Annotated in this window: 43 protein-coding genes, 1 tRNA gene and 2 rRNA genes (1 of these 46 running past the window's edge); 29 read left to right on the top strand and 17 right to left on the bottom strand. The window is 53.2% G+C overall.

Annotation, left to right across the window (positions count from 1 at the left end; translation table 11 throughout):
* The 5 genes from ACIDEJ_RS05595 to corA form a co-directional block, all read left to right on the top strand.
* Positions 1 to 110 (top strand): 23S ribosomal RNA (locus ACIDEJ_RS05595); the annotation flags it as partial.
* Positions 111 to 245: 135 nt separating this feature from the next.
* A tRNA-Val gene (locus ACIDEJ_RS05590) sits at positions 246 to 321 on the top strand.
* 98 nt (positions 322 to 419) lie between these two features.
* Positions 420 to 535 (top strand): 5S ribosomal RNA (rrf, locus tag ACIDEJ_RS05585).
* Positions 536 to 707: 172 nt separating this feature from the next.
* Positions 708 to 1,067: a hypothetical protein gene (locus ACIDEJ_RS05580; protein WP_411987097.1), complete on the top strand. Its 360-nt coding sequence runs from the start codon at positions 708 to 710 to the stop codon at positions 1,065 to 1,067.
* Between the two features lie 105 nt (positions 1,068 to 1,172).
* A complete protein-coding gene (corA, locus tag ACIDEJ_RS05575) occupies positions 1,173 to 2,120 on the top strand; it encodes a magnesium/cobalt transporter CorA (RefSeq protein WP_411987096.1) in 948 nt (315 codons plus the stop codon).
* A gap of 141 nt (positions 2,121 to 2,261) precedes the next feature.
* Here the strand turns inward: corA and ACIDEJ_RS05570 are convergent, their stop codons facing one another.
* The 3 genes from ACIDEJ_RS05570 to ACIDEJ_RS05560 all read right to left on the bottom strand — a co-directional run bounded on the left by ACIDEJ_RS05570 (position 2,262) and on the right by ACIDEJ_RS05560 (position 5,852).
* A complete protein-coding gene (locus ACIDEJ_RS05570; protein WP_411987095.1) occupies positions 2,262 to 3,518 on the bottom strand; it encodes an HD-GYP domain-containing protein in 1,257 nt (418 codons plus the stop codon).
* Positions 3,519 to 3,837: 319 nt separating this feature from the next.
* A complete protein-coding gene (locus tag ACIDEJ_RS05565) occupies positions 3,838 to 5,187 on the bottom strand; it encodes an ATP-binding protein (RefSeq protein WP_411987094.1) in 1,350 nt (449 codons plus the stop codon).
* A complete protein-coding gene (locus ACIDEJ_RS05560) occupies positions 5,178 to 5,852 on the bottom strand; it encodes a response regulator (protein WP_411987093.1) in 675 nt (224 codons plus the stop codon). Before ACIDEJ_RS05560 ends, ACIDEJ_RS05565 begins: the two co-directional genes overlap by 10 nt.
* A 317-nt stretch (positions 5,853 to 6,169) precedes the next feature.
* On the opposite strand from ACIDEJ_RS05560, the gene nadE reads away from it, so the two are divergent.
* The gene (gene nadE / locus ACIDEJ_RS05555) at positions 6,170 to 7,000 is read left to right on the top strand and encodes an ammonia-dependent NAD(+) synthetase (protein WP_411987092.1); all 831 of its coding nucleotides are present in this window, start codon (positions 6,170 to 6,172) and stop codon (positions 6,998 to 7,000) included.
* Between the two features lie 37 nt (positions 7,001 to 7,037).
* On the opposite strand, the gene ACIDEJ_RS05550 is transcribed toward nadE, so the two are convergent.
* The gene (locus ACIDEJ_RS05550) at positions 7,038 to 7,484 is read right to left on the bottom strand and encodes a DUF6942 family protein (RefSeq protein ID WP_411987091.1); all 447 of its coding nucleotides are present in this window, start codon (positions 7,482 to 7,484) and stop codon (positions 7,038 to 7,040) included.
* A gap of 185 nt (positions 7,485 to 7,669) precedes the next feature.
* Here ACIDEJ_RS05550 and ACIDEJ_RS05545 point away from each other — a divergent pair, with 185 nt between their 5' ends.
* Complete coding sequence (locus ACIDEJ_RS05545) at positions 7,670 to 7,930, top strand: hypothetical protein (protein WP_411987090.1); 261 nt, start codon at positions 7,670 to 7,672, stop codon at positions 7,928 to 7,930.
* 145 nt (positions 7,931 to 8,075) lie between these two features.
* Here ACIDEJ_RS05545 and ACIDEJ_RS05540 read toward each other — a convergent pair whose 3' ends face one another.
* The 4 genes from ACIDEJ_RS05540 to pdsR form a co-directional block, all read right to left on the bottom strand.
* The gene (locus ACIDEJ_RS05540; RefSeq protein ID WP_411987089.1) at positions 8,076 to 8,345 is read right to left on the bottom strand and encodes a YihD family protein; all 270 of its coding nucleotides are present in this window, start codon (positions 8,343 to 8,345) and stop codon (positions 8,076 to 8,078) included.
* A gap of 169 nt (positions 8,346 to 8,514) precedes the next feature.
* Complete coding sequence (locus ACIDEJ_RS05535) at positions 8,515 to 9,693, bottom strand: cystathionine beta-lyase (RefSeq protein WP_411987088.1); 1,179 nt, start codon at positions 9,691 to 9,693, stop codon at positions 8,515 to 8,517.
* A 130-nt stretch (positions 9,694 to 9,823) separates the two neighbouring features.
* A complete protein-coding gene (gene pdsS, locus ACIDEJ_RS05530) occupies positions 9,824 to 11,989 on the bottom strand; it encodes a proteobacterial dedicated sortase system histidine kinase (RefSeq protein ID WP_411987087.1) in 2,166 nt (721 codons plus the stop codon).
* A complete protein-coding gene (pdsR, locus tag ACIDEJ_RS05525) occupies positions 11,986 to 12,678 on the bottom strand; it encodes a proteobacterial dedicated sortase system response regulator (RefSeq protein ID WP_411987086.1) in 693 nt (230 codons plus the stop codon). The genes pdsS and pdsR overlap by 4 nt, the downstream gene beginning before the upstream one ends.
* Positions 12,679 to 12,878: 200 nt before the next feature.
* Here pdsR and pdsO point away from each other — a divergent pair, with 200 nt between their 5' ends.
* The 4 genes from pdsO to ACIDEJ_RS05505 all read left to right on the top strand — a co-directional run bounded on the left by pdsO (position 12,879) and on the right by ACIDEJ_RS05505 (position 17,869).
* Entirely contained in the window at positions 12,879 to 13,625 is a 747-nt protein-coding gene (gene pdsO, locus ACIDEJ_RS05520) for a sortase-associated OmpA-like protein PdsO (RefSeq protein WP_411987085.1), read from the top strand.
* Positions 13,626 to 13,645: 20 nt separating this feature from the next.
* The gene (locus tag ACIDEJ_RS05515) at positions 13,646 to 15,838 is read left to right on the top strand and encodes a marine proteobacterial sortase target protein (protein ID WP_411987084.1); all 2,193 of its coding nucleotides are present in this window, start codon (positions 13,646 to 13,648) and stop codon (positions 15,836 to 15,838) included.
* The gene (locus tag ACIDEJ_RS05510; RefSeq protein ID WP_411987083.1) at positions 15,835 to 16,491 is read left to right on the top strand and encodes a class GN sortase; all 657 of its coding nucleotides are present in this window, start codon (positions 15,835 to 15,837) and stop codon (positions 16,489 to 16,491) included. Before ACIDEJ_RS05515 ends, ACIDEJ_RS05510 begins: the two co-directional genes overlap by 4 nt.
* 169 nt (positions 16,492 to 16,660) lie before the next feature.
* A complete protein-coding gene (locus tag ACIDEJ_RS05505; RefSeq protein WP_411987082.1) occupies positions 16,661 to 17,869 on the top strand; it encodes a 1-acyl-sn-glycerol-3-phosphate acyltransferase in 1,209 nt (402 codons plus the stop codon).
* A gap of 54 nt (positions 17,870 to 17,923) precedes the next feature.
* Here ACIDEJ_RS05505 and ACIDEJ_RS05500 read toward each other — a convergent pair whose 3' ends face one another.
* Complete coding sequence (locus tag ACIDEJ_RS05500) at positions 17,924 to 18,955, bottom strand: GGDEF domain-containing protein (RefSeq protein WP_411987081.1); 1,032 nt, start codon at positions 18,953 to 18,955, stop codon at positions 17,924 to 17,926.
* A gap of 165 nt (positions 18,956 to 19,120) precedes the next feature.
* Here ACIDEJ_RS05500 and ACIDEJ_RS05495 point away from each other — a divergent pair, with 165 nt between their 5' ends.
* Positions 19,121 to 20,707, top strand: coding sequence for a M28 family metallopeptidase (locus ACIDEJ_RS05495; RefSeq protein WP_411987080.1), 1,587 nt, complete (start codon positions 19,121 to 19,123; stop codon positions 20,705 to 20,707).
* 272 nt (positions 20,708 to 20,979) lie between these two features.
* Positions 20,980 to 21,828 (top strand): HTH-type transcriptional regulator HdfR, encoded by an 849-nt coding sequence (hdfR, locus tag ACIDEJ_RS05490; protein WP_411987079.1) that lies wholly within the window; start codon positions 20,980 to 20,982, stop codon positions 21,826 to 21,828.
* 12 nt (positions 21,829 to 21,840) lie between these two features.
* Here the strand turns inward: hdfR and ACIDEJ_RS05485 are convergent, their stop codons facing one another.
* The gene (locus tag ACIDEJ_RS05485) at positions 21,841 to 22,221 is read right to left on the bottom strand and encodes a diacylglycerol kinase (protein ID WP_411987078.1); all 381 of its coding nucleotides are present in this window, start codon (positions 22,219 to 22,221) and stop codon (positions 21,841 to 21,843) included.
* Positions 22,222 to 22,549: 328 nt separating this feature from the next.
* On the opposite strand from ACIDEJ_RS05485, the gene ACIDEJ_RS05480 reads away from it, so the two are divergent.
* On the top strand, positions 22,550 to 23,458 hold the full coding sequence (locus ACIDEJ_RS05480; protein WP_411987077.1) for a DNA ligase: 909 nt from the start codon (positions 22,550 to 22,552) through the stop codon (positions 23,456 to 23,458).
* A 21-nt stretch (positions 23,459 to 23,479) separates the two neighbouring features.
* Complete coding sequence (locus tag ACIDEJ_RS05475) at positions 23,480 to 23,965, top strand: low molecular weight protein-tyrosine-phosphatase (protein ID WP_411987076.1); 486 nt, start codon at positions 23,480 to 23,482, stop codon at positions 23,963 to 23,965.
* Between the two features lie 61 nt (positions 23,966 to 24,026).
* On the opposite strand, the gene ylqF is transcribed toward ACIDEJ_RS05475, so the two are convergent.
* Complete coding sequence (gene ylqF, locus ACIDEJ_RS05470; protein WP_411987075.1) at positions 24,027 to 24,965, bottom strand: ribosome biogenesis GTPase YlqF; 939 nt, start codon at positions 24,963 to 24,965, stop codon at positions 24,027 to 24,029.
* A gap of 84 nt (positions 24,966 to 25,049) precedes the next feature.
* Positions 25,050 to 25,889 carry an isopenicillin N synthase family dioxygenase gene (locus tag ACIDEJ_RS05465; protein ID WP_411987074.1) on the bottom strand — a complete coding sequence of 280 codons (840 nt, stop codon included), beginning with the start codon at positions 25,887 to 25,889 and terminating at the stop codon, positions 25,050 to 25,052.
* A 225-nt stretch (positions 25,890 to 26,114) separates the two neighbouring features.
* Here ACIDEJ_RS05465 and ACIDEJ_RS05460 point away from each other — a divergent pair, with 225 nt between their 5' ends.
* Entirely contained in the window at positions 26,115 to 27,020 is a 906-nt protein-coding gene (locus tag ACIDEJ_RS05460; RefSeq protein ID WP_411987108.1) for a bifunctional methionine sulfoxide reductase B/A protein, read from the top strand.
* A gap of 78 nt (positions 27,021 to 27,098) precedes the next feature.
* Here the strand turns inward: ACIDEJ_RS05460 and ACIDEJ_RS05455 are convergent, their stop codons facing one another.
* Together ACIDEJ_RS05455 and rne are read right to left on the bottom strand one after the other, a co-directional pair.
* Positions 27,099 to 28,655, bottom strand: a complete 1,557-nt coding sequence (locus ACIDEJ_RS05455; RefSeq protein ID WP_411987073.1) for a SulP family inorganic anion transporter — start codon at positions 28,653 to 28,655, stop codon at positions 27,099 to 27,101.
* Positions 28,656 to 28,798: 143 nt separating this feature from the next.
* On the bottom strand, positions 28,799 to 32,314 hold the full coding sequence (rne, locus tag ACIDEJ_RS05450; protein ID WP_411987072.1) for a ribonuclease E: 3,516 nt from the start codon (positions 32,312 to 32,314) through the stop codon (positions 28,799 to 28,801).
* Positions 32,315 to 32,901: 587 nt separating this feature from the next.
* On the opposite strand from rne, the gene rluC reads away from it, so the two are divergent.
* Both rluC and ACIDEJ_RS05440 read left to right on the top strand, forming a co-directional pair.
* The gene (gene rluC / locus ACIDEJ_RS05445) at positions 32,902 to 33,864 is read left to right on the top strand and encodes a 23S rRNA pseudouridine(955/2504/2580) synthase RluC (RefSeq protein WP_411987071.1); all 963 of its coding nucleotides are present in this window, start codon (positions 32,902 to 32,904) and stop codon (positions 33,862 to 33,864) included.
* 31 nt (positions 33,865 to 33,895) lie between these two features.
* Positions 33,896 to 34,549, top strand: coding sequence for an HAD-IA family hydrolase (locus ACIDEJ_RS05440; RefSeq protein WP_411987070.1), 654 nt, complete (start codon positions 33,896 to 33,898; stop codon positions 34,547 to 34,549).
* On the opposite strand, the gene ACIDEJ_RS05435 is transcribed toward ACIDEJ_RS05440, so the two are convergent.
* On the bottom strand, positions 34,546 to 35,160 hold the full coding sequence (locus tag ACIDEJ_RS05435) for a Maf family protein (protein ID WP_411987069.1): 615 nt from the start codon (positions 35,158 to 35,160) through the stop codon (positions 34,546 to 34,548). The two genes, ACIDEJ_RS05440 and ACIDEJ_RS05435, sit on opposite strands and share 4 nt — an antisense overlap.
* A gap of 396 nt (positions 35,161 to 35,556) precedes the next feature.
* Here ACIDEJ_RS05435 and yceD point away from each other — a divergent pair, with 396 nt between their 5' ends.
* The 10 genes from yceD to ACIDEJ_RS05385 all read left to right on the top strand — a co-directional run bounded on the left by yceD (position 35,557) and on the right by ACIDEJ_RS05385 (position 43,520).
* Entirely contained in the window at positions 35,557 to 36,081 is a 525-nt protein-coding gene (gene yceD, locus ACIDEJ_RS05430) for a 23S rRNA accumulation protein YceD (protein ID WP_411987068.1), read from the top strand.
* A gap of 16 nt (positions 36,082 to 36,097) precedes the next feature.
* Positions 36,098 to 36,268 carry a 50S ribosomal protein L32 gene (gene rpmF / locus ACIDEJ_RS05425; RefSeq protein WP_411987067.1) on the top strand — a complete coding sequence of 57 codons (171 nt, stop codon included), beginning with the start codon at positions 36,098 to 36,100 and terminating at the stop codon, positions 36,266 to 36,268.
* A gap of 15 nt (positions 36,269 to 36,283) precedes the next feature.
* Positions 36,284 to 37,312 (top strand): phosphate acyltransferase PlsX, encoded by a 1,029-nt coding sequence (plsX, locus tag ACIDEJ_RS05420; protein WP_411987066.1) that lies wholly within the window; start codon positions 36,284 to 36,286, stop codon positions 37,310 to 37,312.
* A gap of 8 nt (positions 37,313 to 37,320) precedes the next feature.
* Complete coding sequence (locus ACIDEJ_RS05415; RefSeq protein WP_411987065.1) at positions 37,321 to 38,280, top strand: beta-ketoacyl-ACP synthase III; 960 nt, start codon at positions 37,321 to 37,323, stop codon at positions 38,278 to 38,280.
* A gap of 97 nt (positions 38,281 to 38,377) precedes the next feature.
* A complete protein-coding gene (gene fabD, locus ACIDEJ_RS05410; RefSeq protein WP_411987064.1) occupies positions 38,378 to 39,304 on the top strand; it encodes an ACP S-malonyltransferase in 927 nt (308 codons plus the stop codon).
* 11 nt (positions 39,305 to 39,315) lie between these two features.
* Positions 39,316 to 40,062 carry a 3-oxoacyl-ACP reductase FabG gene (gene fabG / locus ACIDEJ_RS05405; protein ID WP_411987063.1) on the top strand — a complete coding sequence of 249 codons (747 nt, stop codon included), beginning with the start codon at positions 39,316 to 39,318 and terminating at the stop codon, positions 40,060 to 40,062.
* Positions 40,063 to 40,223: 161 nt separating this feature from the next.
* Positions 40,224 to 40,457 (top strand): acyl carrier protein, encoded by a 234-nt coding sequence (gene acpP, locus ACIDEJ_RS05400; protein ID WP_006081231.1) that lies wholly within the window; start codon positions 40,224 to 40,226, stop codon positions 40,455 to 40,457.
* 165 nt (positions 40,458 to 40,622) lie between these two features.
* Positions 40,623 to 41,861: a beta-ketoacyl-ACP synthase II gene (gene fabF / locus ACIDEJ_RS05395; protein ID WP_411987062.1), complete on the top strand. Its 1,239-nt coding sequence runs from the start codon at positions 40,623 to 40,625 to the stop codon at positions 41,859 to 41,861.
* Between the two features lie 183 nt (positions 41,862 to 42,044).
* On the top strand, positions 42,045 to 42,524 hold the full coding sequence (locus tag ACIDEJ_RS05390) for an acyl-CoA thioesterase (protein ID WP_411987061.1): 480 nt from the start codon (positions 42,045 to 42,047) through the stop codon (positions 42,522 to 42,524).
* A 117-nt stretch (positions 42,525 to 42,641) separates the two neighbouring features.
* Positions 42,642 to 43,520, top strand: a complete 879-nt coding sequence (locus ACIDEJ_RS05385; protein ID WP_411987060.1) for an NAD(P)-dependent oxidoreductase — start codon at positions 42,642 to 42,644, stop codon at positions 43,518 to 43,520.
* Between the two features lie 164 nt (positions 43,521 to 43,684).
* Here the strand turns inward: ACIDEJ_RS05385 and cdd are convergent, their stop codons facing one another.
* The gene (cdd, locus tag ACIDEJ_RS05380; protein WP_411987059.1) at positions 43,685 to 44,593 is read right to left on the bottom strand and encodes a cytidine deaminase; all 909 of its coding nucleotides are present in this window, start codon (positions 44,591 to 44,593) and stop codon (positions 43,685 to 43,687) included.
* A 38-nt stretch (positions 44,594 to 44,631) separates the two neighbouring features.
* Positions 44,632 to 46,044, bottom strand: a complete 1,413-nt coding sequence (gene sbcB, locus ACIDEJ_RS05375) for an exodeoxyribonuclease I (protein ID WP_411987058.1) — start codon at positions 46,042 to 46,044, stop codon at positions 44,632 to 44,634.
* A gap of 434 nt (positions 46,045 to 46,478) precedes the next feature.
* Between sbcB and rlmA the strand changes: the two genes are divergently transcribed.
* On the top strand, positions 46,479 to 47,216 hold the 5' portion of the coding sequence (gene rlmA, locus ACIDEJ_RS05370) for a 23S rRNA (guanine(745)-N(1))-methyltransferase (RefSeq protein ID WP_411987057.1). Its footprint extends 66 nt past the window's final position; 738 of the gene's 804 nt are visible here — the first part of the coding sequence; it begins with the start codon at positions 46,479 to 46,481; the stop codon falls past the right edge of the window.

The raw sequence follows: 47,216 nt of genomic DNA, 5'->3' as shown, positions 1-47,216 counted from the left end.
CCTAGAGTCCACAGAAGAGCCGTTCGAGACCAGGACGTAGATAGGCAGGGTGTGTAAGCGTTGTGAGGCGTTTAGCTAACCTGTACTAATGACTCGAGAGGCTTAACCATACAACCCAGATGGGTTTTACTGAAAACATTCCAGATGTTTTCTAGCACTTCCTCCCTCCTTGGAGGTCGCGCAAAGCCTTGAAAGAATAGCAAGACTTGATTGAAGTAGAGAACAGCTACTAGAGAAAGAGATAAGGTCGCTTAGCTCAGCTGGGAGAGCACCTGCCTTACAAGCAGGGGGTCACTGGTTCGAACCCAGTAGCGACCACCATTATCACAGCGAACAGCTTTCTGAATTGAAGAACAAAGGTTAATGACGCAGGGATTGCTAGACAATGCCGTCAGACGGACATAACCTGTAAAAATTTGTCTGGTGACAATAGCATTGTGGTCCCACCTGATCCCATCCCGAACTCAGAAGTGAAACACAATCGCGCCGATGGTAGTGTGGGGTCTCCCCATGTGAGAGTAGGTCATCGCCAGACGCCTATTAAAGTCAAAAAGGCCACCCAATGGGTGGCCTTTTTGCGTTATGTTACCATTGCTGCTTGGCTTTACAGTTGGCCCGTTATTTTTCTGTGTGATATCGCACTGTTATTGTTATTAATTTTGTACAATAGTCAGGATGATTAACAACAGGTTCCGCCGGAGTGTTTTATGCTGACCAAACTGCTGTTGACTGCGCTTGTGATGATTGTTGCTTGGCGGATGTTGGCAGCAAAACGCAACACTAATGTCAATTTTAAACAGTATAATGAACCATCGACGAATAAAGTCCGTAATTATTTGTTTTCTGTCATCATTGGCGTGTTGTTGTCGCTGGGCGCCGGGTTTATTGCGTGGCAATGGTTTGATGGCTATACCGTGGTGACGGTTACCCTGGTTTCGCCAACGGAAGCTCGCCGGGATGTGTATCAGGTGAGAAAAAAAGATATTACCGCCAATGAATTGGTCACCGTGGACGGAATTCGCATCCGTTTGTCACGTGATGAACGGTTAGTCATTGACGATAAGTAAAGCAGTCTGCGCTGATGATATTTTTCATCCGTCAGTTATCGGGTAAACTAGCTGCATTTTTTGCCGATGTGATTTTTCGGCCAGCAAGTTCTTCAGGAGGGGCACATGATTACCGCCTATATCTACCAGCATCAACAGCTTAAAATTGTAGAGCTTTCACCTGATGACAGTATTCCCGAAGATACGCTGTGGCTGGATTTATTCCGACCGGATGATAATGAAAGGGACTGGTTAGCACAGTTTTCTGTTGAAGAAGTGCCGGATGAAGAGGATATCAACGAGATTGAAGCTTCTGCGCGTTTCTATCAAAACAGTGACGGCTTGCATATCAACTCGCTGTTTCCTCAGCGGGTCGGGCAGGATGTGCGCGGCGTGAACGTGTCTTTTAACCTGCGCAGCAATTTCTTGCTGACCATTCGTGAAGAAGACGTGGGTTTGATTCGCTTGTTGCGTAACTATTTGCGCCTGGGGCGAATTAAGGTCTTTACGCCACAGAGTCTGTTTCTGGAGCTTTTCAATCTCAAGGTTGAGTATTTATCCGACCTTATTGAAGATGTTTATACCGTACTGGAAAACGTCAGCGGTCAGGTGTTTGAGAGCACCGAGCTGGATGATGTGTTCAAGATGATCACCTTGCAGGAAGACTCCAACGGGAAAATCCGCTTGAGTTTGCTTGATACCCAGCGCTCATTACGTTACATGCAGAAATATTATCGCCGTGAGCTCAGTGAAGATGAGCTTAAGGATATGCGTGAGATGTTGTCGGACATTGAATCACTGATGCCCCATAGCCAGTTTATCTTCGACAAGTTGAACTTCCTGCTGGATGCGGCCATGGGCTTTAGTGGCTTGCAACAGAACAAGATCATTAAAATCTTCTCGGTGGCCGCCGTGGTGTTCCTGCCGCCCACACTGATTGCCAGCAGTTACGGCATGAACTTTAAACACATGCCGGAGCTTGACTGGTCGGTGGGCTATCCCATTGCCATTATCCTGATGCTGGCCAGTGCCGTATCCACCTATCTGTTTTTCCGGCGCAAAGGCTGGCTCTGAATTTTGAGGCCATCAAGCTATGGCCTTGAGCAATACCGCTCATTTTGCCTTAAGCACGGCAATGCCAATTAAAGCCCCTTTTGCAGTATTGCTGCCAAAGGGGCTTTAATTTTAGTGAGCGTGATTTTTTGTCGTTCACCATCATTCCCGGTGGCCAAAATAGTAGCTTATCCGCTCACGGGGATTGAGGTATTTATAGATGTTGTCGGGCAAGGCCGCAGGGGTTACGCAGCGCTCGATACGCAGCTCTTCGCTTTCAAGCTCCACAATGGGAGCCTGCTCTTTGGGAACAAGCGGATCGTAGATCAGGATGCTGGGGAGCAGGATATTTTGCAGGTTAACCGACATCACCAAGCCAAATTGCCCGGATGACAACTCCACAATGGAGCCGGGCGGATAGATCCCAAGCATTTTAATCATCTTGGCCACGTAGCCTTGATTGAATTTTCCCTTGGAATGTTTGTAAAGGTAACTCAAGGCAGCATAAGGTGTTTTTGCCGGATATTGCCGGTTTGGATGGCACAGGGTGTCATAATAGTTAACCACCGCGACCAGTTGTGCGGCATCACTGAGCTGCTCGGCATTCAGGCCTCTTGGTGTGCCGCTGCCATCAAGGTGTTCATGGTGATTTATCACCACCTCTGCGGCGATAACGGGAAAGTCCGGCACCAGTTTCAAAAAGTTATGGCTCAGTATCGGATGGTGGTTATAAAGGTTCTGCTCCGGTTTAGTGAATGGGGTTTGTTTGCGCAGGATTTGGCTGGGCAATTTCAGTTTGCCGATATCATGCAACAAGGCGCCCAAGCCCACGGCCTGGATTTCAGAGTTGCCCCATTGCAGCTCCTTGGCCAGCAACATGGACAATACGGTAATGTTCAGTGAGTGAAAATAAAGATCATGACCTTTTTCCTGATCTGACATCAGGTGCAGTACCAGATTATCTGAGGCCAGTAACTCCTGGGTAATATCGGCAATCAGCTCTTTGGCTTCATCAATGGCATTCAACGGGCGCTTTTGCAGTTTTCCCACTAGGTTGCGCATGCGTGCCAACGACCGGGAAAAGTGGCTTTCGGTTTTTTGAAGCTCCCGGCGCATGCGTTGCTGTATTTCGATGCGCTCTTTTTTACACTGAGCCATATGGGCTTGCAGCTGTGTTAAATCTTGCTCTGTTTCAGCAACGGGTGGTGTTGTTGGCGCTTCCGTAAGGGGGGGCGTATCGCTGCGATCCAGATCCACATACAACTCATTGATCCCCAGTTTTTTAAGCATCTCTATCTGGGCGGCGGCTTTCAATTTAAAGCTGCTGAATAAAAAGGGGTGATCTTTCCACGAGAGGGGTAATCGCACGTAATTTCCTACCTGCAGCAGGTGGACCGGTACATAACGGCTTTTTTCCATATGACAACTACTTGTTTTATCTGTCTAATACCTGGTGCTGAATCTTGAGGATAATAATCGAAAAATGTGTATGCGGTGATGACAACATCTTGACCGCTGTGATGCAAAATGGCGAATGCTATTATCATGAAGCCATCACACATTGCGTTTCGAGAGCCTTATAAAAAATGCCACCAGGCGTTACGGCTTGGCGGCATTATGTCATGAGGCTCCTTCATGCTGCCGTGGCATTGATCAAGTATCAGCAATGCCGCTTTTGTCCGCTTAAGGCGACATCAAGCCACTTGCCCGCCAATTGATGCGAGTCGGTACGGCACGATTAATTGAGCGGGATCTGGATGCGGAATCTTGCGCCTTCCAGCGGTGAGTCCTCTATGCTCAGGGTGCCGCCATAACTGCTGACAATTTCACTGCACACGGCTAAGCCTATGCCTTGCCCCGGCGACTGGGTGTCGGCCCGTACGCCGCGCTCAATGATTTTCTGTTTCAGGCTGTCTTCAACACCGGGGCCGTCATCTTCAACGATTAATTCAAAGCCGTCTTTATCGAGTTTGGCGCTGATGCGCACTTGTGAAATGCACAAGCGAAAGGCGTTTTCCATCAGGTTGCCACACAGCTCCATCAAATCCCCCTCATCGCCGGGGAAGGTGAGATTGTCAGCCAGCATGGCCGTGAATTGCACCTGTTTATCCTGATAAACCTTGAACAGCATTTGGGACAACTGCTCCACAATGGGGTTGACCGGGGTCTTGATCTGTTTCAGCCCTTTGCGCCCCAGCATGGCCCGTTTGAGCTGATATTTGACCAGCAAGTCCATCTGGCTGACCTGATCCATGATTTTCTCGCAGATGGCTTGTCGCTCAAGGGTGGGATCATCGGTAATGGCATGCACTGCGGCCAGGCGGGTTTTCAGGCTGTGGGCCAAATCGTTCATGGCGTTTTGGTAGCGTTGCTGCTGGGCACTGGACTGCCTTAACAGTTGGTTGAGCGCTTGGGTCACGCCTTCAAGTTCTACCGGATATCCGCCTGACAAGGCTTTGTCTTTTCCCTTGATAATGGCCTGCAGTTCCGTGCGCATTCTGGCCAGGGGCTGCATGCCCCAATAGGCGGCACTGATAAGCAGTAGCAGCGCCAGCGTTAATACCAGCGCCAGCCGGATATAAGTGCGTTTGGCAAATTTGCTGGTTTCCCGTTCTATTTTTTCAGCGTCTTTAAGCACCAGCAGATTGTAATGGATGCTGGCAATGTCCACGGATAGCAAATAGGCAAAATAGCTGCGCTTATCTGCCGTGTTGAGATAGTAGGGGGGGACTCCACCGCGAATTTCATCGAAGCGTTCGCAGATGTCAAACAGGCCCCGGTCCACCGCCAGAGAGGATGTCCATACCTGTTTAAAGTTGGCATCGCACGATGCCATGACATAACGTTCCTGTTTATTGTTTTCTTCCAGCCAGGCACTGGTGTCGGGGATAAGATCATGCTCCCTGAGCTCTGCGGCCACTTGGGGAATTTCGGCAATTAGCTGGGCCGTTTCCTCGTTATAGCTGTTTTGCACATGCAGGGTGTTGACCATCCATGCCAGCCCGAACCCCACTAACGCAATAATCGAGAGTGAGGTTAAAAATATCCGGGTGAGCAGGCGTTTTTTCGGTTTGATTTTTAGTGGCATGGCAGATTGAACTTATAGCCCTGACCGCGAATGGTGATGATGGGATTTTCAATGCCGTCCCGGGTGAGTTTTTTGCGCAGGCGGCTGACCATTACCTCAATGGTATTGGGATCGCCTTCCTTATCGGCATAAATCACGTCCAGCAGCCGCTGTTTGGCAACCACCTCATGATTATGGCGCATCAGGTATTCCAGGATCTGGTACTCAAAGGCGGTAATATCCATCAGCTCTTCACCCATTCTCACCTGTTTTGCCGCCAAATCCAGCGACAGCTCACCGCTGTGGATCACCGGCTGTACAAAACCGGCGCTGCGGCGCACCAGTGCGTCCAGTCTGGCCACCAGCTCCTCTTTCTGAAAGGGTTTTACCAGGTAATCATCGGCGCCGGCATTTAGCCCTTGCACTTTGTCCTGCCAGTTTACCCGGGCGGTGAGGATTAAAATGGGCGCCTTCATGTCGGCATCCCGTAACTGCTTGATGAGTGAAATGCCATCTTGATCCGGCAACCCCAAATCGATGATGGCCACATCAATGGGATAATTGGTGGCCTGGTAGAACCCCTCTTTGGCGGTGCCGGCAACCTGCACCTGATTTCCCAGTTCGCTCAACTGCACTTTAAGGTGGTGAGACAGTAACGGATCATCCTCAACTACCAGTATTCTCATAAGATTCATTCCATTAACTACATCTGATGCCAGTGTATGCGTAACACTGGCGAATGCCAATGCCTGTCAGTGTAATGGGAAATTACTTAACACCGCCTGACGCAATAGTGAGCGCTGGCGGGACGTGCCACGAGCTTACGGGCAAGTGATGCGATAAATCCCCAGAGTGGCAGATTTTATGTGGCTGAATTTATGCTATCGTAATCCGCTGTAAGTGCATTCAGATAACTTGATACATTCATCCCGAAGCAGAAGCCCAAGCGTTGCCAGCGCCATCGCTTGTGTTTTTGCATGATAACGAAAAGACGGAGCACACCGTGAAAGGACAAATCATTCGAAGCGAGAAAGTACTGAAGGTCATCGAACCCGGGTTCGAAGTAGACCGTCGCGTAGCCTTTCTTAAAGCCAAACTCAAAGAAGCCAAATGCAAGGCATTGGTCCTGGGGATCAGTGGCGGCGTGGATTCATCTACCGCCGGACGTTTGTGCCAATTGGCAATTGAATCGCTTAATCAGGAAAGTCACAGCGATGAATACCGTTTTGTGGCCATGCGGTTGCCTTATCTGGAGCAGCGTGACGAAGATGAAGCCCAGATGGCGCTGTCTTTCATCAAACCTTCCTGTCAGGTAACCGTGAACATTCATGACGGTGTGGAAGGGGTGCATCATCAGGTGCTCTCGGGGCTGGAAAGTGCCGGTATCCTGGAGCCGAATGATGCCAAAGTGGATTTTGTCAAAGGCAACGTGAAAGCCAGAATGCGCATGATTGCCCAATATGAAGTGGCCGGTATTGTGGGCGGCTTGGTGGTCGGGACTGATCACAGTGCTGAAAATGTCACGGGTTTTTACACCAAATGGGGCGATGGCGCCTGCGATATTGCCCCGCTGTTTGGCCTTAACAAGCGCCAAGTGCGGCAATTGGCCTCATTCCTTGGCGCACCTGATGCGCTGGTGAATAAAACGCCCACTGCGGATCTGGAGTCCAATCGTCCCGGGTTGGAAGATGAAGTGGCACTGGGACTGACTTACGAACAGATTGACGATTTTCTCGAAGGGAAAGAAGTGGCGCCTGGGGTTGAAGAGCGGATCATCAATATTTACAAAGCAACCGAACATAAGCGCCAGCCCATTCCGACCATTTACGATTAAGCGTGACATGCCATCCTTCGGGATGGCATTTTTCACATCAGGCAATAACAAGCTGCTGGCGTAACAGGGCAATCATCCAATTGGGAAACTGCCGGTAATCCAGGTAGGGTACCAACCAGGCATTGGCGCTTAAGCGGCAAAGCTTGGGGCAGCTTGCCAGCGGCGTTGCACGGTGTTCCTCAAGTGCCAGCGCATGACAGACAGCTTGGCCGCTGAACAGCTGGATACCGGCAACAGGCCGTTGCGAGTGGGCTTCGGTATAAAGGCAAACTTCCCGAAGTAACCCGCCATGTAAAAATTGGCGCCAGTTGTCATCGGAGCTGAATATTTTGGCGGCAATGACCAGGATTTTACGCCAATGGTTAGAGTTGGCTTGCAGTATGGCCGCACAGGCATCTGCTTGTTGCCAGTGCCAATTTGGCGGTAATAGCGGAGAATGGGGCAGGTAAATAATGTGTGCGGCTTGGGGATTGCCGATGAACATGGCGACTCACCAATATGTTGTAATACGGTCACTTTTGATGGGGTGTTAGTGTACCGCAAGGGAGGTAACGGGTAAAAGGGCTAAAGGTTACCGATACACTTCACAAAACCGCAAAGTTTCTCGTGTACTCTGGCAATATCAGGCTAAGCTCCATTAGTGGAGTATAGTATTGAAAAGGAGTATTCGTGATGAAGCGCAACATCAAGTACGGGTTAATGGCAAAAGGCTGTAAAGTACCTTTGGGTTATTTCCTTAATGGCTTTTTTTATGATCGGGCATCCAATCATGGTAATGCTCAGGGCTTTGTCGATGAAAATGGCTTTTTCTATACTGCCAAAAACGGGCACCAAGGCAAAAACGGGCGCCCCACTGCCAAGATTGAAGGGTTGACCTATATCCGCCTTGCGGATGTGGCAGAGTTTGATCTGGTGATGTTTGACGCTTAAAAAGTCAGGCTTTGGCAGCATGCGGTTCATGCATCCTGCCAGCGTTTTGCATATGCCGGAAACGGGTTTGAAACCCGATAAAAAAATGTAAGCCGAGTGATGATTATCCCTCGGCTTTTTGGTGGAAAATTGTTGTGGATGTCATTTACTCATCAAGCATGCCCCGGGCACGCAAGAGTTCGGTCTTGAAGTCTTCGACATAATCTTTTTGCAAGCCCGGGATCGGCTGGGTTTTATCGGCTTCACGCATCTTCAGCTGATAGATCAGCACATCGTCCGGCAGGTGTTGCATTTCTTGTTGATACCCGGCCTCCTGCGCCAGTTGACCGAGCATTTCCATCAGGCTTAAATCCGGTGATTTTTGCCAGGCGGGGTTAAGTAACGCCAGTAGTTCATCAATGCGGTGGCAAGTCATAAGGGCTCCTTTTACACGTTATGCTAACCAACATAACAGCCAAGCCTGCATTCGCAAAGTGCGGTTTGCTATGCTCCCACCTACAAATTGCCCAATGATCTCATTACCGCTAACAAAAAGGGCGGCAATTGCGCCACCCGGTTATCGGCTTGCAAGTATTCCTGATGGCTCAGGCACCAAGTGCGGCATGATAACGCTGGAAGCTGGCGTCAAGATCGGCGATTAAATCTTCGGGATCTTCCAGCCCTATGTGCAAGCGGAACATGGGTTTGCTGCTGTCCCAACGGGTAGCGGTACGGATTTTGTCAATGCCGAACTCGGCCACAATCAGGCTTTCATAACCCCCCCAGGAAAATCCCATCTTGAAGTGTGCCATGCCTTCCACAAAAGCCTGTATTGCCTGACGATTACCGGTTTTAAGGACAAAGGAAAACAGCCCGTTGCTGCCAAGATAATCCCGTTTGAAAAATTCGTGGCCGGGACAGGTGCTGAAGGCCGGATGGCGAATGTGGTCCACTTCCGGGCGAGCGGCCAGCCAATGGGCAATGGTCAGGGCATTTTTGGCCTGCTGTGCCATGCGCACCTCCAGGGTTCGCAGGCCGCGTAATGCCAGATAGGCGTCATCCGCTGACACGCATTGACCGAGCAGATAACTGTTTTCCCGCAATTGCTCCCAGTATTGGGCATTGGCGGTGGCGGTACCCATCATCACATCGGAATGGCCCACAATGTATTTGGTGGCCGCCTGAATGGAGATGTCCACTCCCAGGGTAAAAGGGCGGCAGTTGATGGGGGACGACCAGGTGTTATCCAGCATCACAACAAGCCCGTGCCGGTGTGCCACCTGGCACAATGTCGGCACATCCTGCACTTCCATGGTGATGGAACCGGGGGATTCAAGAAACAGTACCTTGGTATTGGGACGGATGAGCGCGGCAATGCCGGCGCCTATCATGGGGTCATAGTAGGTGGTTTCAATGCCGTAACCTGCCAGCAGCTTGTCACACAGATCCCGGGTGGGTTCATACACACTGTCCACCATCAGCAGATGGTCGCCACTTTTCAAAAAGGATAACAGGGCTCCGCTGATGGCCGCTGCACCTGACGGGTACAGCGCGGTGCCGGCACCGCCTTCCAGTTCGGCAATGGCGGCTTGCAGGGCAAAATGGGTATCGGTACCGCGGCGGCCGTAAAACAGCTCGCCCTGGCCACGGCCAGCGGCGGCTTTTGCCATATGTGCCAGGCTGTCAAACACCACGGTAGAGGCGCGAACCACAGGGGGATTGATAACGCCTTTGGTCCATTTTTTATCCCGCCCCAGGGAGACGATTTTGGTGGCTCTTTTCATAACATGACTCACGGACTGTTGCTTGGGGGATGAGGCGCTGGTGTGGCCGCCATCATCCAGGCTAGACATAGGGGCATCTTAGCATTGAATTTGCGCTTAAAGGATGCCGACAGCTTGAGAGTTATTCAGGTTAGCCTGCCATGGGCAGGGTCAGGGTCAGCACCACGCCGCTGCCATTTTCCAGATTTTGCGCCTTGATATTGCCGCCGTGAAAGGTGGCAATCAGCCGGGCAATGTAGAGCCCCAGCCCCAGATGGGGTTTTTCCTGGGCTCCGGCGGGCCTTACCGACACCATGGATTCAAAGATTTGCTCATTCATGTTGCCGGGCAGCAGGGGCCCTTGGTTGGTGACGGTCAGCACTGCCTGTTTTCCAAGGCGTTGCAGCTCAACATGGATGGGCGTATCGGGAGTGTGAAATTCCAGGGCGTTGCTGATGAGTTTGTCCAGCAGCTGAGCAATGTATTCCGCAACCCCCAGCATCGGCAGCGGGGAGTCCGGTAGCTTGAGGGTAAAGCGTTGTTCAGGGTAGGTCATCTGGTAACCGGCCACACAGCCGCTGATCACCTTGGTTAACGGAAACTGATCCACATCGCTGCCGTTAAGGGATTCTTCCAGACGGGTGGCCTCACTCATATTGGCCAGGATCATCGACAGGCGGTTTACCCCCTCCTGGGCACGCTCCACATATTTCATTGCATCCCGGTCGATAGGTTGCAAACTGAGATGCTCCAGCGAGCTGCGAACCACGGCGACCGGCGTGCGCAGCTCGTGGGATAAGCGTGATGACATGTGTTCCAGATAGTGGGTGTATTGGCCGAGCCTGGCGACAATACTGGCAAAACTGCGGGACAGATCGCCAATTTCATCCCGTACCGCAGATGGGGGGATGGTATCCAGCACTCGCCCCTGACTGTCAATGGCCTTTTCCGCCTGATCCCTGAGGGTACGGATGCGGCTGGAGATGCTGGATGCAAAAAAGAACAGCGACAGGGTACCAATGCTCATGACTATCAGGATCACATTGAACAGTTTTTCCAGCGCGCGATTGCGCAGAGTGCGAATGCCGTGGGTGGTTTCTTCGGCCACCACCGCGCCCATCACTTTGTTGTCAATCCAGATGGGACTGGCGGCAGACAGCACCACGGCCTTGTTGTCCGGGGTCAAGCGCCAGGTTGAGGCCAGTTTCCCTGCCAACGCCTGCCTGATGTGGCTGCCTTGCAGCTCGGTAGAGTCCTGCAAGGCATCGGTGAAGTCGTGAGGCGGGCGCGTCAATATTTTATAATACAAAGGGTTGAGATAATCTTTTTGCAGTTGGCTCCAGAAAGTTGGCGGCTCGTCATCCACTTCGCCCCAGACGCCATTGCTGTTACGGATATCACCGGATTTGGCCAGTACCCGGCCATGGATGTCCACCACCCAGATGCGCGAGCTGTTATGGCTCATGCCCTTGATGATGTTTTCAATTTCCGGTGATGGCACCAACACTGTGCCCAGCCGGTCAATGCTGTCGGTGGCCGATGTGCCCACAATGGCTTCCAGCTGCCGGGTTTTACTGTCGTTGACATCATGGATGGCAAAGCCCAGTTTGCTGCCCACCATGTCCAGCGGCAGGCGCAGTTCGATATTGTAGCCTTGCCCGGTTTTACGCCATTGTCCCTGAATGCGGTTTTCCGGGGTTATTTTCGCCGTGGGTGTCGCCTCTGGTGGCAACTCGTAACTGCTGAGCCAACCATCTTTGGTATTGGCCACCACATAACGATGAAAGCTGCCATCGGGCGCTTGTGTGGCAATATCCAGATAATCGTTGCGATCCACCGCTAAGCTGTTACGGCCGCGATAAACCACCCATGGGTCTGTGACCTCAAAAAAGCCATAAAGATAGCCGCTGTATTTGCCTACCATATGGCGAAACGACAAGCGGGAGCGGCTGTCTTTTGCCAGGAATATGCGGGCATCATTGCCGTAATCCATGGCTTTGCCGCGATAGGCCGACCAGTCGTCCAGTTTGCCGTCCAACTGAATCGGCCCCCGTAACGGAAAGGCATAAAGATCGCGCCCCTTTTCCACCTGCTTGAGAAAACTTGCCTGGGAGTCAAACAGTTTCGGGCGTTCATGCAGGGCGGTGGCCAGTGCCTGGGTGGTGCCTTCCAGGGTTTTTTCCTGTCCGTGGCGCAGGTATTTTTCCATCTCCCACACATACTGGTAGCCGAGCCAGGGCAACCCCAGCAAAAACAGGGATAACACCAGTGTTTTGGTGCGAATGCCAACCGGGGGATGATAAACCGGCAATTTCACTCGTGACCATCCCAACGGTAGCCCATGCCATAAACGGTATCGATGCAGTCAAACTGCGGATCAACGGCCAGAAACTTTTTCCGGATGCGTTTCACATGAGAGGTAATGGTGCTGTCATCCACATAGATTTTGGCTTCCTGCATCAGGTCGCTGCGACTGCGCACATGACCCGGATGCTTGGCCAATGCATGCACCATCCAGAATTCGGTCACGGTCAGCTCAATGGGTACCTCCTGCCAGCAGATTTGAATGCGGCTGGCATCAATGGAAAGCGCGCCCCGGGTGATGAGCGAGGTGGCCAGCGTGTCATTGTCGGCCAGCTCACTGCGGCGAAACAGGGCGGCCAGCCGCGCCAGCAAATGAGGAAAACTCACATCCTTGCTGAGGTAATCATCGGCGCCAAGGCGCAGGCCACATACGGTGTCAAAGTCACTGTCCCGGGCGGTGAGGAAAATAATCGGCAAGGCACCGGACATGGCCCGCAGCGCCTGGCACAGGGTAAATCCGCCGTCTATTTCCTGCCCAAGACCAATATCAATAATGGCCAAATCCGGTAGGCGGGTCTGAAATGCCTGCATTGCCTCCAGGCGGGTAGCGTAACCTTGTACGCTATACCCCTGATTTTGTAATACGTCCTTATAATTTTCGCGGATGGCGGCTTCATCTTCCACGATGGCAATGCGTTTCATTGGATTTCCGGGTTATGAGTGATTAGCCGTGACTATACAACAAATTGCCTGATAAAAAAGCGCCCGCAGCCAAATGCCATTTTGTTGCCACAATTCATCGCCAACACGCCACTTTTGCTCCCCGCCCACGCCATTTCAGCAGCGTTTAATAGTGTCATCCAAACCACAACGGTTGATGGCATTCACAAGGAATACACCGCATGAAAAAATCACTTATCAGCACACTTTTACTGGTTTCATTGGTAGCTGCGCCGGGCATGGCACAAACCGTGTCCCAGCCCCAACCTGACAACCAAACGGAGGCGGCCATTGGCTTTGGCGGCGGCTTGCTGCTGGGGGCGGCAGTGGGCGGGCCGGTGGGCGCCATTGTGGGGGCGTTTAGCGGCGGTTTGGTAGGCAAAAGCGTGGGGGATGATCAGCATATCAAGGATCAGCAGCAACACCTGCAGCAACAGGCGCTGCAGATCACCGCCCTGACAGAGAAACAGCAATCCCTTGAACAGTTGCAAACCCAATATGTTGCAGCCAAGCGGCAACTTGAGCAGCTGCAAACCGCTCGTACCTCCAGGCTGGAGGAGCTTACCGTGGGGATGAATATCCAGTTCCGTACCGGTACGGCGGATATTGAGCCCCATTTTGCCAAACAGCTGGATGATATTGCCTATGCCATGACACTGGCACCGGATTTGACGCTGACACTGGCCGGTTATGCGGATCGCCGCGGTTCGGAGGCGTTTAACCAGCAATTGTCAGAGCAGCGGGTGCAGGCCGTGCAGCAGTATCTCATCAGCAAGGGGGTTAACCGCGAACGTCTTGATTGCCACGCCTATGGCGCGCAAGCCCCGCTGACAGCGCAAGAAAGCCATGAGAGCGACTTTTTTGACCGCCGGGTAACGTTACGCTTGCAAAACGGCAATACCGCCTTGGCCGCGCACCAACCACAGTAATCCAGGCAGAGGGCAGCGTGATGAAAAAGGGCGTTGTGACCACAAGGGCTGGCTTGCCATTAACAGTCGGCAGTGTCGCCAACCAGGGATTACCGGATTGGTGGTTTAACCTCATTTTGGCAAACGGCCTGCTGTTACTGGCACTGCTGCTGGTGAATTTACTGGCGTCAGTATCGGCACTGGCCTCGGTGCAGCGCCCTGCAGCCCTCGTGGAAAATCCACTTTGGCCGGGCAGTGGCACCCTGGAATGGCAGGGGATGGCGCCTGTTCAGGCGTTATCCATGGAAACCGATGTAAACATGCAGATAACCGGGCTGACAAACCGGGTCAGCGTGACGCAGCACTACCATAATAGCACCGGGCAGTGGCTCAATGGCCGCTATGTGTTCCCGTTGCCGGAAAACGCCGCGGTGGACAGTTTGCATCTGCAGATAGGCACCCGGCAGATTGTGGGGCAGATAAAAGCCAGGCAGCAAGCGCGGCAACTGTACCAACAAGCCAAGGCGGCGGGGAAAAGGGCCAGTTTATTGCAACAGCAACGGCCCAACCTGTTCAGTGCCGAGGTGGCAAATCTAGCGCCCGGGGAAACCCTTGAGGTGCGATTCAGTTACCAGCAGCCGTTGGATTACCGCGACGGCCATATCAGCGTGCGTTTTCCCATGACCTTTACTCCCCGCTACATTCCGGCCGGGATGGGCCAACGCTTGGCCGAGGCGATGTCAGGGGATGGCGCATTCTCCGGCGCGGATGCCGGGCAATTGGCCGCGTGGGCGGACTGGGCACCATCAGCCGCCCATCAGGCCAATCACACCAATATTGAGGTGAAGCTTAATGCGGGGGTGCCGCTGGCAAGCCTAAGCTCCCCGAGCCATGAGCTGCAATCCCCCCCATTAACCGCATCACGGTTGGCGTTTTCCCTAAAGGCATTGCCATCTTCGCGTGATTTTGTGCTGCAATGGCAGCCCATGGCGGGGCAACTGCCGCAAACGGCCTTATACCGCCAGCGGGGACAGACTCACAAGACGCACCTGCATCAGGCTGAGCAAGATAACAGTGATTACAGCCTGTTAATGCTGTTGCCACCGACGGTCAAGTCATCAAAGCCGCTTCCCCGTGAACTGGTGCTGGTGATTGACACCTCAGGCTCCATGAGCGGCGCCGCCATGACGCAGGCAAAAAGTGCGGTGCTGGATGCGTTGGCAAGCCTAGCACCACAAGACAGCTTCAACATTCTGGCCTTCAGCTCGGAGGTGTCATCGCTGGCGACCAGGGCCGTGGCCGCCAGCCCGGCGAATATGACCAGGGCCAGGCGCTTTGTATCGGGGCTTGAAGCCAACGGTGGCACGGAAATGGCTTTGGCACTGGAGCAGGCGTTACCTGCAGTGCACCATGATCAAGGGCATGAGCGGGCGCCCTACTTGCGGCAGGTGATTTTCATCACTGATGGCGCGGTAGCCAACGAAACATCACTGTTTCACATGATCAGTCAGCGCCTGGGCAACAGCCGCCTTTTCACCGTGGGGATTGGCAGTGCGCCCAATGGCTTTTTCATGCGCCGGGCAGCGGATGTTGGGCGGGGCACATTCACCTATATCGGCAACATGCAGGAGGTGAAAGCGAAGATAGGGGCATTACTGCACAAGATTGCCCAGCCCGTACTGACTAATGTGCAGCTACGTTACGGCGATGGCTCTGCACCGGATTACTGGCCAAGACAGATCCCCGACCTGTACCTGGGAGAACCGCTGCTGGTTAGCCTCCGTCAGCCCCATCACCGGCAACAAACGCTATTTGTCTCTGGGCTGCTCAATGGTCAGCATTGGCAACAGGCCCTGGCCGTGCAGGCAGAGCAAACATCGCAAGGGCTGGATTTGCTGTGGGCCAGGCAACAGATAGCCGCATTGGAGATGGCACGCGCAGTGGACAATGCAACAGACACCGAGCGGCAGGTAAGCGCTTTGGCGCTGAAATACCATTTGGTGAGCCGGTATACCAGCCTGGTGGCGGTGGATGTCACCCCGGTGAATAGTGCCCCCCGGCTTAACGCCACAGGTGAGGTGCTAAGACTGCTGCCGGCCGGATGGCAGCCGCCAGGGCGTATGCCGGCCACCGCCAGCAACAGCCGCCTGTGGCTGTTATTGGGCAGCTGCTGTTTGCTGGTGGCGCTGCTGCTGGGCTGTTATCGCCGGCCTCTCTTTTCGGGGCGCGAATGATGCCTCGTCTCCATCATGATCATCACCCTATTAATGTGTCTGCTGCGCCGCGCGTTGATGCCCATAGATGGCATCGGCGCCGCATCTGGCTTATCGCCCTGTTGGCGTTAACCGGTGCGGTGCTGCTGGCAAAAGGAGGATATATGCAGGCAAAAGCCCTGTTCGCCCAATATTTGATAGAAGATGCCTGGCACAAAAGCCTGCAGGACAGGCAGCCCCATAAACCCTGGTTTTGGGCAGACACCCATCCACTTGGCAAACTCTGGATAGGTAACAATCCGCCATTGTATGTGCTGGCAGGCGCCAGCGGCCGTAACCTGGCCTTTGGTCCGGCACAAATGCTGGGGGGCGCCAATCCTGGCGAGCGGGGCAATACGGTCATTGCCGGCCATCGCGACACCCATTTTTCGGTGCTGGCCTATGCCAAACGTGGCCAGATACTGCGTTTGCAGACGATGGATGGGCAGATGCACCTGTACCGCATTCGTGCCGCACGCATTGTGCACCAGTCGCAAACACAATGGTTGGCCAGCGGCGATGAATCGTTGCTGACGTTGGTCACCTGTTATCCGTTCAATGCCTTGGGGGGCGGCGCAGCGTTACGGTTTCTTGTGGAGGCAGAGGCGCTTGCCCCTTTGTCGCAGTCTGCTTGAGGTCATGGGCGCACTGGTACAAGGTGTTGGAAAACGTCGATAAAATAGCCGGATTGTGCTTTATGCGGTAGCTATCTGTTGGGCTTTCCGGTATTTTGCCGGGTTATTCCACACGCCCTCGCTTTCATTCGTTGGCGTTTCCATTTCAACAGCAGGCAAAAAACGGTTAATGACGGAAAACGGCATTTTTGAAGACATTCGTCCCTACCATGACGATGAAGTATCCACAGTGTTGGCGCGGGTCATGAAAAATCATGAATTGAGCCAAACATTGGCGCGTTGGCGTTTTCCGCGCCTGAGTCGCATGATGCCCAAAATGATGACCTGGTTGGTGAAGCGCCATTTACAACGCCAGCTCAGTACGCTCCATAGCGTGGATGACGTGCAGCAAGTGGTTGCCCAGTACATGCAGCAGATGATGGCGAGCACGGTTTCGGCGCTGAGCTTTTCCGGTATGGAAAAACTCCGTAAAGACCAACGCTACCTGTTCATCAGTAATCACCGGGATATTGCGCTGGACCCGGCCTTCATCAACATGGCGCTGTTTGAGTACGGTCACCCGACGGTTCGCATTGCCATTGGCGATAATCTGCTGACCAAAGATTACGTGTCGGATCTGATGCGTCTTAACAAAAGCTTCATCGTGAAGCGCTCTGCCAGCAGCCCCCGGGAAAAATTCAAAGCGTCCAAACAGTTATCGGCATTCATTTATCACTCGCTGCGTCAGGAACACAGTAATGTGTGGCTGGCGCAACGGGAAGGCCGCGCCAAAGACGGCAACGATTGCACCAATGCGGCCATTATCTCCATGCTGGCGCTTAATCGCCCCAAAACCCGGGAATTTGCCGATTATATCGGCGAGCTGAATATTGTGCCGGTGTCTATCTCTTACGAGTGGGACCCTTGCGATAAAGCGAAAACCCAGGAGCTGTTCAGTGTGCAGCAAACCGGCCAATACCATAAACAGACCCATGAGGATATTGCCAGTATCGCCGCCGGCATAGCAGGCTTCAAAGGGCATGTGCATGTGGCGTTTGGTGAGCCATTGTCTGGGGATTATGCCAATGCTGAAGCGGTGGCCGCCGCCATTGATCAGCAGATTTGGGATAACTACCGCTTGTATCCAAGCAACCTGCTGGCATACGGCCAGTATGAGGCCAGTGCCGGTCACCCGATTGACTCCGCAGAGTTTCCCAGTGTGGAAGATGCGGGGCAGCAGGCGCTTTTTGCGCGGCGATTGCAGGCAATTGAGCCATCACAGCAGCCGATTTTTCTGGCCATGTATGCCAATCCGGTGCTGAACAAACTGCGCCGGCCATCCGAGCCTTGCATCAATATGGACAGCGATGCGCCCACCTGGGCCAATGCGTCCCGCTAGTCAGCGTCTATCAGGGGGCAGGGGTTAAGGTGGCGTTGCGGTGTTTTGGGGGTGTTAACGGGCACCGTTAATGGGGATGACCCGGTTACGCCCAAGACGCTTGGCTTCATACAGGCGTTTATCCGTGCGTTCAATCAGGCTGGCCGGTGGCTCATGGGGGTGCCATTCACATACCCCGAAACTGGCACTGATATTGCCCACGTTCAGGTTTTGCTGGCGATCCCGCACGGATATCTTTTCCAGCGAGCGGCGCATGGCATCTGCCAGTTGCCGGGCAATGGGCTGTTGGCTGTCGGGCACCAGCACGGCAAATTCCTCACCGCCGAAGCGGTATAACTTGCTGCCATCGCGGCAATGTGCCTGCATTCTTTTGGCTACGGCCTTGAGCACCTGATCGCCCAGTACATGACCATAGGTATCATTGACGTCCTTGAAATGATCAATGTCCGCCAGAATCAAACAACACCCCGACGGAGCGCTTTGTAACAGGGCGGCAATATCCAGATTGAACGCCCGGCGATTAAGGCATCCGGTGAGTGCATCATACATGACGTCGCGCTCGGCGCTGGAAAGCCGTTGGCGCAAGCTTTCAATTTCCAGTTGGGCCTTGTTGAGCTGCTGACTGAAATACTGGGTGCTGTCGATGATCTCCTCAGAATTTTGTACCAGCATTTTCACCATCGCTAACATCTGCTCCAAACTGAGATTGGGTTGTTTCAGCAGGCTGAGATTGTTCAGGTGCCCCTCCAGTTTATGGCGAAATTCAGCGGCTCCCGTGCGGGTATCTTTCAACGAGAGGGATAACTCGTCTGCCATGGCTTCCATGTTCTGGCGCAGCTGCAGCACATCCAGTTGCCCCGGCTCTTGGATGTGCTGCTGGTACAGCAGGGCGGCAATGGACGGCGGGCAGGTATGATAGTGTGCCAGCGCCTCTTCAAGTTGGGCATTCAACTGTTCGTTTTGTTCGCTGACGTAGGTGTACCACAGCGCATAGTTGGTGGGCGTTGGCGGGATGCGATACTTGAACAGCAAAGGCAATGCCCGTTTAAGGTGAACCGTCGCTTGCTGCAGTAATGATGGCGTCATGCTTTGAACCACTGTTATTAATTTTGTTCGGGTCTGGCTTTAATATGCCGGGAGGATGGGGTGTCGGCAAGTTTCTGGCGGTTATTTTGTGAACGCGATTGTCGGCGGCATATTCGCTGTTACAATGAAAATCCAATAAAACTATAACGAAAGTAAGGACAAGCAGTGAAAACCTCCTATCTACTGGGCTTTCTGGGGGCATTGTTATGCGTCCAGGCAAGTGCCACCCCCTTTCATTTTGATGAAGCCAGCTACCGGGAACAGGTAAAAACATTGGCCAGCGATGCGTTTGAAGGTCGCGGGCCGTTGTCCCGTGGTGAACAGCTCACCATCGACTATCTGGAAAAAACCTATCGGGCGATGGGGTTGCAACCGGGATTCGGCGACAGCTATATCCAGGCCGTTCCCATGGCTAAAATTAGCGCCAATCAGCAGATGCAGTTGAAAATCGGCAATATGATGTTTGCCAACGGCCGGGATTTTACCGCCCGCACGGAGCAGGTTGTGCCCAAGGTCACCCTGGATGACAGTGAGCTGGTGTTTGCGGGATACGGCATCAACGCTCCGGAATACGGCTGGAACGACTATGAAGGCGTGGATGTTGCCGGTAAAACCGTGATTGTGCTGGTAAACGACCCCGGTTTTGCCACTCAGGAACCCGGCATATTCAAAGGTAATGCCATGACCTACTATGGCCGCTGGACCTACAAATATGAAGAAGCCGCCCGCCAAGGTGCCAAAGGGGTGTTTATCGTGCACGAAACCGCACCGGCCGCCTATGGCTGGAATGTGGTGCAAAGCAGTAACACCAACAGCAAATACACGCTGGTGGACGACAACCATAACCTGTCCCATGTGGGGGTGATGGGCTGGATGCAGCATGGTGTTGCCCAGCAGGTTTTCAAGGCGGCGGGGCTGGATTTTGAACAACTCAAACGCCAGGCACTGTTGCCGGGGTTCAAGGCGGTACCGTTACCCCTAAAAGCGTCATTAACGCTGGATAACACCATTGAATTGGCCACATCTCATAATGTGGCAGGGCTGTTACCCGGCACTGAACATCCCGATGAATGGTTGGTGATGCACGCCCACTGGGATCATCTGGGGAAAACCCTGGTTGACGGTAAAGAGGCCATTTATCACGGCGCGGTGGATAACGCCTCCGGTGTGGCCGGCGTATTGGCATTGGCGCAACATTTTAAAGGGCTAAAAGGGGCCGCCGCCCCCAAGCGCTCGATTTTATTTGCCAGTTTTACTGCGGAGGAAAACGGGTTGCTGGGGGCTCAGTTTTTTGCCGAGCATCCGCCGGTGCCAACCAAGCAGCTGGTGGCGCTGCTGAATATTGACGGCATGAATGTGGGCAAGGCCACATCCTATGTGTTGCGTTATGGCGATGGCGTTTCACAGCTGGAGCATTATCTGGCCGAGGCGGCCAAGGGGCAGGGGCGAAGCATCAAGCCGGATCCCCGCCCGCAAAATGGCCTGATGTTCCGCTCGGATCATTTCGCCCTGGCAAAAGAGGGCGTTCCGGGGTTGCTGTTTTTGAGCCTTGGGGATACCGACCCGGATTATATTGCCCACAAATATCATCAACCGGCTGACCGCTATGAAGCCAGCTGGGATCTTGGCGGAGTGGCCCAGGATTTGAGTTTGATGAGTGACATTCTCGATAAACTGGCCAACAACCGTGATTGGCCCAAGTGGCTGGAAGCGTCCGATTTTAAAAAGCGCCGTGCCCAAGACGGCCGTTAACATCGTTATCTATAAAAGAATGGGCATTATCCATACCGCAACAGTGTATGGATAAATGCCCCCTTGTTGCTTCATTACTTTTCGCTGCTATTCCATCGTTTATCAAGGTTTCTGCCATGACCTGATGTTACCTGCAGTTTTCCCGTCTTGAACATGCCATCCGCCGGTGGATGCCGGTAAAAATTACCCCGTGAATAGATGTTCAAGTTGCGCCTTGACTAGTATTATTGCTCGATGAATTAATAAATCTGTCTTGTTTAATAAAGAATTTTATGGATACCGATCTGCTCAAGACGTTCTTGGAAGTTTCCCATACCCGGCATTTTGGCAAGGCGGCGGAAAATCTCTACCTCACCCGCAGTGCCGTCTCTTTCCGGGTAAAGCAGTTAGAAAACATTCTGGGCGTTGAGCTGTTTGAACGCCAGCGCAATAACATCCAGCCGACCCCTGCCGGTGAACGCATGCTGGTACATGCTGAAGCCGTATTGCTGGCTTGGGAGCGGGCCAAACAGGATGTGTCGTTAAGTCAGGTGCAATCGGTGCAACTGGCCATCGGGGCGGCCCCCAACATCTGGGATGCCTACCTGCAGGATTATCTGCAAGGGCTTCATCGGGGACTGCCGGGCGTGGCGCTGCGTACAGAAGTGCAGCATCAAGCCGTGATGACCCGGCAACTCATGGAGCGGGCACTGGATTTGGCCATTTCCTTTGACCCGCCCAAGCTTGAGGAGTTTGAATTGCTGCAGGTGGGGGAAATCGTGCTGACCCTGGTCAGTACCAGCCCGCTTGAAACACTGGCAGACACCCGCCAGCAGCAATACATCAAGGTGGATTGGGGCACGGCTTTCAATATCCAGCATGCCCGCAATTTCAGCGAGTTGCCCCTGCCGGTATTGCATACCGGCTCAGCCAGAATCGCTTTGGATTTTTTGCTCAACAATGGTGGCTGTGCGTTTCTGCCGCAAAAAATGGTACAGCCTTATGTGGCACAGGGGCAGTTACACCGGGTGCCCGGTGCAGCCACGGTGAGCCGCAGTGTTTACGTGTCTTACCTCAGTGGTAACGAAAGACTGCCGCAGATCATTTTGGCGGTCAATTATCTCAAATCCCAAGCCGAGTGAACCGCCGCTGCATTACATGGAGGCTTTGAGCAAGGGCCAGAGGATCACCAGCCAGGTGATCCCGCATAAACACAGGCTTAAAAATACTGCGGCGGACGCAATATCCTTCGCCTGGCCGCTTAACGGGTGATACTCGTCTCCCACCCGATCCACCACGGCTTCCACGGCTGAATTGAGCAGCTCCACAATCAATACCAGGAATATGGTCAGGATCAGCCATAATTTTTCCACCGTAGGCACGTTGACCCACAAGGCAAATGGCAGCATCAACAATGCCAGAATGGACTCTTGACGAAAGGCGGCTTCGTGCACCCAGGCAGATTTCAATCCCTGCATGGAAAAGCCGGTAGCGCGGAAAATGCGTTTAATACCGTGGTTATTGGCTGGTTTCATAATTTAGAATGTGATCCGTATGGGAATAAAAAGCTACAGAAACACCGCAAACAGCTGTAATAATATGAATTGCGGTAAAAAACCGCGACAGTATACCACCTGATTTTTTAAGTAACAGCGCCATTGGAAGATTCCCCCATGACGGCAGCCGTCATAAGGGGGTCATATACAGCCACTATAAAAACAGAGGTGACTAATACACTACACTGTTACCAATCGCCGTCACGTTCGTTGGTCATTACCATAACTAAAACCAGCGATGTAAACCGCGGAGGAATCACCATCCTTGAGTCCCGTGGTCTTAATGCTTAAGGATAGGAGTGCTCCAATGCCACCAATACCATTCCGTGCCTTTCACGGCATCAAGTTTGTCCTGTTATGGCTCTGTTTTTGGGCCGCATCAGCCGTTAGCGCCACCATGCCTTCGCCAGAATTGGCCAAATCCTGGGCGGCCCAGGAAAATGTCCGCAGTTTTCTGGTGAGTGAAAAACTCGATGGGGTACGGGCCCGCTGGGATGGCAAGCAGCTGCTGAGTCGCTCAGGGTTGCGTATTGATGCGCCAGACTGGTTTGTTAAGGGGTTTCCAGCGCTACCGCTAGAGGGTGAACTGTGGGCGGGGTACGGCAGTTTTGATAAAGTGTCGGCCGTTGCCCGAAGCTCGGGCAATAATCCCTTATGGCGCGAAGTTAAGCTGTACCTGTTTGATGCACCTACCCTTAAGGGCGATTTTGCCAGTCGCTATCAGCAATTTGCCAGGTATGATGCCCTTACGCCTTACCTGCAGGTGATCCCCCAACGGGATGTGGCGGATAATGAGGCGCTGCAGACCTGGCTCAGTCAGATATTATCCCAGGGCGGCGAAGGGTTGATGTTGCATCGCCGTGATGCGCTTTACAGCAGTGGTCGCAGCAATAACCTTTTCAAACTCAAGGCGGTGGTGGATGATGATGCCCGGGTATTGGCCATTTTCCGAGGGAAGGGTAAGTATCAGGGGATGATGGGATCCCTGCTGGTGGAAAACACCGCCGGGGTACAGTTTCGTATCGGTACCGGTTTTAGCGATGCGCAGCGGGCAAACCCGCCCAAAGTGGGCAGCTGGATTACCTTTGCCTATTCCGGTTTAACCAGTAAAGGCAAACCCAGATTTGCCCGTTTCCTTCGGGTAAGAAGCGACTACCCATTAACCCATGGCGCACGACATCCGGCGATAATACCTGATACCTTGTCCAGACCCTAGCTTGAACATTGAGCGCGTTGTATGTCTGCATTGCCTGAGTTAACCCAAGTTCGCAGTGTATTGTTCATTTGCATGGGCAATATTTGCCGCTCCCCTTGTGCCGAGGCCATGGCGCGCCAAAAAGCGGCTGAATACGGGCTGGTGTTACAATTGGACTCTGCCGGCACTACCGGGTTTCATCAGGGCGAAGCGCCGGACAAGCGGGCCCGTCAGGCAGGAGAACGGCGTGGTCTGGATTTTTCCGGAATGAGCGCCCGGGAAGTGACTGAACAGGATTTTGCAGCGTTTGATCTTATCTTGGCGGCGGATCAGCAAAATCTTGGGGCGCTGCGCCAGCGCTGCCCGGCCAAATACCAGCACAAATTGGCGTTGGTGATGGGGTTTGCCAAGGTTGATTGTGCGGAGGTGCCAGATCCTTACTACGGTGGCGCCAAGGGATTTGAGCGGGTACTGGATTTATTGGCGCAAGCCATTGACGGCCTTTACGGGCAGATCCGCGCTGGCTGAAACGGCAGCATAGCTGCCGTTATGACACGATTGCCTCCCAGGCATGACGCGTTATGCAACCTCAGTGGCGCTTACCCGAATGCTTGCGTTTTTGCTCGGCGCGGCGGGCTTCTTTTTCGGCTTCCTTGATGGCCAGCATTTCGGCCACTTCCGCTTTCTCCTTTTCTGCCATGGCAGGGGTTTCCAGCGACAACAGGCCGATTTTGCCTGAGCGAAATTCGTGCAGCAATACTTCGGATGCCTTGTGCAAGTCCAGATAGCCCCCGGTGCGCAGGGCGCCGCGGCGCCGGCCGATTTCTTCCAGTAATTCAATGTCGGTTGCTGGTAGCTCGTCCAGCTTGTAGCGCGCTTTCATCTGCTCCGGGTAAGCCTCAAGAAAGTAACCGGCAGCAAACAGGGCCACATCGTCATATTCGATGGCGGTATCTTTAATGGCGCCGGTCACCGCCAGGCGGTAGCCGGAGGCTTCGTTGTCCACTTTGGGCCAGAGGATGCCGGGAGTGTCGGATAATACAATGCCGTTTTTCAAATTGATCCGCTGCTGGCCTTTGGTCACTGCCGGTTCATTACCGGTTTTTGCCACCACGCGTCCTGCCAGCGTGTTGATGATGGTGGATTTGCCCACATTGGGAATGCCCATGATCATGGTGCGGATGTCGCGGACGCTGGCGGATGTCTGGGGCACCAGTTTACGGCAAAGTTCCGGGAGTGCCTTGAGGGCGCCTGGCTGCAGCGTCGTGGAGATGGCCTGGGCTTTAACGCCTTGTTCTTGCTCCAGATAGTCAATCCATTGGGCGGTAATCTCAGGATCTGCCAAATCGGCCTTGTTCAGCAGCTTGATACAGGGTTTTTGCCCTCGCAAGGCCGCGACCATGGGGTTTTCACTGCTGTAAGGAATGCGGGCATCCAGCACTTCTATCACCAGATCAATCTGCGGCATTGCCTCTTCAATCTCTTTGCGGGCTTTGTGCATGTGCCCGGGATACCATTGAACCGCCATTGTTATTTCCTGCTGAATCTGAAAAGTCGCGTATTGTAGCATTGTGGATGGCAAAAAGCGCCCGCAGGCGCCGTGGAATGGGGACTAGATAACCCCGAGCTCCCGTAACCGCTCCGTGAGGTAACTGCCGGCACTATAGCGCGCCGAGAGCACCACTTCCGGCCGCGGGTGAAGAAACAGGGGCAGGGAGATGCGGGATTTTGCCATGTCCGCGCCCTGGGGATTAATCACCCTGTGGGTGGTGGAGGGGAAATAACCGCCGGAGGCTTCTTGCAACATGTCACCGGTATTGATGATGATATTGCCAAAATCACTGGGAACATCCAGCCAGCTGCCATCGCGGGATTGCACCTGCAGGCCGGGCTCATTGGCAGCAGGCAGCACGGTTAACAGATTGATGTCCTCATGGGCGGCTGCACGAATGGCACCAGGGGGTTCGTGACCGTCCATGGGCGGGTAGTGCAATATGCGCAGCAGGGTTTTATCACTGTCTTTAATCATCCGGGAGAGTGGCTCGTGGTAATGGCGGGCCACTTCTGCGGGTGAATGGCGCTCCACCCAATCCAGCAACTGGGCCGCAAAAGCGGTGGCCTGCTGATAGTATTCCAGAATGTCGCGGCGCAGGGCCGGCGGAATTTGCCCCCAGGGATACACATGGAAATATTCTTTTATGTCCTTGACGTTATTGCCCTTGGCGGTTTCAGAGACGCTGGACGGGAAAAAACCGTCTTGGGTGCCGGGGTTGAAAAGATAGTGCTCTTTGTCATCAGAGAGGAAAAAGTCCTGCCATGCCTGATAAATTTGTTGCACCAGTGGCTGGGCAATCGGATGGTTGCGCAATACCCCAAAACCGGTATGGCGCAGTGACTCAACAAAACGTTGCGGTGCATCAGGTGCGCGAAAATCAATGGTTTCTAGTTTCATGTTTACCCTGCAATTGTCAGATAAGCGTGAACGCCGGTGTTGTAGGGGCAAAGAGCGCAAGAGGCATTTTTCGTGGATGTTTTTATCCGGCGCCGGTTCGCGCACAAGTCTACCTTGATGTTGTCATGGCGGCAACGTAAAGTGATTTGTATCACATTATGGGCCAAAGCTTGTAGGGATTGCAGCGCCCATAGCCATCAACACCGGGAGTTACACATGAAAAGCCTGCCACCGCTAACTGATTTTGAGCGCTACGTGATTGATGAAAAGGGCACTGAGCCACCGTTTAGCGGTGAGTATTATCAGCACAGCGCTCCCGGGCGTTATCTGTGCCGCAAATGCGGTGCGCCGCTGTATATGGCCGCCCATAAATTTCAGGCCCATTGTGGCTGGCCGGCGTTTGATGACGAATTGCCTGGTGCCGTTGCCAGGCAAACGGACCGGGATGTCCAGCGCACCGAAATTTTATGTGCCCATTGCGGCGCCCATCTGGGCCATGTGTTTGCCGGAGAAAACCTCACCCCTAAAAATCTGCGCCATTGCGTGAATTCCACATCCTTGATGTTTGAAGCGGCAGATGAGGCCTTACCTGCTGCAGACAGCACATCGTTGGCTACGTTTGGCAGTGGCTGTTTTTGGTGCACAGAAGCGGTATTTTCATCCCTCAAGGGCGTGTTGCGGGTACTGCCCGGCTATGCAGGCGGCACGAGCGACACGGCCAGTTACCGTCAGGTATGTGAAGGCGACAGCGGCCATGCGGAAGTGGTGCAAATTCAGTATGATCCTGCCGTCATCAGTTATCAGCAGTTACTGGAAGTGTTTTTTGCCTCCCATGACCCGACAACCCTTAACCGGCAGGGGCATGATGTGGGCAGTCAGTACCGTTCGGTGATTTTTGCCCATGATGCCCAGCAACTGGCCCAAGCGGAGGCGTTCATCAAGCAGTTGGCGTTGCAAGGGGAGTATGGTGCGGGCATTGTGACGCAGCTGAGTGCCTATCAGGGATTTTATCCGGCAGAGGCGGAGCATCATGATTATTACGCCGGGCATCAACAGCAGCCCTATTGCGCATTGGTGATTGGCCCGAAGCTGGAGAAAATCCGCCATTATTTTCGTGATTGGCAAAAATGATGGCGCAATATGGGTGAGTGTGGTGCCGGGCTCGAGTGTTCTCACCGGGGCGTTGCCGCCCCGGAAGGATAAGCGTTATCAAGCCAGTTGATCATCCGCCACCCGGTAGTTCGGATCTGCCATCAAATCCACCTCCACCATGTTGCCGGCTTTATGCAGCAGCTTGCGGCAATCTTCCGACAAGTGTTGCAGATGCAGCTGCTTGCCCAACGCGAGATAGCGTTCTGCCAGGGTGTCGATGGCTTCCAGCGCCGAGTGATCGCACACCCGGGAATCACGAAAATCAATCACCACATCATGGGTATCCTCAGTGGCATCAAACAGCTCCAAAAATGAAGCCGCAGAGCTGAAAAACAGCGGTCCTCTAAGTTGATACAGGGTTTTGCCGTCATGGGTGATGGAGCGGCTTGCCTGAATATGCTTGGCATGATCCCAGGCAAACACCAGCGCTGATACGATAACCCCCACAAACACCGCAATGGCCAAATCGGTAAATACGGTCACCACTGTGACCAGTACAATCACAAAGGCATCGTGTTTTGGCACTTTGCGCATCATGTTAAAGCTGGCCCATTCAAAGGTGCCAAGTACCACCATGAACATCACGCCCACCAGTGCCGCCAGCGGGATCATCTCAATAAAGCCGGAGGCAAACAGGATGAAGCAGAGCAGGGCCACCGCTGCCGTAAAGCCGGAAAGGCGACCCCGTCCTCCCGAATTGATATTGATCATGGACTGGCCAATCATGGCACAGCCTCCCATGGCACCGAAAAAACCGCAAATGAGGTTGCCGGTACCCTGGCCCAGGCATTCCCGGTTGCCTTGGCCCCGGGTTTGGGTCATCTCATCGACTACCGTCAATGTCAGTAGTGATTCAATCAGCCCCACGGATCCCAGAATGAAGGCATAAGGCAGAATGATGTAAAGGGTCTCCCAGTTAAGGGGGACGGACGGAATGCTAAAAACGGGTAACGAACCGGCAATGGTGGCGGCATTGTCACCACTCATGTTGCGCAGGTAATCCACAACGGTATGGGTGTCCAGATCCAGTGTGGCAACCAGCAGGGTCACAACCAAAATGGCCACCAATGAGGAGGGAACGGCAGTAGTCAGCTTTGGCAGAAAATGGATTATCGCCATGGTGAGGGCGACCAGCAATAACATGGTGATTAATGCCGGTTGTGCCAGCCACTGCATGTTGCCAGCGGCATCCTTGCTTTGGAATTGCCCCAATTGGGCAAGAAAAATCACAATGGCCAGCCCGTTGACAAAACCTATCATTACCGGCTTGGGCACAATGCGGATGAATTTCCCCAATCGGCAGGCGCCGGCGGTTATCTGCAGAAGTCCTGCCAAAACCACGGCAGCAAACAGGTATTGCACGCCATGGCTGTCAACCAGGGCTGTCATCACCACCGCCATGGCACCGGTTGCGCCGGAAATCATGCCGGGGCGCCCCCCCAGAATGGCGGTTACCAGTCCCATGATGAAGGCGGCATACAACCCCACTAGCGGCGCCGTATGGGCAACAAAGGCAAAGGCAACGGCTTCCGGCACCAGTGCCAGCGAAACGGTTAACCCGGAAAGAATGTCAGCACGGTGGCTGCGATGGTGATGGCGGATAAGGTCAAACATTAAACGGGACTTCTCGTCACTAAAAAGAAAGCCGCGCATACTAACAGAGAATGGTGATGGGGAAAAGTGTGAGAAACTTCAAAAAGAAAGGCCACGTCCCGGGACGTGGCCTTTTAATTGAAAGCTCAGCTTAACAGTTCACTTTACTGAGGTTTTGCCATTGCGGACGAGGCGGAATTACCCTGGGCATGTTTCGGGGCAATGTCGGCCTCCTGATATTCATGACCATGGGGTACGTCAACCTTGTTGCGGGCCTCAACCTGCGGCTTGGACATGCTGGCACCCACCATGGTGCTGAAGCGGCTTACCGGTGCGCTGGCAGCGGGTTCTGCCTGCACGCTTTCATCAACACTTGCCTGAGGCTTGGCGGTTGCCACTTCTGATGCCGCAGCCTTCATCGCTTTCGGCGTAACCGCAGCGGGCTTGGACATTGGTGCTGATGCTGCACTGTTCACATGCACCACTGCTGCGGCTTCTGTGAGCTGAGCCACTTCGCTGTCAACCTCTGCCGTTGCGGTGACCTCCGTTACTGGCTGTTTAACCGCTTCAGGCTGTTTGGCAGCCGTTTTTGCCGGCGCTTTAGCCGCTACTTTGGTCTCAGGTGCTGCTTTGGCTGGCGCTTTGTCAGTTTCAGCGGGGGTTGGGGCTACAGCTTCTTTGGTAACAGCTTTCACCTCAACACTTGCCTGGCGGGTTGGCGCCGGGCTTTCGGTAGGCGCTGCCTCTGGTGCCGCTTCAGCCTTTGCCGGAGCTTGTGGCTGCTGGGCGTCAGTGTTGGCTGTAGCCTGGGGTTTTGCCTCGTGTTTGGCTTGGCTGTCAACTTCTGCTGCAGCATTGGCCATCGCTGGGGCAGTGACATCAGCCACGGCTTCAGTAGTGGCAGTTTCAGCCGCATCCGTTTCAGACTGCGGGGCCGCAGCGGCGCTATCAGTCTCCTGAGGCTTTTCGGCGTGTTCAACCTGAGGTTTTTCTGCAAAGCTCATCTGCTGCTGTACCGGTGCCTTTGCTTGGCTCTCGTCAGCGGCTTGGCGCTCGTCAGTGCTCACTTGTGCACTTGTTTCAGCACTTGCTTGCGGCACGGTTGCTGGCGCTAAGGCCTGAGCATTGTCTTCAGTGGCGATGGCGTCTTTATTGCTGTCATCACGGCGGCGACGTTGTCCTGCAGCACGCAGGTGCCGCGGACTGCGACGGCTACGGCGCTGACCGTCCCGTTTGTTGTTGCCATCATCTTCGGCATCCGCTTTGGCAGGTTCTGTGGGCTGCTCAGTGCCGGTTGCTTCAGGGGTGCTGGCTGGCTCAAGGTCGCTAGCCGGCGCGGTGCTGGCCGCTACTGGCGCTTTAGCCGGTTCGGCCGGGCGTTTGTCAGCGGCAGTCTCGTTGGCTGCGTTATCAGCGGTTGCTTCCGCGATGGTGGCAACGTTTTTGGCATCAGCCGCTGTGTCTGCAACCTCGGCTTTACGGTTACGGCGAGTCGCATTTTCCTGACGTGGGCTCACGGTCTTTTCCACGTTGGCGACAGCGGCGGTGTCATCAGCGGCAGTCTGCAATTCAAGCTCATCTGCAGGCTGCTTTTCAATGCGCACCTTGCGGCGCAGATCCCGGCGTTGACGGCGTTCACGTACCACTTCCTGTTTAGGTTCAGCGGCTTTCGGCTCGGTTTTGCGCGCTGGCTCGTTTTTAGTGTCGCGGCTCTTGCGGTTGTCATCCTTGTCAGTGTTGCGGGTGTTTTTCCCGGCGGCTGGACGGCGTGACTTGTTCGCTTTGGCGTCATCAGCGGCAATGGCATTGTCATCGCTTTGCTGTGGCTTGTCGGTAGGCTTGCGCCGACGGTTGTTGCGATCTCCGCGTTCATTGTTGCGAGGCTGACGGCGTTTGTTGTCGCTGTCAGGACGTTTGGCCGTTTTGGGTTTTTCTGGCGTGGCGGCGGTTTCAGTGTCGCTGCCGGCAAACATGTTGGCCAGGGCCTTGAACAGGCGGCCAAGCAAGCCAGGCTGGCTTTGTGCCGGTGCCGCTTTTGGCTCACTCTTGCTGGTGGCGGCTTTTGCCGGCGTGGTGATCACGGGGGCTGCCGGTGTGGCAAAACCGCTCAGGGCCGGTTGTGGCGCTGCAGCGCGTTCCAGTTTGCGTGGCTCATAGAGCTGCGGTTCTACCGCTTCAACCCGTTTGTAGCTGGCTTCATCTATTTCATCATCGCTGCGATGGCGCACAACCCGATAATCCGGGGTGGTCATGTTGGGATCAGGAATGATGTACACCTCAACCTTGTGACGCTCTTCGGTAATGCGGATGGCCTTGCGTTTTTCATTCAGCAGGAACGCCGCCACATCTACCGGCACAATGGCTTCAATCTGTGTGGTGTTGTCCTTAATCCCTTCTTCTTCAATCAGGCGCAAGATGGACAGCGCCAAGGATTCGGTGCCACGGATAGTGCCCTGGCCGTGACAACGGGGGCAGATGTGTGCTGCAGATTCTTCCAGTGACGGACGCAACCGTTGCCGTGACATTTCCATCAAGCCGAAGCGGGAGATGCGCGCCAACTGGATGCGGGCCCGGTCATGCTGCACGGCATCGCGCAGGCGGTTTTCCACTTCACGCTGGTGGCGTACCGGGGTCATGTCAATGAAGTCGATAACAATCAATCCGCCCAAGTCGCGCAAGCGTAACTGGCGGGCGATTTCATCGGCGGCTTCCAGGTTGGTGTTAAGCGCGGTTTCCTCAATATCACCGCCTTTGGTGGCTCGGGCGGAGTTAATGTCGATGGAGGTCAGGGCTTCGGTGGGGTCGATAACAATGGAACCACCGGAAGGCAAGTGCACTTCCCGCTGGAAGGCGGATTCGATTTGAGACTCAATCTGGTAATGGGTAAAAAGCGGCACTTCCGCTTTGTACAGTTTCACCCGTTCCACAAAATCTGGGCGTACCAAGGCAACATGCTCTTTGGCGCGTTCATACACTTTGGGGTGATCGATAAGGATTTCACCCACTTCGCGGCGCAGATAATCGCGGATTGCCCGTACAATGACGTTACTTTCCTGATGGATCAGAAATGGTGACGGACGGCTGGCAGCCGCTTCCTGAATGGCAGCCCAGTGTTGCAGCAGGATTTTCAAGTCCCATTGCAGCTCAGCAGCGGCTTTGCCCACACCTGCGGTACGAACGATAAGCCCCATGCCATTGGGCACTTCCAGTTCTGACATGGCTTCTTTGAGCTCGGTACGTTCATCGCCCTCAATGCGTCGGGAAATGCCGCCTGCACGAGGATTATTGGGCATTAACACCAGATAGGAGCCGGCGAGGCTGATAAAGGTGGTCAGAGCCGCGCCTTTGTTGCCGCGCTCCTCTTTATCAATCTGGACAATGACTTCCTGGCCTTCGCTGACCACTTCCTTGATGCTGGGGCGCCCCTGGAAGGAGTAGCCTTTGGGGAAGTATTCCCGGGCAATCTCTTTCAACGGCAAAAAACCATGGCGTTCGGCGCCATAGTCAACAAATGCGGCTTCGAGGGAGGGTTCTACGCGGGTGATTTTACCTTTGTAAATATTGGCTTTTTTCTGTTCATGACCGGGGCTTTCAATGTCCAGATCATATAATTGTTGTCCGTCTACGAGAGCAACACGCAACTCTTCAGACTGAGTTGCATTGATTAGCATCCTTTTCATGATGACGTTATTCTTCTCAATAGGTCATCAAACATCACGTTGTCGCTGCATTACGGGCCTTGGGTTATTCATACCTGTGCCTCACGGCAGGGGTCCCAGGCGAGGAGGTGCGCATTGCTGTTAGACGCAGTCGCTGCGTGTCGCATCCTATTTATGGCTTATTTTCAATGATTACAAAAACAAGGAATTCGTTGTAAAACATCAACCAACCCCATAAATTCTTTACATTTCGTCCAGTAATGCCAATTTCAGACGTAATCGTTTGATAACTGGTTAATAATAAAATTCTTTAAAGTGCTCTGGCGTTTAATGAAGAAAGCCTAAAATACTTGTTCTTTGTTGGTTTGACTGTAAAAGCCCTATTTGTCATTCAATGCTTTTAACAACAGCCTGCAAATCAATGAGATGCTACCAAAATTTCTAAGGCAAACTTCCTGTTGACCAGAAAGTGAACAGTAACCGAATCCCCATGGGGGCGGTGTTAAGTCAATGTTCGCTGCTGAAATATAGCCGAAATGAAAAATTAGAGCAATCAAATAGCGAGACATCATGTACAATGAGGCGCTTTCTTTTATCTCGCGTGTACTATGAACAATCAAGAATCCACCATTCGACAGGTACAACTGCTGACCATCGATGAAGACAATGTCTGTCAGCGGGTTGACAATTTTCTGTTGTTAAAACTTAAAGGCGTACCCAAAAGCATGATTTACCGCATCATCCGTAAAGGTGAGGTGCGGGTGAACAAACGGCGGATTAAGCCGGAGTACAAACTGAATATTGGTGATGTGGTGCGTATCCCGCCGGTCAGGGTGAGTGAAGACAACCACCGACAGGCTCCGTCTGCCAATCTGCACCGGGTGTCTCAGCTTGAAGATCGCATTCTGTTTGAAGACAAGCATATCCTGGTACTCAATAAGCCAGCGGGCATTGCCGTTCATGGTGGCAGTGGCGTGGATTACGGTGTGATTGAGGCGTTGCGCTCATTGCGCCCGCAGCAGAAGTTCATGGAGTTGGTGCACCGTCTGGATAAAGAAACCTCCGGCGTGTTGCTGGTGGCCAAAAAACGCAGTGCCTTGCGTCATCTTCATGCCCAGTTGCGTAACAAACAGATGCAAAAAGACTATCTGGCCTTGGTACGCGGAGAATGGCAAAGCCATGATCGGGTGGTCAAGGCGCCATTGCTGAAAATCACGCTGCCTTCCGGTGAGCGCATTGTGCGGGTAAACAGCGAAGGGAAACCTTCAGAAACCCATTTTCGCATTATGCAGCGTTATGATGGGGCCACATTGGTAAAGGCCAGTCCGCTTACCGGGCGCACCCATCAGATCCGTGTGCATTGCCAGTATACCGGCCATCCCATTGCCTGTGATGAAAAATACAGCGAGCAGAAATTTGATGACAGCATGCGTGCATTAGGGTTGCAGCGGTTGTTCTTGCACGCAGCCCAGCTGCGTTTCATCCATCCTGACAGCGAAGTGACCACCGAAGTGCAAGCGCCGCTGGATGATGCCTTGCAACAACTGCTCAACAAGCTGACGCGGGTGTAACCCTTCAACCTATCCATACGAAGTGGCACTGATGAAAAATTATGATCTGATCATTTTTGACTGGGACGGCACCCTGATGGACTCCATCGGCCGGATTTTAGGGTGTTTGCGGAATGTTGCCCGCGAGATGGGCCTGCATCAACCGCCAGAATCCGCGCTGCGGGATATTATCGGCATGTCACTGGAGCAGGCCATGCTGACCTTGTTTCCCGACCGGCCCGAAACCGAGTATCCATTGCTGCAACAAAGCTACCGGGACAACTACCAGCGGCAGGCCCATATCGCCATTCCGTTATATCAGGGGATCCCTGAATTACTGAGCAGCTTGCAGCAGCAGGATTATCAATTGGCCGTTGCCACCGGGAAATCCCGTCCCGGATTAGACCGCTCCTTGGCGCAAACCGGCTTGCTGCCGTTTTTCAGCCATAGCCGCTGCGCCGATGAGGCGCACAGTAAACCCCATCCTGACATGCTGCAGCAGCTATTGGCCGTTACCGGTGTGGCGGCCCCGCGGGCATTGATGATTGGTGATTCCATGCTGGATATGCAGATGGCCCATGCCGCCGGTGTGGCGGCGGTAGGCGTCAGTTACGGGGCTCACAGCCGTGAGCAACTGCAAAGCCAGCATCCAAAGCAAATCATCAACGAACCTTTAGCCTTGCTGCCTTGGTTGCAGCAGCCTTAGGCCCCGAGCACGTCAATGCCCTTATTGGCCAACAGGCGGGTAAGGGCGATGAGTGGTAAGCCAATCAAGGCATTGGGGTCATCACCTTCCAGACGGCTGAAAAGGGCAATGCCCAAACCTTCACACATAAAACTGCCTGCGCAATAAAGGGGTTGCTCCCGAGCCACATAATTGGCAATTTGTTGCGTTGTCAGCTGGCGAAAATGCACTGTAAAGGGCACCAGTATCACCTCGGTATCGCCGCAGCGGCCATCGTGCAAGGCCAGCGCCGTATAAAAGGTGACGCTTTTCCCTGCGGCCCTGGCAAGTTGTTGCCGGGCTTTTTCTTCTGTCAGGGGTTTCCCCATGATCTGGCCATCAATGACCGCCACTTGATCTGAGCCGATGCTGAGCGCGCCAGGAAAACTGGCGCCACCGGCTTTGGCTTTACTCACGGCGAGGCGTTTTACCAGACTCTGGGCCGATTCCCCCGGCATGGGGGTTTCATCCACGTCAGGTGCGCAGGTTGTAAATTCCAGTCCCAACTTTTGCAACAAGGCGTAACGAGAGACGGATGTGGAAGCCAGCACCAGGGGAATGGCAGGCTTGATGGCAGAAAATGTAGGGGACACGGTGCTCCTTAATGATCAGCATGATCAGCTCGGCTGATACGGGGTAAGTCATGGTGTAACGGGCAAAGCGCTATAATGGTTAACGGCGGGCTAAACCGGCGTTCTCGCTTCGGGCATGCCGGTTTCCGGTGGCTCTGACGCTTGAAATTGCCGCTGTCATCGCTTTTAGCCTATTGTATCTGTTTGCGTAACGCCACGGGCGCGGTAATTTCCGTTATTTGATCGCTTTTATTTTATGCGGCAGTGGCTTGTACAGTAGCCATGCCTTGCAGTAAAATTCGTCCCCGTCAATTTCGAGTATGCGGAAGATAAGGCGATGCGACGGGAATTTATTCATGCTGGCGCTATTTTTTCTTTGACTCCGTCGGCTCCAAACTATAAGATGCGCGCCTGCTTATGCAAACAGTAAAGATACCGGTTTCAATCGATCCTATTCGTGCTGCAACCAGTCGCCTGAGTTATCAGGGGATGATATCGGCTAAAGTGCTGAAAAGATTGAACGAATTATGTGCCGGCGACTGTTCCGATGTGGCAGTGTCGCTTGAGTGCGGTGTGGATTTACAGGGGATAGTCTACCTGAAAGGGAAGGCTGTGACGGAGCTCACTCTGTTATGTCAACGCTGCATGACGCTGTTTACCACGGAGGTTACGGTCGAATTTTGCTTTAGTCCTTGTCGGACACAGGCAGAAGTCGATGAGCTCCCGGAAGCGTACGATCCTATTGAGTGTAATGAAATTGGCGAAGTTCGTCTTCATTCAATGATTGAAGATGAATTAATCCTGGCTGTGCCATTGGTACCGTCTCATGACATTGCAGAATGTCATGTGGGTTCCAACGATATGGCCGTCGGCGAGATTGAAGACGCTCAGCAAGGTCGTCCAAATCCGTTTGCAGTGTTAGAAAAACTGAAGAGCAAGTAATCCAGGAGACAGATCAATGGCTGTTCAACAGAACAAAAAATCCCGTTCAAAACGCGGTATGCGTCGTTCACATGACGCTCTGAGCACTGCTCAGCTGGCAGTAGATGCAACCACCGGCGAAGTTCATCGTCGTCATCATGTCACTGCTGACGGTTTCTACCGCGGCAAAAAGGTAGTCAACAAGTAATTTGTTGATTGTCTTATGACAGATCTGACGCTTGCGTTGGATGCTATGGGTGGCGATCATGGCCCCCGTATTACGGTGCCTGCCGCTGTGCAGGCACTCAGAATATATCCACATCTCAAACTGATCCTGGTTGGCGATGAAAACCAGATCACGCCTTTATTATCTTCGTTTAACCGCGAGATAACCGCCCGAATTTCCATCCAGCATGCTCCCGAAAAAGTGGAGATGGGGGATAAACCCGCTTTTGCCCTGCGTTGCCGCAAACAAAGTTCCATGCGTATTGCCCTGGATTTGGTGAAAGAACGCCAAGCGGATGCTTGCGTCAGTGCCGGTAATACCGGTGCCTTGATGGCCATGGCCAAAGTGGTGCTGAAAACCCTGACCGGTATTGACCGGCCGGCGTTAGTGAGCTGCTTGCCCACCATCAATCACAAGCCGGTATATCTGCTGGATTTGGGGGCCAATGTCTCTTGCGATGCTGAAACCCTGTTCCAGTTTGCGGTGATGGGGTCGGTGTTGTGTGAAGCGGTCACCAAAAAACAGCACCCTTCGGTAGCCCTGTTAAATGTGGGCAGTGAAGAGATTAAAGGGACCGGGCAGGTACAGCAAACAGCGCAGTTACTCACCCATACACCGCAGATTAATTACCAGGGTTTTATTGAAGGCAATGAAATCTACTATGGTAATGTGGATGTGATAGTGTGTGATGGTTTTGTGGGCAATATTACCCTTAAAACTTCCGAAGGCATTGCCCGGCTGCTTTTACACCAACTCAAACAGGGGTTGACCCGGGGATTTTTTATTCGCCTGCTGGCAAAAATGCTGGCGCCGAGTATTCAGTCCGTTCTGCGGCAAATGAACCCCGACCACTATAATGGCGCAAGTCTGATAGGATTGCGCGGCATCGTGGTGAAGAGCCATGGCAATGCGGATGAAGCTGCATTTTTACAGGCCATTGGCCTGGCAGTAACGGAAGCAACACGTCGGCTGCCTGAGATGATAGAACAGCGTCTCGAGTCGATACTTTTAGACATCAATAGCTGATTTCTCCTATGCATACAAAAATTCTTGGCACTGGCAGTTATCTGCCGGCGCAGGTGCGTAGCAATCAGGATCTGGAAAAAATGGTGGAAACCAGTGACCAGTGGATTGTTGAACGCACAGGTATTTCAGAGCGCCGTATCGCCGCCGGTGATGAAACCGTGGCGACCATGGGATACAACGCCGCCGTGAAAGCCATTGAGATGGCTGGCATTGACGCCAGTGAAATCGATTTGATCATATGTGGCACCACCAGTTCTGCCAACGCTTTCCCCGCCGCTGCCTGTGAAATCCAGGCCCGTCTTGGCATTGCGCCAGTACCTGCCTTTGATGTGGCCGCTGCTTGTTCCGGTTTCATTTACGCTTTGTCCATTGCGGATCAATTCGTTAAAGCGGGTAACGCCAAAAAAGTGCTGGTCATTGGTGCTGATGTCCTCTCCCGCTTTTGTCAGCCGGAAGACCGTGGCACGATTATTCTTTTTGGTGATGGCGCCGGCGCTGCCGTGGTGGGCGCCAGTGATGAGCCTGGCATTGTGGCCACTCATCTTTATGCAGATGGCAGCCAAGGAGATTTGCTCAAGTGCTCGTTTCCGCCCCGTGCCGGAGAATCCTCCGAGGCCGTGGGCTTCATGACCATGAAAGGCAATGACGTATTCAAGGTGGCCGTGACCCAGTTGTCCCATGTGGTCACTGAAACATTGCGCCTTAACCAGGTGGATAAAGCCGATATCGATTGGCTGGTGCCTCATCAGGCCAATTTGCGCATCATAACTGCCACTGCTCGCAAATTGAGCCTGTCCATGGATAAAGTTGTCGTTACCTTGAATAAACACGGCAATACCTCTGCCGCATCCGTGCCGCTTGCACTGGATGAAGCGGTGCGGGATGGTCGTATCCAACGTGGGCAACTGTTATTGCTGGAAGCCTTTGGGGCAGGATTTGCCTGGGGCAGCGCATTAATTCGCTTTTAGTCACCTGGCGTTTTACGCCGCGTGCACGCCTTGATGGCCAAAGGCTGGCAGGGCGTCATATCGTCAAACTGATTTCTTACATAAAAGGTTAATCATTATGAACAGCATTGCTTTTGTTTTCCCGGGACAGGGTTCCCAGAGTGTGGGAATGTTGGCTGACTTGCCAGAGCAATACCCAATAGTGGCAGAAACCTTTGCCGAGGCCAGTGAGGTACTGGGCTACGATTTGTGGCAATTGGTGCAGCAAGGGCCTGCAGAAACCTTGAATGAAACCGATAAAACCCAGCCAGCCTTGTTAACCGCATCCGTCGCGTTATACCGGGCATATGCTGCCAGCGGCAAAACCTTGCCAACCGTAATGGCCGGGCACAGCTTGGGGGAATATTCAGCCCTGGTATGTGCCGGAGTGCTGGCGTTTAAAGACGCCGTGAAGTTGGTGGAGCTGCGCGGACGGTTAATGCAGCAAGCCGTACCTGCCGGTAGTGGCGCCATGTTTGCGATTATTGGCCTTGATAATGACACCATCGCCAATGTTTGCCAGGAATCTGCCCAGGGTGAGGTGGTTAGCCCCGTGAATTTCAACAGCCCGGGGCAGGTGGTGATTGCGGGTGAAAAAGCCGCGGTTGAACGTGCGGCAGCGGCGTGCAAAGCTGCTGGCGCCAAAATGGCCGTGGCTTTGCCTGTCAGCGTGCCGTCTCACTGTGCCTTGATGCAGCCTGCAGCGGAAAAACTGGCCGCAGCCTTGGCAGAGATTGAATTCTCAATGCCAGCAATCCACGTGATTAATAACGTGGATGTGGCTTGCCCTCAAGATGTAGAGGCAATTAAAGACGCGTTGGTACGCCAGCTCCACAGTCCGGTTCGCTGGACGGAAACCGTTGAGAAAATGGCAGCGGATGGTGTGACTCAGCTACTGGAAATGGGGCCGGGCAAAGTGCTGACCGGGCTTACCAAGCGTATCAATAAATCATTGACTGCCCAGGCAGTGAATACTGCAGCTGCCCTTGCAGCATTAACCGAATAATAGGAGCTTTCATGAGCATCGCGATGGATTTATCCGGCAAAGTGGCATTGGTGACCGGTGCCAGCCGGGGCATTGGCAAAGCCATTGCCACCACCCTGGTTGAGGCGGGCGCCACCGTTATTGGTACGGCCACCAGTGCCAACGGGGCCGCTGCAATTGACACTTATTTGGGCGATAACGGTTACGGTTTAGTGCTGAATGTCACAGATCCACAATCTGTTGCCGATTTATTTGCGTCGATCAAAGAAAAAGCCGGAGATATTGATATTCTGGTGAACAACGCTGGGATCACCCGTGATAACTTGTTAATGCGGATGAAAGATGAAGAATGGCAATCCATCATGGATACCAACCTCACATCGCTTTTCCGGTTGTCCAAGCCTGTTTTGCGGGCAATGATGAAAAAACGCCATGGACGGATCATCAACATTGGTTCTGTTGTTGGTACCATGGGTAATGCTGGTCAGGTTAATTATGCAGCGGCCAAAGCCGGTTTGATTGGGTTTACCAAGTCTCTTGCCAAAGAAGTGGCTTCCCGTCAAATCACTGTTAATGCTGTTGCGCCCGGTTTTATCCAGACGGATATGACAGATGAGCTGACCGAAGAACAGCAACAAGCCATCATGTCCCAAGTTCCGATGGAGCGTTTGGGACAGGCCCAAGAAATCGCCAATGCCGTGCTGTTTTTGGCTTCAGATGCCGCCGCATACATTACAGGGGAAACCTTGCATGTGAACGGTGGCATGTATATGGTTTAATGGTGATTGCAGGGATCTGTCGTCAATTAGATGGTGATCTGCAATAATTGGAGCCTTAAATCGTGGTTAGACCACGAAAACGGGGCTTGCAATGTTGGTCGAATCTAATAAACTACTCGCAATCTTACGCAAGTGCGTAATTTGAATAGGAAAGAAAACTAATGAGCAACATCGAAGAACGTGTGAAGAAAATCATTGTAGAGCAACTGGGCGTTAAAGAAGAAGACGTTAAGCCAGCAGCTTCTTTTGTTGACGATCTCGGTGCAGATTCTCTGGACACCGTTGAATTGGTTATGGCTCTGGAAGAAGAGTTTGATACCGAAATTCCTGATGAAGAAGCTGAAAAAATCACTACTGTTCAGGCAGCAATTGATTACGTTTCCAAGAATCAGTAATACTGAATTCCTGAAAACAGGCGGCAATATGCCGCCTGTTTTTGTTTACACCCTTGGTTGACTCATTAAGCCTTCATAAAACATGACCCTTGGCAAAAAAATGAGTTTAACGGTGTAAAAGCACACTTCTTTCTTCAACCCATTCGCTAAACAAAGGTGATTACCGTGACAAAACGTCGAGTCGTCATTACCGGCCTTGGGCTGGTAACACCTGTGGGTAATACCGTTGACAGCAGCTGGCAGGCGCTGTTGGCCGGACAAAGTGGCATTGCCCCCATCACCAAATTTGATGCCAGTGCATTTGCTACCCGCATCAGTGGTTCAGTCAAAGATTTTGATGCCGAGCAATACATCTCCAAAAAAGATGCCCGGAAAATGGATCTGTTCATTCAGTACGGCATGGCTGCGGGCATTCAGGCCGTGGAAGACTCCGGTTTGGACATGGCGCAGGAAGACCCTACCAGAGTGGGCACCGCTGTGGGTGCCGGCATGGGGGGCATGTGGCTGATTGAACATAACCATGCCGCTTACTTGAATGGTGGCCCACGCAAGATTTCCCCCTTCTTTGTGCCTAGTACCATCATCAACATGATTGCCGGACATCTGTCCATCAAATACGGCATGACCGGCCCCAATTTTGCCCTGACCACCGCATGTACCACCGGGGTGCACAACATCGGTTTTGCTGCCCGTACCATTGCCTATGGCGATGCGGATGTCATGGTGGCTGGCGGTGCAGAAGATGTGACCTGTCCTTTGGGTGTGGGGGGCTTCTCTGCAGCCAAGGCGCTGTCCACCCGCAACGATGACCCCACTGCTGCCAGCCGTCCTTGGGATAAAGACCGGGATGGTTTTGTCATCGGTGATGGTGCCGGTATTATGGTGTTGGAAGAGTATGAACACGCCAAAGCCCGTGGTGCAAAAATTTATGCTGAAATCAACGGTTTTGGCATGAGCGGCGATGCGTTTCACATGACTTCTCCACCAGCTGATGGCGCCGGGGCGGCTCTGGCAATGCGTAATGCCATTAAGGATGGAGCGATTGCACTGGAGCAGATTGGTTATATCAATGCTCACGGTACCTCCACACCTGCCGGTGACAAAGCGGAAACCTCGGCAGTGAAGTCGGTGTTTGGCGATCACGCCCATAAAGTGATGGTGAGCTCCACCAAATCCATGACCGGTCACCTTTTGGGGGCCGCAGGTGCGGTAGAAGCCATTTTCACGGCGCTGGCCTTGAAAGAACAGGCGGTTCCGCCAACCATTAACCTGGATAATCCTGATGAAGGCTGCGATTTGGACTTTGTGCCGCATACAGCCCGTCAGGCAACCTTTGATTACGCATTGTGTAACTCGTTTGGTTTTGGCGGCACCAATGGCTCGTTGCTGCTAAAAAGGGTTTGACGGATGTAATCCTTTGAAAAAGAGCGCCTTAAAGGCGCTTTTTTTATGTGCTTGGCAAAATGGCATGGTGCTTTATCCCCCAGCCAAATCGTGTGTGTTTATTAACGCTTTTCTAAGGTATGTGTTTTCGCATACACTCAATTTCCTGTTTCTAATCAGAACAACCAATACAGTGAGGTCATAATGGCAGGTTCAGACAGAGAGATAACCCTGCGATTTCTGGCAGAGCCAACGGATGTGAATTTCGGTGGCAAGGTGCATGGTGGCGCCGTAATGAAGTGGATTGACTTGGCGGCCTACGCCTGCGCGGCCGGATGGAGTGGCAAGTACTGTATTACCGCCTATGCGGGCGGCATCCGTTTCGTCAAGCCCATTTTGGTGGGCAACATGGTGGAGGTCAGTGCCAAAGTGATTTACACCGGCCATACCTCCATGCATATTGGTCTGGAAGTGAAAGCTTGCGATCCTAAATTCTGCGAACGCCAGACCACCACCCACTGCATCGTGATCATGGTGGCGGTGGATGAGCAGGGACACCCGACTCCGGTACCGGAATGGATACCCCAAACCCAGCGGGACATTGAGCTGCGTGATTCAGCGGTAACCTTGATGGAAATGCGCAAAAAAATCGGGGCCGAAATGGAAGCGCATATTCATCCTTGACGGGGGGCGTATTGTCAGGCGCCGTATGCTGAATAGGGGGGCTGGCAACGTATGCGCGGTCGCCTTTGTATGGGTGATGATGTATCAGATTCTGCAAATCAAAAATAAGGAAGTCTAATGGCCAAAGTTGCATTTTTGGGTTTGGGGGTGATGGGCTATCCCATGGCCGGTCACTTACGCCAACAGGGGCATGAAGTAACGGTTTACAACCGGACTCAGGCCAAAGCGCAGGCGTGGGTCAAGGAATATGGCGGATGCGCTTGCGCCACCCCCAAAGAAGCGGCAATCGGGCAAGATATGGTATTTGTCTGCGTGGGGAATGATGATGATCTGCGACAGGTGATATTAGGCACGGATGGTGCCCTGCATGGCATGGCAGCAGGTGCCATATTGGTGGATCACACCACGGCATCCGCCGATGCTGCCAGGGAGATTGCCGCTGCGTTATCCGCACACTCCGTGGCATTTCTTGATGCGCCGGTTTCCGGCGGACAAGCAGGGGCTGAAAACGGCGTGCTGACCGTCATGGTGGGTGGCGATGCCGATATTTTTGCCGCCGTTAAGCCGGTGATTGCCGCTTATGCGCGCAGCGCGGAATTAATGGGCCCTGTCGGCGCCGGGCAACTGACCAAAATGGTGAACCAAATCTGTATTGCCGGGGTAGTGCAAGGGCTGGCTGAAGCCCTCAGTTTTGCCGAAAACGCCGGTTTGAATGGTGAAAAGGTGGTTGAGGTTATCAGCAAGGGCGCAGCTCAGAGCTGGCAGATGGAAAACCGCTATAAAACCATGCTGCAAGGACAGTACGAGTTTGGTTTTGCGGTGGACTGGATGCGCAAGGACTTGAATATTGCACTTAATGAAGCGCGCCGCAATGGTGCCAGCTTACCGCTGACGGCATTGGTGGATCAGTTTTATGCCGAAGTGCAAGCCATGGGCGGTAACCGCTGGGATACCTCAAGCCTGATGGCTCGTCAGCGTAAACTGCAATCCAAGTAACGGCAATATGGAGGGCTGCTGTCCGTGAGTCCGTGAGGAGGTTACGGATGACGGTGCTTCATATACATTTGCCGGGAGAACCATTGCCAAAGGCCGCCATGATAGCGGCCTTATTGCCATATAGGCGCATAAAAAAGCGCGTAAGCGGTTTCCGTCTTGGGCACTTAAATCGATGGCGTTGGCACCGGTGTAGCCGTGACATATTCCAGCGCAACATCCGTCACTGCCCGTAAGGCTTCAGCACTCACATCCTGCAGTGATATCTTGCCGGCAGATGACGCCAGCAGCACCGCCCGGGAAATCTCTTTTAATGCCCGGTTGTGGCCGTTGAGATTTGCCAATGCCATCTGCATCGGCATCATGGATGGATTGAATGCGGCATTTTCGGCATAACGGCCACCAAAAATCGCCCCGTCACGGGTTTGCAGCACAACGGCGCAGTAACACTGGCTGTAGGGGGCATAGCTGTGACTGGCATGGAAGAGGGCTTGCTGTATCACGGCATCATGGCTTGCGTCACAGCTAAGCTCAATGTGCCGTGTGGCGAGCAGTGGCTGCTTAATGCCCAAATCGGCCGGACTAAAGCCATAAGGCAGATAATGATGCAGCGGCGCTGATGCTTGTCCCGGCAGGTGAATGTTGATGGCGTCACCGGCCACAAGTTCATTCATAAACTGTCGGCAATGGCCGCAAGGACTGGCATTAATCCAGATATCACTAAGCCGCTGCTCACCGGCCAACCAGGCGCGGCTAATGGCGTTTTGTTCAGCGTGTACCGCATGGCACAAGGCTTTGCCCGGCAGCTCAATATTGGTGCCCAGATATACGGTGCCGCTGTCGCCTTTGACAATGGCGCCCACGTGAAAGCCACTGACCGGTGCCAGGGACATGGCCGCGGCCAGCGGCAGCAAGGCAAACAGTAAGGATGATTCATCCAGTGCGCTTTGCTGTTGCAGTTGCAATAACTGCCGGGGGGTAAAACAACCGGCAAAATGGTTATCCAGCATAGGCTGCAGAGCCTGTTGCAAACTGGAGGGAAAACGCTCCAGTACTGCCGTAAATCTTTCTCGCATCAGCTTTTCCGATGATATTCAGGGGATGGATAATGCAGCTAAAGTGATTGCAGGTAAAGCACCAGCGCTTTTAGCAACTGCTGTTTGCTGTCATTTGCAGCAGTTTCTTCCAACAGGTTTTCCAGCCTTAACACATAGTCGGGATCGTTGAGCCGCTGCTGACAAAACTCACGCCATTGCAGGCTTTCCTGATAGTCCAGCAATGCCGGGTAATTACGGGCCCGGTAACGAAACAGCATCTCCGGTAATCTGGCGTCATCAAATTGCAATGCCAATGCCGCCAGGTTTTGCGGCGCCGTATGGCGGACTATCTCCATCTTGTTTTTGTCTGCATCTGAGAAAAAACCGCCGCTGTATAACATGACATCCGGGTCAGTATGCTGGGGATGATGGTCAATCTCATATAACGCCACCAGTTTTTGCCGGATTTCCGGTGAGCTGCGCAGCAAACGGAACTGTTCCCTTGCAAACTCTTTGTCAATCCCAAGCGTTGATGCGCGTTCATCGTTGAGGGTTTTTGCCGGTGCAATAAACGGGCATTTGTTCAGGTGGATGAGCTTGACGGGAATTGGCAGTTCATCAGCGGCCAGATCTGCCCTTGGGGTGTACATGCGTTGATGGATGGTTTCCACATCAAGGGTGAGCAGCGGGCTGATATCCATGTTCAGGTTAATGCAGATCACCGCATTGCGATTGACCGGATGATACGCCACTGGCGCTATCAAGGTCGTGCAGCCCTGGCTGGCGGGAATTTTGGAGCTTACGTGCACCTTGGGTGCCATATTGAGAACGTCTATCTGATCCGCCACGGTTTGTTTTTTGCGCAGATCGAAGTAGTACTGGAACAAGCGTGGCTGCTGTTCCCGGATCAAGCGGGCGAGGGCGATGGTGGCATAAACATCCGACATGGCGTCATGGGCCTTTTCATGGCTCAGGTCATTGGCTTGGGTAAGGTGCTCCAGCTTGAAGCTGGGGCTGCCATCTTCCCGTTCGGGCCAGACAATGCCATCGGGACGCAACGCATAGCAGGCACGTACCAAATCGATGATATCCCAGCGGGAGTTACCGTTGCGCCATTCCCGGGCATAAGGATCAATAAAATTGCGGTAAAAACCGAAACGGGTCACTTCATCATCAAAGCGCAGCGAGTTATAACCTGCCACACAGGTATTGGGGGTACTGAAAATCTCGTTGATACGTCCCATGAACTCCGCTTCAACCAGCCCCTGGTTATTGACCGTTTGCGGCGTGATCCCGGTGATGAGAATGGCTTCCGGCTCGGGTAAATAATCCGGTGCCAGGCGGCAGTAAAAGGTATCCGGCTCACCCACGATATTGAGCTCAAGATCGGTGCGGATCCCGGCAAATTGAGCGGGTCTGTCTTTGGCGGGATTGGCCCCGAATGTTTCATAATCGTGCCAGTATATAGTGGCGGGTCTGTTATCTTTCATTGCGATTTTAATCCTTGGTGTTTGCTAACTATTTATGATTATTGATTTTATTTCGTTAATAGTGCTGCTATTTCCCGGTATCAGCTTTCGTTTGCGCTTTATCGGTGCCGTGCATTTTGATGCACATGCCTCTTTCAGTCACAGCTTTCGCGTCATATGTTATGGCTGGTAGTCACAAGGGGTTAAGGATATCACGCCTGACCGTGGATAGCTTTTGTTGATGGGGTAACGGGGTTCTTTGAAGGTTTTCTGGCAGACCGAGGGGGTTGGGTAAATGCCAGATGGGCACCGTTAATGTTACTGAAACGGATGATTTAGGTCATTCTTGCCATTAGAATAGCGGCGCAAATCACGAAGATTCCACTAAGCCACGGCTTTGGGCTGTTCGCCACGAATTTTCGGCGCGCAATGGTTGTACTACAAGAGAACATTAAATGAGTTATGAATGCCCCATATGCCGCGAGGCGTTAGTGCTGGACAAGCGTCAATGGCGTTGCCCGCAGCAGCATTGTTTTGATATTGCCAAAGAGGGCTATGTGAACTTGCTGCCGGTGAATAAAAAACATTCCCGTGACCCGGGGGATAACCAGCAGATGATGGCTGCCCGGCGTACTTTTCTGCAGGCAGGCTTTTACCAGCCGCTGAGCGACAGGATCAATGTCCTGGCCGCCGGACTTGGGTTACAGGCGCCATCCACCCTGGATGTTGGTTGCGGTGAAGGATACTACAGTCAGCGGCTCCAACAGGCTGTAAACGGAAGTTTACAAGGAATGGACATTTCCAAGACGGCAGTGCGTTATGCAGCCAAACGGTACCCTCAGCTGCGGTTTTGTGTCGCCAGCGCCTACGACATGCCATTTGCTAGTGGCAGCTTTGATTTGATGTTGAAGATTTTTGCGCCCGGCGCTGCCGAGGAGTTGCAGCGGGTGTGCCGTAACGGGGGCTACTATATCAGTGTGACGGCAGGGCCGATGCATCATTACGCCCTGAAGCAAATCATTTACCAGCAACCTAGAGAACATCCTTTAAGTAGTGGTCAGCTAAGTGGTTTTTCATTGGTGCATCAGGAGCGTTTGCAATGGCAATTGCAACTGCCGGCAGGCGAAATCAGCAGCAGCTTTTTACAAATGACCCCTTATGCCTGGAAATTTACGCCGGAGCAAAAACAACAG

Source organism: Shewanella mytili, assembly GCF_046765975.1.
GTDB classification, from domain to species: domain Bacteria; phylum Pseudomonadota; class Gammaproteobacteria; order Enterobacterales; family Shewanellaceae; genus Shewanella; species Shewanella mytili.
This window is presented reverse-complemented; position numbering and strand designations above follow the sequence as displayed.

Bases quoted from the DNA above. Each gene is read 5' to 3' on its own strand.
- ACIDEJ_RS05580 (WP_411987097.1), top strand. From the start codon at position 708: ATGCTGACCAAACTGCTGTTGACTGCGCTTGTGATGATTGTTGCTTGG.
- corA (WP_411987096.1), top strand. From the start codon at position 1,173: ATGATTACCGCCTATATCTACCAGCATCAACAGCTTAAAATTGTAGAG.
- ACIDEJ_RS05570 (WP_411987095.1), bottom strand. From the start codon at position 3,518: ATGGAAAAAAGCCGTTATGTACCGGTCCACCTGCTGCAGGTAGGAAAT.
- ACIDEJ_RS05565 (WP_411987094.1), bottom strand. From the start codon at position 5,187: ATGCCACTAAAAATCAAACCGAAAAAACGCCTGCTCACCCGGATATTT.
- ACIDEJ_RS05560 (WP_411987093.1), bottom strand. From the start codon at position 5,852: ATGAGAATACTGGTAGTTGAGGATGATCCGTTACTGTCTCACCACCTT.
- ACIDEJ_RS05550 (WP_411987091.1), bottom strand. From the start codon at position 7,484: ATGTTCATCGGCAATCCCCAAGCCGCACACATTATTTACCTGCCCCAT.
- ACIDEJ_RS05540 (WP_411987089.1), bottom strand. From the start codon at position 8,345: ATGACTTGCCACCGCATTGATGAACTACTGGCGTTACTTAACCCCGCC.
- ACIDEJ_RS05535 (WP_411987088.1), bottom strand. From the start codon at position 9,693: ATGAAAAGAGCCACCAAAATCGTCTCCCTGGGGCGGGATAAAAAATGG.
- pdsR (WP_411987086.1), bottom strand. From the start codon at position 12,678: ATGAAACGCATTGCCATCGTGGAAGATGAAGCCGCCATCCGCGAAAAT.
- pdsO (WP_411987085.1), top strand. From the start codon at position 12,879: ATGAAAAAATCACTTATCAGCACACTTTTACTGGTTTCATTGGTAGCT.
- ACIDEJ_RS05515 (WP_411987084.1), top strand. From the start codon at position 13,646: ATGAAAAAGGGCGTTGTGACCACAAGGGCTGGCTTGCCATTAACAGTC.
- ACIDEJ_RS05510 (WP_411987083.1), top strand. From the start codon at position 15,835: ATGATGCCTCGTCTCCATCATGATCATCACCCTATTAATGTGTCTGCT.
- ACIDEJ_RS05505 (WP_411987082.1), top strand. From the start codon at position 16,661: ATGACGGAAAACGGCATTTTTGAAGACATTCGTCCCTACCATGACGAT.
- ACIDEJ_RS05500 (WP_411987081.1), bottom strand. From the start codon at position 18,955: ATGACGCCATCATTACTGCAGCAAGCGACGGTTCACCTTAAACGGGCA.
- hdfR (WP_411987079.1), top strand. From the start codon at position 20,980: ATGGATACCGATCTGCTCAAGACGTTCTTGGAAGTTTCCCATACCCGG.
- ACIDEJ_RS05485 (WP_411987078.1), bottom strand. From the start codon at position 22,221: ATGAAACCAGCCAATAACCACGGTATTAAACGCATTTTCCGCGCTACC.
- ACIDEJ_RS05480 (WP_411987077.1), top strand. From the start codon at position 22,550: ATGCCACCAATACCATTCCGTGCCTTTCACGGCATCAAGTTTGTCCTG.
- ACIDEJ_RS05475 (WP_411987076.1), top strand. From the start codon at position 23,480: ATGTCTGCATTGCCTGAGTTAACCCAAGTTCGCAGTGTATTGTTCATT.
- ylqF (WP_411987075.1), bottom strand. From the start codon at position 24,965: ATGGCGGTTCAATGGTATCCCGGGCACATGCACAAAGCCCGCAAAGAG.
- ACIDEJ_RS05465 (WP_411987074.1), bottom strand. From the start codon at position 25,889: ATGAAACTAGAAACCATTGATTTTCGCGCACCTGATGCACCGCAACGT.
- ACIDEJ_RS05455 (WP_411987073.1), bottom strand. From the start codon at position 28,655: ATGTTTGACCTTATCCGCCATCACCATCGCAGCCACCGTGCTGACATT.
- rne (WP_411987072.1), bottom strand. From the start codon at position 32,314: ATGAAAAGGATGCTAATCAATGCAACTCAGTCTGAAGAGTTGCGTGTT.
- rluC (WP_411987071.1), top strand. From the start codon at position 32,902: ATGAACAATCAAGAATCCACCATTCGACAGGTACAACTGCTGACCATC.
- ACIDEJ_RS05440 (WP_411987070.1), top strand. From the start codon at position 33,896: ATGAAAAATTATGATCTGATCATTTTTGACTGGGACGGCACCCTGATG.
- yceD (WP_411987068.1), top strand. From the start codon at position 35,557: ATGCAAACAGTAAAGATACCGGTTTCAATCGATCCTATTCGTGCTGCA.
- rpmF (WP_411987067.1), top strand. From the start codon at position 36,098: ATGGCTGTTCAACAGAACAAAAAATCCCGTTCAAAACGCGGTATGCGT.
- plsX (WP_411987066.1), top strand. From the start codon at position 36,284: ATGACAGATCTGACGCTTGCGTTGGATGCTATGGGTGGCGATCATGGC.
- ACIDEJ_RS05415 (WP_411987065.1), top strand. From the start codon at position 37,321: ATGCATACAAAAATTCTTGGCACTGGCAGTTATCTGCCGGCGCAGGTG.
- fabD (WP_411987064.1), top strand. From the start codon at position 38,378: ATGAACAGCATTGCTTTTGTTTTCCCGGGACAGGGTTCCCAGAGTGTG.
- fabG (WP_411987063.1), top strand. From the start codon at position 39,316: ATGAGCATCGCGATGGATTTATCCGGCAAAGTGGCATTGGTGACCGGT.
- acpP (WP_006081231.1), top strand. From the start codon at position 40,224: ATGAGCAACATCGAAGAACGTGTGAAGAAAATCATTGTAGAGCAACTG.
- ACIDEJ_RS05390 (WP_411987061.1), top strand. From the start codon at position 42,045: ATGGCAGGTTCAGACAGAGAGATAACCCTGCGATTTCTGGCAGAGCCA.
- ACIDEJ_RS05385 (WP_411987060.1), top strand. From the start codon at position 42,642: ATGGCCAAAGTTGCATTTTTGGGTTTGGGGGTGATGGGCTATCCCATG.
- cdd (WP_411987059.1), bottom strand. From the start codon at position 44,593: ATGCGAGAAAGATTTACGGCAGTACTGGAGCGTTTTCCCTCCAGTTTG.
- sbcB (WP_411987058.1), bottom strand. From the start codon at position 46,044: ATGAAAGATAACAGACCCGCCACTATATACTGGCACGATTATGAAACA.